This window comes from Phyllobacterium sp. OV277 (genome assembly GCF_900104355.1).
Classification (GTDB): Bacteria; Pseudomonadota; Alphaproteobacteria; order Rhizobiales; family Rhizobiaceae; genus Phyllobacterium.
This window is the reverse complement of record NZ_FNIY01000017.1, coordinates 1-41,211: the sequence shown is the minus strand read 5'-3', so window position 1 is coordinate 41,211 and position 41,211 is coordinate 1. Positions and strand designations below refer to the sequence as shown.

Below are 41,211 nucleotides of genomic sequence, written 5' to 3'. Positions count from 1 at the left end.
ACGCTTGCCTTTGCCACCGGCAATGGCTTCTCGGTGGCGGGTGTGCCGATTGCCGAGGATACGGCGATGGTTGAAGCTGGCGTTGACGTCAAGCTTAGCCGCCGGGCAACACTGGGTCTCACCTATACGGGCCAGTATGGCTCGGGTCTTACGCAAAATGCAGTCGATGCGAAGCTGAATGTTAGCTTCTAGGAAGATCGTTCGCTTCTCCAGTTATGGCGGCTGTTCTAGCCGCCACAACGACGACATGACTCAACGACGAAGCGTCCCGCCGGTATCACGCGAAAAGAGCTGAATTTTGCCCGTATCGAGTTTGAGACCAATTGTGTCGCCAAGAGCAATCTCGGTTTGGCCATCGACATGCACGGCCGTTGGGGTGCCATCGGCTGCATTGATATAGAGATGAGACTCTCCGCCCAGTTGTTCAATGTTTTGAACCACCCCCTTGATGTCCGTCGCATCAACTGGGCCGAGTGTCACATGACCTGGGCGAATTCCCAATGTCACGGGCAGACCGTGGGACACAAGGAAGGTCTCACGGCTCACGGGAATGCGCTCGCCCGAGTTGAACTGAACAAAGGCCTCTTGGCCATCAGCGGCGTGGATTGTACCTTGGAAGAAGTTCATTTTGGGCGACCCAATGAAGCCCGCGACGAAGACATTGGCGGGGTTGTTGTAAAGTTCCAGCGGTGCGCCGAACTGTTCAACTTTTCCGCTGCGCAACACTGCAATCTTGTCAGCCATGGTCATGGCTTCGACCTGATCATGGGTAACGTAAATCATCGTATTGCCGAGACGTCTGTGCAAGCGGGCGATCTCGCCGCGCATTTCCACACGTAGCTCCGCGTCGAGATTGGACAGCGGTTCGTCAAACAGGAATATTTTTGGCTCACGCACCACGGCACGGCCAATGGCGACGCGCTGGCGCTGTCCGCCCGATAGCTGTCCGGGGCGTCTGTTCAGCAAAGGCTCGATTTGCAGCATCTTTGCAACCTCTGCGATCTTCTGGGCAATCGCTGCCTTTGGTGTGTTGAGATTTTCAAGACCAAAGGAAAGGTTCTGGCGGACGGACATATGCGGATAGAGTGCGTAGGACTGGAACACCATGGCAAGGCCCCGGTCAGCGGGCGGAACGTCGTTGACCACTTCATCGTCAATGGCAATCTCGCCTTCACTGATTGGTTCAAGACCGGAAATCATCTTGAGCAATGTGGACTTGCCGCAACCCGACGGGCCGACAAAGACACAAAACTCGCCAAAGGCAATATCGAGATCAACACCCTTGATGACCTCAAGCCCACCATAGTTTTTCCTGACGTTGCGAAGCACAAGTCTCGACATTGGCGGCTAACTCCCCGTGGTCAGGTTGACGTCACGCATCATTTGCCACCTGTAGAGGCGATGCCGGTCGCGATGTATTTTTGTAGAAATGCGAAGACAATGGCGATTGGAACAAGCACCAGCACCGTCATGGCGAGCAGATTGCTCCATTGGGTTGTCAATTGTCCCTGGAACGAATTGAGCGCCAGTTGCAATGTGAACTTGTCGTTCTGGGAGAGCACAATCAGCGGCCAGAGAAAGTCGTTCCAGCGCCACATGATTGCTAGGATGGCAAGGACAGCGATCGCGGGGGCACTGAGTGGCAGGACAATACGCCAGAAGATTTTCCACTCGCTGGCCTTGTCCATGCGGGCTGCATCAAGAATTTCATCGGGAATGGTGAGCATATACTGGCGCAGCAGGAACACGCCCGTGGGCGTCGCCGCGCCGGGAATGATGACACCCCAGAGACTGTTCAGCATGCCAAGTTCGCGGGTGATCAAAAAGAGCGGGACCAGCACCACCGTTTGCGGAACCATCAAAGTGCCGACAATCATGGCGAGCACGGTGCTGCGTCCGCGGAAATGATATTTCGACAAGGCAAAGGCGGCCATAGAATTGACCAGCAACATGATGAGCGTTGCCATGGTTGTGATAAACACGCTGTTCCAGAGATAGCGCAGAAAATCAAAACGTTTGAACAGATCACCATAGTTTTCGAAAGCAAAATCAATGCGTTCAACTGGTTTGCGATCGGCCAGCGGCATCTTAATAAGGTCCTTGGGCGCTTCGGGTCTTACCAGTTGTGAGACAAGGCCAATGCGGCGTACCTGACCGGCTTGCTTTCCAGCAAATTCGCCATTGGTGATTTCAAACAGCGGGAGCGGTTTGTCATACCCTTCAATGCTGATCATTTCCTGAGCATAGGGCAAAAACGTGGGTGGAAAGCGTTGCAGTTCCGCTTCACTCTTGAAGGATGACAGCACCAGCCAAAGCACCGGCCCGAACATGATGACAATGCCGAACAGGAGATAGGCGTAAGACGCCCAATCCGTCCAATGAAGCCGGCCTATGCCACGGGTTCGGGTCAGGAAAGTGAATATTTTACCCATCGGCTTTGTTCCTCGTAACAGAAAGCTGAATGAGGGTGAGGCCAATGAGGACGATGGCCAACAGGATGGAAGCGGCGGCGGCCAGACCGAACAGACGCGGTGTTCCGGCGAAACCTGTTTCGTAAATGTATTGAATAATGAAAGTCGTCGCCGAACCCGGTCCACCGCCCGTAAAGGCATAGACCTCGTCAAAGGTCTGGACCCCCTTGATCAGGGCAAGCAGCAGGACAACAATCATGGTTGGCATAAGCAGCGGCAGTGTGATCCGGCGAAATGTCCTGAATGGTGTGGCTGCATCCATCAGTGCAGCATCATAGACATCACGTGGTATTGCCTGCAATCCGGCAAGCAGGATCAATGTGTAGAAACCCATATGGGCCCAGACGGATAGAAAAATTGACCAGATGAACGCCCAGTTGCGGTCAAGCAGCCAATTATACGGGGTGAGGCCGAATGCATCCATTCCGGCGTTGAGAAGTCCCTCGCGCTGCAGAATCCACTTCCAGATCAGCGCAACCACTACCGGCGATAGAAGAACAGGAAAGAAGAACACGCTGCGGAAAAAGCCGCGTGCCCGTATTTTGCCGTTCAGAACAATGGCCGTGACGAGGGACAAGCCGACCATAAACCCGACCTGCAGAGTGACGAACCAGAGTGAATTGTAGATGGCGCGCCAGAACAAATCCTGCGTGCAGGTATTCGGGTCAAGATGGTTGGTGCAGGTGGCCAGCGTTATGAAATTGTCGAACCCGACGAATGTCCTGTCGTTCAGCATGACCTGATCGGTTCCGGTCAGAGCATAGATAACGTTCAAAATGACAGGCAGAAAAGCGAATATCCCGAAGAGAATGAGATTGGGCAGAAGAAATACCCACGCGATACGCCGCAGGCCAAGCCGCCTTTGAGCAAAGCGCATGGGTATTTCAATAATGTTCATGATCGCATTCAGAACAGCGGTCATGTTGCACATCCCTTCATGGTTATTGCGTCAGGTCAGGTGGCGAACAGTTTATCGGCATTATTTGCCTGCCGACTGAATCGCCGCCTCCACATCCTGCTTGGCCTTTTCCATTGCTTCATCAATAGACATTTCCCCGACAATCGCCTGCGTCACGCGCTGCACCGTTATGTTGTACATGGTGCGGCTGTTCTTATAGCCCTGATAGGAATAGGCGATGGGTGACAGCTTGGCGATCTGGGCATTCCAGCCCTTGAGGGCCTTTGCCACGTTTTGCGAAGCATCGGTATAGGCCACGCCCTCCTTTGCCACGCCTTCATGAGCAGGGACATTGCGGGTCTTGCCGATGAACTCGGCGTAATTGTCTTTCTGGGCGATATAATTGATGAGTTTGGCTACAGCCTCGGGGTTCTTGGTCTGCTTGAAGCCCACGAGACCCGAACCACCGGGCATGCCGGAACAAGCGGCAGGTCCACAGGGCGAGCCGACAACCTCCCAGTCGAAACTGTCACCGATTGCCTTGTCGAGACGCTGAACCTGCCAACTGCCTGAATAGTAAAAGACCAATTGCGCGTTGATGAATTCCTGCGCCGCATCCTGATAGCTTGTGCCGCCGATACCGGCCCAGACATCCTTTGCCATGGTGCCATCTTTGTTCCAATTGACGAACTTGCCCATGAAGTCCGCAAATGGTGCATCAACAAGAATTGGGTTTCCCGCATCGTCAAAGATTTTGGCGCCGTTGGATATAGCCGGGCCCGCTATGCGGTGTCCCGAACGATCCATCGCCATCGGGAACGGCACCCCTGTTGCCTTGGCAACCTGACGCGATGCCTCAGCCCATTCATCCCAGGTTGCCTTTTCACCCGGCACTGCGACACCAGCCTGCTCGAACAGGGTCTTGTTGATATAGGCGCCGGTAATGGTCAGCTGGATGTTCATGCCATAGATGCCCTTGTCGTCAGGGCCGGTGCGTGACCACCTTAGCGTATTGCCAAAATTGGTGTTCCAGTAGTTGGCGTCGACATAGGGCGTCAGGTCGAGAAAGTACTTGGCAAGTCCGCCAAAATCGGTAACCAGCGCCATATCCGGGCCAGTACCCCCGGCAAGCTGGACAGGCAGGTTTTCCAGAATGGCCTTATAACCGACCACGTCGATGACAACATGGGTGCCGGGATTGTCCTTTTCGTAGCGTGCAAACAGGGCTTCCAGCGTGGCACATTCATTGCCATCGGCGGCGCACATGAAACGGATATCATCCGCCGCCGCTGAGCCAGCCCACAAAGCAATGACCGACGCCAGAGCCGCACCGGTCCATTTGAGATTGCGCTTGTCCATCTGATATCCTCCCATATCGTTGTGAACATTGATCTGATTTTTTAGGCTATTTCGGTGTCCATCCCTTATAGAGCGGGTGTTCGTGGTTGAGCGGCAGCTCGGCAGTTCCACCCGTACGCGCCGTATGATAAATGGCAGTGACCATTTCAAGCGAACGTCGCCCGTCCGCAACTGTTACTTCATTTCCGCCTTGGCCTTCGATGGCATCGGCAAGAGCATCAAAGAAACCGGCAAAACCGGAATGCACCTCTGGAACAGCATTGACCACCGCATCGATTTCCGCCTGCCGTGCGGGGTCCCGGGCAAGAAAATGCCACGTATCTTCGGCCGGTGTATAGGGGGCTTTTCCGCTTTCCGCGGTGAACCCCTCAAAACAGAAACGGAAGTGGCTGGTATCGTCAGCAGCGCCAAGTGTTATAGAGCTGGTAGCCAATGCTCCGCTCTCCATTTCAAACACGATTGACGCGCAATCTTCCGTCTCGATGGGATTGACGCGCGTTGCGGTGAACGCCGTCAGGCGCCTGACATTCCCCATGACATAGCAGAGCAGGTCGTGATTGTGGATTGCATGGCTGAGAACGGCGCCGCCCTGTTCGCCCTTCCATGTGCCGCGCCATGGAATATCGTAATACTCGGCACGTCGGCACCAATGCGTTTCAATGCTTGATGTATAGGCTTTGCCCGCGAGACCCTTGTCGATAAGCGCGCGCAGTTGGGCAAATCCTCGGCCAAAACGATATTGGAAAACAGGCGAAAGGATGCGCCCGGATTTCTGGACGGCCTCGGCGAGCAGGTCCGCTTCATGCAGCGAGCTAACAAAGGGCTTCTCGCAAACGACATGTTTCCCCGCTGCAAGTGCTGCCATGGACACTTTGAAATGCAGGTGCGGCGGCAGGCAAATATCGATGATATCGATATCCGGATCAGCCAATACCCGGTCGAGATCCGGTTCAATTCTGATCGAGCGGTCGCCGTCCGTAACCTTTGCTGCACGCTCCTGATCAAGATCGCACAGAACGGAAACGGTGAAACGATTGGGGAGGGCACGATAGCCCTTGAGATGGCTTGCACCGATACCGGCGCCGATGATGGCGACGCGAATGGGATTAGCCATGGCGTGCACCTGCGGTGGCTTCGGCCAGCAACTGTGCTTTGATGGCGAGTTCCATGACTTTGAACGCATGCGCCTGCGGCATCGCATTGCTCGTACGGTTGCGGATATCATCCGCGAGCGTGGCAAAATAGGGAAGGCCAGCACCGGATGCATCGATCCTCTCGCAGCGTGTACCGTTGACGAGGTAGAGATGATCGGTGCCATTGTCGCGTGCCACGTCGACATATTTGCGCAGCTCAATATAGCCTTCTGTTCCAAGAATAGTCAGACGTCCGTCACCCCAGGTTGGCAGAGCGTCAGGCGTGTACCAGTCAACGCGGATATAGCAGTGGCCCTTGTCGCTGCGCAGTGCGAGGCAGCCAAAATCCTGCAGGCCCGGATCATCGGGGTTGGCATGGTTGGCAACTTCGGCAAAGAGGATTTCCGCATCGTCAGAGCCGGTGAAAAACAGGAACTGGTCGATCTGATGCGAAGCGATATCGCAGAGAATGCCACCATATTTGTCGCGTTCAAAAAACCATTGCGGCCGCAGATGCCGGTTAAGACGATGCGGCCCGAGACCAACTGTCTGCACGACCTTACCAATCGCCCCTGACTGTACGAGTTCGGCGGCTTTTGTCACGCAGGGAACTTCGAAGCGTTCTGAAAAATCGATTGACCAGATACGTCCGGTTTGGTTGACGGTTTTCCTGATCGCTTCGAGCTGTTCCAATGTGGTGCAGCCCGGCTTATCAACCATGACATCTTTGCCGTGCTCCATGGCTTCAATAGCCCTGATGGCGCGCCGCGACGGCACATCGGCAATCAGCACGAGATCAATTTCAGGGTTGTTCAACAGTTCTTCACGCGTTGCCGCGCGCGGGATATCGGGAAACCGCTCGATGAAACTGTCGAGGGTCTCGGGCGTTCCTTCCGTCCACCAGCCGACAAATTCGGCTCCAACATTCATCATGTTTTCCGATTGGCCGAAAATGTGCCGGTGATCGATGCCGATGGCGGCGAATTTGAGAGGTTTTGACATTCATATATTCCACGGGGCAAGGGTTACGGAACGTTCGGTGTTTGCTGATGTGACAAGCGCATCAATCAAGGCGTGGACGGCGAGACCCTCTCTGCCTGAAATGAGGGGCTCGGTGTTGTTGACGACTGCGCTGGCAAAATCGCGGATAATCTCCTGATGCCATTCATGGGTGAAGGCCATTGGATTGGCGCCACCGCCAGTGCCTGCCTCTTCGCCGAAAACATCCGTCTTGCCGGTGCGCCACGTGATAATCAATTGTCCTGCGTCCAGACGCGCGGACGCCTTGTCACAATGAAGGGTGATGGTTTCGCCGGTGCCGGGAAAGCTGGCCGTGCTCGCAACGAGTGAGCCGATGGCACCACTGTCGAATTCCAGCCCTGCAGTGACGTAGTCCTCAGCCTCCATCTGGTGGAACTGGCTGGTTTTTGCCGTGGCCTGCACTTTCCGTACTGGACCAGTAAGGGAGAGCGCGAGATCAAGCGAATGGATCGCCTGCGAGATAAGAACGCCGCCGCCGTCCCGGGCGTAAGTTCCACGTCCCGGCGCGTCATAATAGGATTGTTCCCGCCACCACGGCACTATAATTTCCGCAATACGGATTGACCCGAGTGCTCCGGTTTTGAGCATGTCACGAAGCTGAATTGAAGCCTGACGGACACGGTGCTGAAAGATAATGCCAAGCTTGACATTATGATCTTCGCAAAGACCAACGATCGCCTTCGCGCTTTCCAGCGTTCGTTCGATAGGCTTTTCCATGAGAATGGATTTGCCCGCAGCCGCAAGCGCTTTTGTCATTTCCAAACGCGCGTTAGGCGGCGTTGCGACAATCACAAAATCTATGGCCGGATCGCTGGCAATTGCTTCAAAGGAAAATACCGTTTCCGGGCGGTAGCCGAGGATGATAGCAGCCTCATCGGCAAATTGGGTGCTCCGCTCTCTGTCGCGGCCACAAACAGCTTTGAGCTCGATGTCAGGTGTTAGCGCGGCAATCGCCCTGACGTGCGTGCTTGCGACCATACCCAATCCGATCAGGGCAATTTTCATCGGGCCTCCCTGCGCCAATGCCGGTGATGCCAAGCCCACCGATATGCCTTCGATAGCACACCGGTATACCGGTTGTAAATCCTGAGAATACCGGTATACTGGCTAAATAACGCGGCTTTCCAAGGATCGATCAAACGTGTCAGACGGCACCAAATCTTCAGACAATGATGTTCCGGTTGGCGGATTGGCCAATATATCCTTTGGTCAGCTGGAATATGACCGGCCGACAGCATCCCAGATTTATCCTGTTCTGAAGAATGCCATTCTCAAAATGGATCTGGAGCCGGGACGCCTGATTTCCGAGACGGAAGTCGGTGCGCGGTTTGGTGCCAGCCGCACACCTGTGCGCGAGGCATTTGCCCAACTTCGTGAAGCCGATCTGATAACGACGCGGCCCAGCCGCGGTACTTTCGTTACCAAGCTCAATCTAAAGCGCTTCCTTGAAGCGCACTTTATCCGCGAGGCCATCGAAATCGCCAACGTCACAAAATTGTGTGATGTCGGCCTATCGCCTGAGTTTGAGCGGGAACTCGCCGAGCTTATCGTCAAGCAGCAGTCGACGGTCGATGAGGATAGCGATCTGGCATTTCAGGCGCTTGACGACCAGTTTCACTTGACGCTGGCGCGCGCAACCGGTTTTGAGCGGGTCGCCGGACTTCTGGAACGGGAGAAGATGCCACTTGATCGCCTGCGTGTGCTCTCGTTGAGGAATGCGGACCATCAGCTCGTTTTGATCGAAGAGCACAAGCGCATGCTGGACACGATTATCAGGCGCGACAAACCAGCGGCTATTGAAGCCACCCGCATTCATCTGGGCTCGATCCTCAATGCCTTGTCCAGCCTTGCCAAAAAGCACGCCGATTATTTCGACGAGTAGATGAATTCTCGGCGCGTTTAGCCATCAGCTCACGCACAACGGCATAGCTAGCTGCCCTCCACCGTCAATTGAATGGCGTTGCGTGGACAGCGATTGAATGCTGAATTCGATAATACCCAAATACGTCCCCGGTTCTTGAGTTGACATTTAAGATCGAGTTTTGTCATGTGAAACCAAAGACGTGGGTAGGTGAGAATGAATTCGCTTGATGAAATTGCTGGCCGTCGGATGGTCAAGCCGCGGACGGCGGCTGACCATGTCGCAGATAGACTTCGCGAAGCGATCGTTAAAGGTCTCATCGAAGCCGGCACCGCTTTGCGGCAGGACGATCTGGCAACTAAATTTGGTATTAGCAGAATGCCTATCCGGGATGCGCTGCGCCTTTTGGAGGCAGAAGGCTTTGTTTCGATCCATCCGACGCGCGGAACTTTTGTCTCGCTGATTGATACGGGTGAGATTCGTGAAATTTTCATCCTGCGGCAACTATTGGAATGTGCTGCCCTGCGGGATGCTTTCCCGCATCTCACTGCAAAAATTCTGGATGATGCGGACCATATCCTTGATCTTATCGAGGAGGGTACTGATTTCAGCCAATGGGGTATGCTCAACCTCGAATTCCACATGATCCTTTACCGGCCATGCAAGAACAAGCGATTGCTTGGAGTGATCGAAGCGCAGAACAACGCTGCCGAGCGCTATATCAGGTTTCTCTCTACCATCAGAGATTTTCGCGGCCGTTCCGGTGCGGAGCACCGTGATATTATTGCTGCCTGTCGTGAGGGAAATGAGACACTCGCGATCGAGCGACTGACATGCCATTTGCAGATAGGCTGCCTCACGCTGACCGACGCGGTCGAGAACCGACCTTAAATTTACGAACAAGCCTCGTCATTTCTGTACATTTATGCGTCAGCAACTATTCAGACATATCTATGGGTTTGAATCAAATAAGGATTGAAGCGAATTATGCGTCTGCGCGATTGCCACAATTTCCATGATTTCAGACGTTTGGCCAAGCGCCGGCTACCGGGACCGATCTTTAATTATATTGACGGCGCCGCCGATGATGAGGTCACCTATCGCCGCAATACGGAGAGTTTTGAACATTGCGATCTGATTCCGAATGTTTTGCGCGGGGTCAAAGATATCGATACATCCGTCACGGTGATGGGGCAGAAGCTTGCGGTGCCGTTCTATTGTTCGCCAACAGCGTTGCAGAGATTGTTCCATTATCAGGGCGAGCGTGCGGTTGCCGCAGCGGCGGCCAAGCATGGGACAATGTTCGGAGTGTCCTCGCTCGGCACGGTCAGTCTTGAAGAGCTGCGTAAGTCTCATTCTGGACCACAGGTTTATCAGTTCTATTTCCACAAGGATCGCGGCCTGAACAGGGCGATGATGCAACGCGCCAAAGATGCGGGTGTCGAGGTAATGATGCTGACTGTGGACAGCATCACCGGGGGCAATCGCGAACGTGATTTGCGCACCGGATTTTCGATCCCTTTCAAGCTTAATCTGGCAGGCATGTTGCAATTCGCAATCAAGCCGCAATGGGCTTTGAATTACCTTACCCATGAACGCTTCAGTTTGCCTCAGCTTGACGCGCATGTGGATATGGGTGGCGGCGCCATGTCGATCAGCCGGTATTTTACCGAAATGCTCGACCCTTCGATGACTTGGGATGATGTGGCCGAAATGGTCCAGTACTGGTCAGGACAGTTCTGTCTAAAAGGTATCATGTCGGTAGCCGACGCCAGGAAGGCCGTTGAGATTGGATGCACGGGTATCATTCTGTCAAACCACGGCGGTCGGCAGCTGGATGGATCGCGCGCAGGTTTTGATCAGCTTGCCGAAATTGTTGACGCTGTTGGTGATAAAATCGATGTGATCATGGATGGCGGCATCCAGCGTGGAACGCACGTGATCAAAGCACTCTCCATGGGCGCCAAAGCCGTCGGCGTAGGGCGCTATTACCTCTATCCTCTTGCCGCCGCTGGCCAGCCGGGTGTCGAGCGCGCGCTCGGTCAATTAAAGGTGGAGATTGAGCGCGGGATGAAGCTTATGGGCTGCACTACGGTGGATCAGCTCAGCCGTGAAAACCTGAGGCTTCGATAGATCCCGGAATTAATCGCTACCGCGCAGTCACCCAATCATGCCATTCGTCCTCGCTGCCATGGAATACATTGAGGTCGATCCTGCCGTCGACACCATGAGAGAGACCCGAGCCCGAATATTGCCAGAAGAGCCAGCGCCGTCCGGGATAAACTTTGGACGGATGCTCAGCTACAGCGCGCAGCCAGAAGTGATAGTTGGGAAACGCATCTTTCAGATTATCCCGATAGAAATCCGGAGCGGTATAAATGATTGGTCGCTGGCCGTAATGCTTTTCCAGCTTGTCCATGAATACCTGCATTTTTTCCAGCACGACCTCGCGTGAAGGACGCCGTTTGCAGCTCGACTCGCCATTCCATTCCACATCGATTGCCGGTGGAAGGGCCCCGGCCTCGCGCGGCACATTGCGGATAAACCAGTCGGCCTGTTCGCCAGCTGTACGGCACCAATAGAAGAAGTGATAGGCACCCCGTTTCAGGCCAGCCTCTTTGGTATTGCGCCAGTTCGTCCGGAACATGGGATCCATATGATCCCCGCCATCAGTGGCCTTGATGTAAGCGAAGTTCGCGCCCTGCGAGCGCAGATTTACCCAATCAACGTCGCCCTGCCAGCGCGAAACATCAACACCATGCACGGCGAGTTTCCTGGGCGATGCCCGGCCGAAATTGATGGGTTTTGCGTCGCGGAAGCGGCGGCTGTAAATCTGCATACGGCCTTCCCGGGCCGGGCGCATTGTGGGGTCTACCGGGATAAGCTGTGCGACTGTTTTTTCCGGTGGAGCCGGGACAGCGATTATCGTCGCGGGCGGTATGAATGCCGTTTGTTCCGGAACGGGTCCTGCCCATGCCAGCATCTCCTGCCGATGCACAGGCGGGGAGGTGACGGTTCTCACGTCGACTTGAGGCACAGGATCGCGTGGCCTGACAACCGAACTGGTTGTTTCCCGCGAGGGGCGTTGTATCGCAAGGTCATCAAGGCTGGAGCTTGATCCGCAACTCGCCAGGACCAGGCACGTAAGCATGACTGTTAGCACACATGGAACACGCATAAGCACCCGTACTCGAAATAATGATCAATGACCCAAATGAACCCGGTTGGATTCAGCAATCTCAATTGCTATCAGTAAATTACTAGGAAAAGCTGAATCCCAATCTTAACCATAAATCGCGATGAAACTCCGCTATGGCGCCCGATGACAATAACCAGAAAGCAAAAGAAACTGTTGGTCATTGGCGCAGTCGATAACATTTGGATGTCGTGCCCTGTCTGGCAGATGGACAGAGGGACTATCACCCGTTAGACACCTCTCATGATAATCCGCTTTGATCGCACCTCATTTACTGTGGCCGTCTTCCTGCTTTTTGTGCTGGTGCTTCTGGCAACATTCGGAGCACAGTTAGGATGGATAAGGAGCTGGGCAGGGGACGTTCTGGCGACCATCTGGCTGTATTTTGTCTTCAAATCCGTGATCGAAGCGCGGCCAGCCTATCTTGTTCTTCTGGCGCTTGGATTTGGGTTGGGCGTCGAACTGGCACAATACCTCACCGTTTATTTTAACATCTCTATTTCCAATCGATTATTGAGGATTGTTTTTGGAGCCACGCCCGATTGGTGGGATGTTCTGGCCTATGCAGTCGGAGCTTCGATTGCCTGGATTGCCGAGATTTTGTTTTCAACTGAAAATCCTGACAAAAATATCTCCAGCCCGCACGGTACGGTGGACCAATCGTAAGCAACCCACTGATGCCAGAGCTGTGGCTTGCGCCAAATATCTAGTTGTTCGCACTCAGAACGAACGCTTTCAGATCACGTCCGTAACGCTCCGGCTCTTCGAAAAAGGGGCTATGACCGCTATTCTCATAGAGTTGCAATTTACTGTCAGCGTGAAGATCGCGAACACGTTCCGAGGTGGCCACGCGAACGAGCCTGTCATGCACGCCGTGAGTAAGAAGAATGGGACCGCTATAAGTCTGAAAGACCGGCAGAAGATCGGTGAGTGATGTTTGAATAAAACCTTCATTGACGGCTCGTGCCGTCATGCCATTGATGACAAGCATCCTATCAAACTCTTCTGGCGTAGGCTGTATGTTAAAGCAGCTTGCCAGAAATTCGGCGGTCGCTTTGCTGCGAACAGCAAGGTCACGCGACGTCGCCGTTTCGGAGAACTGACCCGCCAGAGGTGTTAGAAGGTCCGGGGACAGCTTCACCACCGCATCGACAAGGTTGATGCCCGCAATATGCGAACCGCCATATCTATTAAGATATGCGCCGGCGACGTAACCACCGAGGGACCAGCCGACCAGAACCGGACGGTGTAATTTCGCGCCATCAATCACAGCCTTGATATCATCGGCCCAAAGCTTGGGGTCCGAGTAGCTTTCGGGATCTTCCGGTTTCCCCGAATCCCCGTGTCCCCGAAGATCAAAACGCACGAGCCGAAAACCTGACAACGTCGGATCGTCAAATTGTTTGTCCCAGCTGAGCCCGCTTTGTCTCAGGCCATGAATGAAGAGAATTTCCGGCGCGGCTGGATTCCCTTTCGCTTCCACCGCAAGCATGGTGCCATCGGAAGATCTTACCGAGAATCTTTCCACAGTGCTGACCTGTCCCGCGGAAACATTGGTTGGGTTCACTGCTTCCGCTGCCACGACATGTGGCGAGGCCAAAATCGGTGAGATCAGGATAGCGGCAGCGACGAGCGCTGATCTGAGAGAACTTTTCATAGCACTTCCTATGTTGATTATTGATCACTAAACAACATACCTTGACCGATGCTGTCAATATGTTGTTTAGTGATCGATATGAAACATACACTTGACGATAAGCCGCGCGGCGGCAGGCCCTGGAGTTTTGATCGCGACAAAGCGCTGCATATGGCGATGACTCTCTTCTGGCGTCATGGCTATGAAGGCGTTTCTCTTGCCGATTTGACAAAGGCGATTGGTGTTGCGCCGCCAAGCCTTTATGCCGCGTTCGGAAGCAAGGCTGGTCTCTACAAGTCTGTACTGGACAGATATGAGGCAGGGGCAGGCCATCTTGATGTCGAGATTACCAATTCGGCAGGCGGCTTGCCTGACGCGGTGAAACTACTGTTGGAGGCAGCCGTAGCGATCGCAACAAGACGTGAAAATGAGCGTGGATGCATGGTTTCCACGGGCCTCATTACCTGTCATCCCGATAATGACGAACTGGCGCGTGACCTCGCCATGCGACGTGAGAAATCATTGCAGCAGCTCGCCGATGTGCTGGCCCGTTTTGCATGCGGCGAGAAGACGAGGCGCATTGCCCGGCATGTCCTGTCTGTCATGCAGGGGATTTCCATACAAGCCCGCGATGGTGCGACTGTGGAGGAACTTCACGAAATCGTTGATGAAGTTGTATGGGGGCTTAAAGAGCGTTTCGATGCCTGATTGGATCAGCGAAGGGACATGTGTCAATTCGTTCGGTGTAGAGGCGCGCGCGTCACAATGCGCGCACCAACACACATGGCGGTGGTGAAATCTACCTATGGAACCCGTCAGCTTTCAAAATCGACACTTGTCGTGACATCTGCCCAAGCCTCGAACTGTGCCTTGAGCGCGTCCAGCCGTTCGATGGCAATTTTGAGAGCAGAGGCTCCAAGGAGCAGCCGAAGCGGCGTTTGCTCAGCGTTGACAGCTTTGATAATGGCTTCTGCTGCCTTTCTTGGATCTCCGGGCTGCAAACCGGAGACGGCACGCGTTGCGGCCCGCCTTTTGCCTGCCGTTTCCGCGTAGTCGTCAATGACGGTCGTTGATTCAAGCATAGATCGGCCTGCCCAATCGGTCCGGAAAGCACCCGGCTCTACGATAAGCACCTTGATGCCAAGCGGCGAAACTTCCTTGAACAATGATTCTGAGAGGGCTTCCACGGCGAATTTGGTGGCGTGATAATATCCCGTTGCCGGAAATGCGACCAATCCACCGAGCGACGAGAAGTTGACAATACAACCGCTCCGCCGAGCGCGCATGCCAGGAAGCACCGACTTGGTAACAGCGAGCAATCCAAAGACATTTGTCTCGAACTGGGCTCGTACTCCATCGTCCTCACCTTCCTCGATCGCGGCGAGATAACCGTATCCCGCCGCGTTCACCAGTACATCAATTCGACCAAAGCGCTCTTCGGTCTGTTCAACGACCTGCTTGATCGTTTCCGGGTCGGTCACATCAAGCCTTGCTGCAACGGCATTTTTAGGAAATTTCGCCACAAGATCGTCGAGTGCCCTGATATTTCTTGCCGTAACCACGACAGTGTTTCCCGATTCAAGGACTGCCTCGGCAAGTGCGCGTCCCAAACCTGATGATGCTCCCGTGATAAGCCAAACTGACGTTTCTGCTGACATGGTTTTCTCCTTTGCGTCTGCCGGGATATCGACGATCCCACTGACAGGGAGATAAGGTAGAAGCACCGATCCGCTTAGATCTATCATTCCAGAGTTTTGCACAATCCTACCATTCTTGTTACTTTGCCTGTTCGGGAACAGGGGGCCGGAAAGATGGATGCAGTGCGACGGCAATTAATCGAGTTGGTGAGTTTTCATTGTAAATCGGACAAGCAGACGACCGGGGTCCCCGGTCTAATGCTGTTTCGCAGCGAACGCCCAACCGCCCCGGTCCGCAGCCTTTACAATCCTCGCCTCTGCGTTGTTTTGCAGGGCAAAAAAGAAATCATAATTGATCGTAACCTTATTGAGATCAGCCCGGAGGAATATCTCGTAGTCGTTCTCGACCTTCCGGTGAGTGCCCGGGTTTCGCAGGCAAGTCCGGGATCATTGCACTATGCGGTGACCCTTGATCTTGATCCGCAAATCATTGCGGAGATTGCCGCCGGTGACAGCGGTGAATCATCGCCGATCGCGAAAACGGCAGGTGCTGCGACCTCTGCCGTGACCCGCGATATTCTCGAGCCGCTCGAGCGGTTGACGCGGCTTCTGGATCGGCCCGAGGATATAAAAACAATGGCACCTCTCATCTACCGTGAGCTTATTTACCGGCTTGTTCGAGGCGGTCTTGGTCATATGATCATTCAAAGCACGATTGCCACCTCTGGCCTTGCGCGCATTGCACGCACCACTGTCTGGATCAAATCCAATTTTGACAAAGCGCTCTCTATTGCCACTTTGGCCGAGATGGCAGGCATGAGCCAGACATCATATTATCGTGCCTTCAAGTCTGCGACAGCGATGAGCCCGCTGCAATTTCGAACGCGCCTGAGGCTCTATGAGGCGCGGCGCCAACTCCAACTTGGTGGCGTAAAAATCGGGGCGGTCGCATACGCTGTGGGATATGAGAACCAATCCCAATTCAGCCGGGAATATCGCATGCTGTTCGGCAATTCGCCAAAAAATGACCTGCATTCACATTAGCCCGACCCTACTCATGCGACGACGCTGTCGCCTGCTGCAACGGCTACGACCTGCCTTAATGGTTAATTTGCGTTAACTATAAAGTGCTTGACGCGACTCGGTTCTTTGCGCAGGTTACTTACGGTTTTAAGGGGTATCCTGCGATATAAGCGTTACACGTAAATCTGAATGTTAGTGCCCTTTTACGGCGTTAAACTACCAACCAGCGTTACCCTTTTGGTTTTTCTATCGAATCGGCGCATCTTACCTTGCGCTGATGCGATTCTTTTGAACAGGCGCACAGGATCAATACGTGACTATGATGAACGCGGTACAGACAACAAAAACGGATGGTGCGCAAATTGCGGCTGTACCACAGCCATCCGCTGCCTTGACCGCTGATCGGGCTATTGCTGCTGACGCAGAAATGCTGTCGGCACAGCTGCAGGCAATGCGTAACCGGTTGTTTCCACCGACGGCGCAAAAAACACTACGCAAATTCACAAGTGGCGAGGCTGCCAAGCTCATTGGAGTTTCAGACGGTTATTTGCGCCAGCTTTCCATTGCAGGAGAGGGACCGCAGCCTGAAACCGGGGCAAATGGCCGCCGGCTCTATTCGCTCGCGGAAATCAATGCGCTGCGCCATCATCTTGCTGATGCTGGCGGACCAAAGGCGAAAACCTATCTGCCGCATCGCGATCCCTCTGCCAATGAACATATGCAGGTGATTGCCGTCACCAACTTTAAAGGCGGCTCCGGCAAGACCACCACGAGTGCACACCTCGCCCAACATCTGGCCATGGCAGGTTTTCGCGTGCTTGCGGTTGATCTTGATCCACAGGCTTCCATGTCAGCCTTATTTGGCTATCAGCCGGAACTCGATCTGACCGGCAATGACACGCTCTACGGTGCCATTCGCTATGATGGTGAACGGCGGTTGATGCGCGATATCATCCGTAAGACTTATTTTGACGGCCTTGATCTTATTCCGGGCAATCTGGAATTGCAGGAATTCGAGCATACCACGCCGCAAATGCTTGCTGATCGCCAGCATGGCGCACAGCAGAGCATCGAACAGCAGCTTTTCTTTGCCCGCGTTCAGGCAGCGCTCGATACAATATCGGATGATTATGATGTGGTCGTCATCGATTGCCCGCCGCAGCTGGGCTTTTTGACGCTTTCTGCACTTTGCGCCGCGACATCGGTTCTCGTCACCGTGCATCCGCAGATGCTTGATGTGGCATCCATGAGCCAGTTTCTGTTCATGACAGCCGATCTTCTGGCCGTTGTGCGGGAAGCAGGCGGTGAACTCAATTTCGATTTCATGCGCTATCTGATTACCCGCTTCGAGCCGAATGATGCGCCACAGCAGCAGATTGCCGGCTTCCTGCGCTCGCTGTTCGGTGATCGGGTTCTCACATCGGCCGTTGTCAAATCAACCGCCTTTTCTGATGCGGGCCTGACCAAGCAGACACTTTACGAAGTCTCGCGCGACAGTTTCACCCGGGCCACCTATGACCGGGCGATTGAATCGCTGTCCTCCGTCAACGCTGAAATCCAGAGCCTGATCTTCAAGGCCTGGAACCGGCCTGTGTGAGGTGAGCGATGACTGACAAGAACCGCAGGGATCAACTCAAGGCACTTTTTGGAACGGTGGACACGGCTCCCCAGCCGGAGCCCAAACCGGTTAATCCGGCTCCGGTAGAAGACAATTTATCAGAGCAACCAAAGCAGCGAACTGCTTCTGGCGCTATCAAAGCTATGGGCCTTTCGCTCGGGGGTATCTCGCGTGAGCTTGAGGATGCCCGTAAGATTAGAGAAAGTCTTGAAGGTTCGGAACGGGTCATTGAGATTGATCCCCAGCTTATTGAGTATTCTTTTGTCGAAGATCGGCTGAGCCACAATTTCGGCCTCGATGAGACCTTCCGGGAGCTGGTCGAAAGCATCAAGCTGAACGGTCAGCAGGTGCCGATCCTTGTCCGTCCGCATCCCGAGCGGCGCGGCTACTATCAGACCGCCTATGGCCATCGCCGTTTGCGGGCTGCAGCCGAGCTTAAGCTGCCCGTGCAGGCGATTATCCGTGAACTGAGCGACGCCCAACTTGTGGTTGCGCAGGGCAAGGAGAACGCCGAGCGCCGCGATCTCTCGTTCATTGAGCGTGCGTTCTTTGCCCGCAATCTGATTGACCGGGGCTTTAGCCGTTCGGTAGTGCAGGATGCCCTGGCTCTGCACAAGGCAGAGATGACCCGTTATCTGCAGGTTGTGGACGCCATTCCGAAGCCGATCCTGCAGGCAATCGGGCCCGCACCCAAGGTTGGCCGGCCGCGCTGGGTTAAATTGGCTGATATGCTGAGAAAACCCGAAGGGCGCGATGCCGCTCAAAAAGTGGTTCAGCAGGATCATTTCAAACTGCATGGCAGTGATGGTCGCTTCGATGCGGTGTTCGAGCGGTTGCTGGATCTCAACAAGCCGGCTGCAATAAAGGCAGGAAAGACTGATCCTGTGGCCGCAAGGGACATACGCGACGGCAATGGTGATGTCATTGCGCAGCTTCTGAACAATAAAAAGGAGCGATCAATCGATTTTGCAGACACCGTTCCCGAAGGCTTCGTGGACTTCGTGGCTGGCGAGTTAAACGGGCTTTTGCAGCGCTACAGGAGCGAGCGAAAAGCCTGAACTACGCGTAATCTGGTTTTGTGTAAGCGTTGAACGGAAAGAACAGAGAGAAGGAACAACGGCAAGAAAAAAGGCCCCCAGAACGTTACCGCCCCGGAAGCCCTCTTCAATGTAGCAATTTTAGAGAATCACTTCCTACCTGACTTGTCAAGAGTCGGACGCGTTCCGGCAACACCTTTCCCTTGCCTCAATTTGAGGTAGAGAAAATGACTGATCGTTTTGCAACGACGCCATTTGGCGGGCGATCGCTGTCGCATGCCATGTTCGCAGTGCAGGAAAAGACAGCGCGTGCCCGTGAAAAACTGGCGGGTACTGACGCCAATCACCCGGAAAAATGGGCGCTTTTGCGTGAATTAACGCAGGCGCGCGCGGCTTTCTTCCTTTCGGATCGCACGATTGCCGTGCTGGAAGCCCTTCTGAGCTTCTATCCCGAGACCCTGTTGGACGGAAGTACGCCTGTGGTGGTGTTCCCATCCAATGCGGAACTGTCCATGCGCACGCGCGGCATGTCGTCTGCGACTATTCGCAGGCATCTTGCGGCGCTTGTGGAAGCGGGATTAATCATCCGGCGCGATAGCCCGAATGGCAAACGCTATGCCAGGCGCGGCGAGGGTGGAGAAATCGAACATGCATTCGGTTTTGATCTGTCACCGTTGGCGCTGCGCGTTGATGAAATCAGTGAGCATGCAGCCGCGGCGCGCGATATGGAGCGGGCTATTCATCGCGTTCGCAGCGAAATCACCATTCATTTGCGCGACGTTTCCAAGACCATTGATGCAGGTCTCAGCGAAGAACGCTCCGGTGATTGGGAAGCCTATGCTGATGAACTGGCGCACCTTTCGGGGCGTGTGAGCAGGCACCTGCCACTTGAGACGATGAAGGTAAGGCGTGACGCGCTTGCCATCCTGCGCAGCAAGGTTGAAAAAGCCTATCTCGACACTCTTTCAAACGAAGAAATGAGCGGCACTGACTCTTCTTTTGAGCACCATATACAGAATTCAAATATAGACTCCCATTTTGAAAGGGCTTCCGAAAAAAGCCAGAAACGAACGGCAGCGCCTGAAACTGAAGATAAGGGGAATGCTGAATCCGGAAGGAACAAGACGGAAGCCGGGCGCAGCCAGGCAATGTTGAAAATGCGCCAGAGATTGCTGGATGCCAAACTGAAACGCGGACAGCACCGGGATGCAATGCCGGGTGAGTTGTCGGCGGGACAGATAAAAACGTCCGCATTGCCTTTGGGCGCGGTGCTGGAAGCCTGCCCGCAAATTCGCGATTATGCCCGCAATGATATCGCAGATTGGCGCGATCTGATGCAAACGGCGGCTTTGGTCCGCTCGATGCTGGGTATTTCGCCAGATGCATGGGAAAGGGCGCGTGACACCATGGGCGACATAAACGCCTCGATCACCATTGCCGCCATACTGGAGCGCGCAGGGGAAATCCGCTCGCCGGGCGGGTATTTGCGGGCGCTGACCGACAGGGCTGAAATTGGCCAGTATTCAGTTGTTCCGGTTATCAAGGCATTGAATGGCGAGGGAAGAATGTAGGCGCGGAATGTGAAAAAGGGGCGCGTGAGCACCCCTAATCCATTGTTTTTGCTGCTTTCACGTCAGCGCGAAGTCAGATCATCCGGCAGGTCGCGATTGTGGAACTCTTTGAACACAGCCCGCAGTGTGCCATTGGCAAAGTTGGTCTTTACCCAATTGTTCAGCCAATCCTGTAGCGGCTTTTCGCCCTTCGGAAGGGCGATGCCGAGATTGGTTTCCTTCTGGGTGAACTTCAGTTCAAGCGGGTTGCTGGTGCGTTTTTTGTTGAGGCCGCCAAGAACAGCCGACTGGCTGGAGATAATGTCGACCTGGCCGGATACGGCGGCCGTGATGAGCGTTGCGTCGTCTTCGAAGCGCACGATTTGCGCGCCGGGTGCGTTCTGGGTGATGTCCATGTCGTTGGTGGTTGCGCGGGTAACGCCAATGCGCTTACCGGCAAGATCGGCATAATTTTTGATCTCGACGGTTTTGGGCGCGGCAACAATGAGGCTGAGTGTTGCATAGGGCACGGAGTAATCGATGGCTTTCTTGCGCTCGTCCGTAATACCGAGGGCGGAGACGAGCAGATCTGCTTTTCCGGTCTGAACAGTTGGAACACGGGCGGCATTGGTGATCTCGATCAGCTCCAGTTTGACGCCAAGGTCTTTGGCAATGAGGCGCGCGGTCTCGACATCGGAGCCCGTAGCCTTCAGATCGCCATCGACATAGGAATATTCAGGGCTGCCCATGGCGACAGCAATGCGAACTTTGCCGGATTTCTTAATGTTTTCAAGGATATCCGCCTGCGCTGCGGTTGCGACTATCATCAGTGCCGCTGTAGCAGCGACGGCAACTTTCATTATGGTTTTCATGTTCTCTCTCCCAGTTGATTTCAGTCTCACCGGCGAGGCCGGATTGATGTCAGAGGCCGTTCGCCAGAAACTCCTTCAGTTCCTGGGTTTCGGGCCGCACAAGCATGTCACCGGTACCGGTCTCCCAGACCCGGCCGGTGTTCATGTAGATGACGCGGTTTGCGACCTTGCGCGCGAAAGCCATTTCGTGCGTCACGACGATCATGGTCATTCCGCCCTTGGCGAGATCTTCCATCACGCGCAGAACTTCGCCGGTTAGTTGCGGGTCGAGCGCCGAAGTCACCTCGTCAAACAACATCACTTTGGGTTGCATCGCGAGCGAACGGGCAATGGCCACGCGCTGCTGCTGGCCGCCGGACAGCTGTTCGGGGTAGGCGTCGATTTTCTGGAGCAGGCCGACTTTTGCGAGAACCGACTTTGCCGTCTCCATGGCGTCGGCGCGGCCGATATTCTTGACGCGGCGCAGCGCCAGCATGATGTTCTCGGCCACATTCATATGCGGAAACAGATTGTAGCTCTGAAACACCATCCCAACATCCTGGCGCAGGGCACGAATGCTCAGATCAGGCGACTCCACGCGATGACCGCATACTTCAATCGACCCGCCCTGAATTGTCTCAAGCCGGTTGATGCAGCGCAGCGCGGTGCTTTTGCCAGAACCGGATTGGCCGATCAGCGCCACCACTTCCCCCGGCGCGACATCGAAGGACACACCTTTGAGGACCTCGACGGTGCCGAAACGCTTGATGACTTCGTGGAGTTTAACGGCGGCCGACATTCAGTTTCCTCTCGAGAGAACGGCTCCAGACCGAAAGCGGATAGCAGACGCAAAAATAGAAAGCGGCAGCGATGCCAAAGATCAGAAATGGCTGGAACAGCGAATTATTGATGACCTGCGCGGCGCGGGTAAGCTCAACAAAGCCGACAACTGACGCAAGTGAAGTGTTTTTAACCAGCTGCACCATGAACCCGACCGTTGGCGGGGTGGCGATGCGCAGGGCTTGCGGCAAAATCACGTCTGTCAGTACCTGCCAGCGCGTCAGAGCCAGGCATTCAGCAGCTTCAAACTGGGTTCGCGGCACGGATTCAACGCAACCCCGCCAAATTTCACCAAGATAAGCGCTGGAATAGATCATCATGCCAACACCGGCGGCCATCAATGGCGGCAATTCGATGCCGATGACGCCGAGGCCGAAATAGATGACAAACATCAGGATCAAGAGGGGCGTTCCCTGAATGATCTGAACATAAACAAGCGATAAGCGCCGCAGCCAGCGCATAGTCGAGGTGCGGGCGAGCATGACGAAGAATCCCGCAATGCCACCCAACGCAAAGGCGAGGGCGGAGAGAACGACCGTCCAGACAAGCCCGTTCAGCAGATAAATGAGGTGATTTGTGGTGAAACCGTCGGTCATGGCTGGCTCCTCACAATGGTGTACCGAGCTTGCGGCGGCGCGGGAAAATGGCGAGCGCTATCGCGTAAAACCCGAAGCGGAGGAGATAGGTGATCATCAGATAGATCACGGCGATGACGATATAGGTTTCGAACGAGCGGAAGGTGTAGGACTGGATATTATTGGCGACGCCGGTCAGCTCCTCCGCAGAAATCTGCGATGTGATCGATGTTGACAGCATCATCAGGATGAATTGGCTGGTCAAAGCCGGATAGACCCGCTCGATTGATGGCATGAGGATGATGTCGCGGTAGATCTGGAAACGGGAGAGACCGAGTGCTTCCGCCGCTTCAATCTGGCTTGGATGGACTGCTTCCATGCCCGCGCGGACGATTTCTGCCGTATAGGCCCCCACATTGATGACCATGGCGAAGACCGAGGCGAAAAACACCGGCATGGTCAGGCCCATCGACGACAATCCGAAGAATATGAAGAATATCTGCACGATAAACGGCGTATTACGCACGGTTTCGATGTAAATGCCGACAAGGAAGCGCAGCCATGGATAGGCGCTGCGCCGGGCAATTGCACAAAGAACGCCGATGACGAGCCCGATGGCCACCGCGACGATGGTCATCTGGATTGTTGTAATCGCGCCCTGAAGAAAGCTTTGCCAATAGGGTAGGAGCGCTTCAAAATCGAACTGATAATTCATGGCGCTTTTCCCACCTTATCGTGCCAGCCAGCCGCCATCGACGGGCAGAACTGTTCCATGCACATAGTCGGAGGCTCGGGATGCCAGAAAAACCGCGGCGCCACCAATATCCGAGGGATCACCCCAGCGACCAGCTGGAATGCGAGCCAGAATCTGGGCGCTTCGGTCCTGATCTTCCCTCAAGGCTGTTGTATTGTTGGTGACGAAATAACCGGGGGCTATGGCATTGACGTTGACGCCTTTTGCAGCCCATTCGCACGCCAGAAGTCTGGTAATTCCGGCAAGCCCGCTCTTTGAAGCCGTGTAGGACGGAATGCGGATGCCGCCCTGAAATGACAGCAGCGAAGCAATGTTGATGATTTTGCCCTGTCCCGATGCAATCATATGTTTTCCGGCTGCCTGAGACAGAAAGAACGCCGATTTGAGATTGGTGTCGATAACCGCGTCCCAATCTTCCTCGGTGAAATCAACCGCATCATTGCGCCTGATAATACCGGCATTATTGACAAGGATGTCGAGGCCGCCAAAGGTTTTCAGCGTTTCCTCAACGATGGATGCGGTGGGGGCAATGGTCGCGAGATCAGCTCTTATTTCGTGGAATTGCGCACCTGTCGCTTCCACTAGAGCGCGGGTCTCATCCATTGAAGACCGGCCAACGGCGGCAATGGACGCCCCGGCTTGCGCAAGCGCCAGCGCAATGCCCTGTCCGATGCCCGTATTCGCACCAGTTACGATGGAGATTTTATCTGTCAAATCAAAGAGTTGTGGCACGTTGTTCACCGCAGTGAGCTGATCGGGATATGGTCCATATCCGTAAAGCTTTTGTTGTCACCGCCCATCGCCCAGATGAAGGCATAGTTCGCGGTGCCGACGCCCGAATGAATGGACCAGCCGGGGGAAATGATCGCCTGTTCATTGGCAACGACCAGATGGCGCGTCTCGGAAGGATCGCCCATCATGTGGAAAATGCGCTGATCGCTTGGCACGTCGAAATAAAGATAGGCTTCGGAACGCCGGTCATGCGTGTGGGAAGGCATGGTGTTCCACATGTTGCCAGGGTCAAGCTGGGTCAGGCCCATGACAAGCTGGCAGCTGTCGCATACGTCAGGGTGAATATACTGGAATATGGTGCGCTTGTTGGACGTTAGCTGGTCGCCCAGCTTCACCTGCTTGGCCCGATCAGGCTTGATGAGCGTGCTTGGATGGGCAGCGTGGGCAGGTGTCGACAGAAGATAGAACTTTGCCGGGTTTGCTGTATCGATGCTCTCGAATATGACGTCGACCACGCCCTTGCCAATATAGAGACAATCTCTCGATGCGAGTTCATGCACAGCGCCGTCCAAGGAAATGCGACCTGCGCCACCGATATTAATAACGCCTAGTTCGCGCTGCGCAAGAAAGAACTCCTGTCCGATTGCCGTTGGCGCGCTCAAAGTCAAAGGCTTGGTTGCGGGCAGCGCGCCGCCGATGACAAGGCGATCGATATGGCTATAGGTAAGGACGATTTCATCCGCTTCGAAAATGCTTTCAATCAGAAAGTGGCGGCGCAAATCGTCTGTGCCATAGGCGCGGACCGCGTCGGGGTGGGAAACCTGTCTGACTTCGATTTTCATGTCTTACCCTTGTTCTGTTCTGTAGATTGCGCCCGTGAACGGGCTATACATCGTCGATGAAGTAGCTCGGATTGATGTTCCGCATTTCCTTCACTTCGTTGAGCATTTGGCCGAGATGGAAGCCCATCGCCTCAATAGCGTGGGCGGTGTCGTGCCGGCGGATGCCATCGAGAATGGCTTCATGTTCGTCAATCACGCGGGTCAAGCGTCCACGTTGCGGCAGAGTCAATCGCCGATAGCGGTCGATCTGCATCTTTACCTGCTGAATGACATTCCAGATGCCAGGAAATCCCGCTATCGCATTGATTTGAAGATGAAAACTTGTATCGGCCTGATGAAACAATTCATTATCAGTTACAGCCTCGGCCAGAGCCAGATCGGTGATGCTGGCTTCAAGGCGCTTGATATCAGCAGCATTTGCCTGTTCGGCCGCCAGCTTCACAGTTGTTTCTTCAAGCGATTTGCGGATGAGGATGGCTTCGTAAAGCGCGCGCCGCGGGATGCGGGAGACGAAAGTGCCTGACTGTGGAAAAATGTCGATCAGTCCATCATCGGCAAGACGCAGCACTGCCTGATGAACGGGCGTGCGACTGACACCAAAATGTGCCGCAATCTCTTTCTCCGATATGGGCTCCATCGGCTTGCGCCGCAGGGAGATAATCTCTTCGAGCAGTTCTTTATAAATATGCGTCGCTGCGCGCGGTGTCGCGGCGCGTTGCTGCACATAGGCTGTTTGAGATGAGGAAAGGGGATGCGTCCGGTCGCGCTTCCTGTCGGTATCATTGGTTTTCTCGTCATCTGTGAGCATGCCGGTTGTCCTTTGGTTCTGCAGTGGGTGAGCACCGCCTTCTGGCAATTCTGTTCCACTCGTATTGAGCGGTTTCTCACAGCTTTTCGCAAGTCACGATGGCGAGTGAAATATAAATATTCTAATATTTCAGTTTTGACAAGCGACTTCGATTTGGTTTTGCACAGGAGAGGCGCGGCACCCGGAAAACATTGGCAGGAGAGAAGGGATATTCAGCATAGACGCGCGCCGAAGCCTGTATTTAGCGCAGGCTCAGCAAGGAAGGCCGGGCAGAAGGTCTGTTCGCATGTTCGGTTGCAAACAGGTCTCTCGGCGGTCAAGGGTTTCATTTGATTGGCGTAGCGCCGACCTCGCGTTAGGCGGCATTGACGCCCCGCGCGTTCGCGGTTACAAAAATAGCCATGAAAATTGCAATGGTTTTGATCGTAGTGGGAACGCGCATGGGCAGGATGGTTTAACCATCCGGCGTTAGCACCCATGCGCGGCAAACAGGCTCCTGACGGGGCCTTTTTTTTCGCCCAGATTTTGGTGCTGCCCCGTCAAAACCCTCTGTCTTCAACCATTGCAATAAGGAACTGCCATGACAGGCAATGACATCACTACATCAATACGCATTCCCATGACCGGGGCAGAGATTGTTCTGCAGGCGCTGCGCGACAACGGCGTTGAGCACATCTTTGGCTATCCGGGGGCGGCGGTGCTCCCGATCTACGACGAGATTTTCCAGCAGAGCGATATCAGGCACATTCTGGTTCGTCATGAACAGGGCGCAGGCCACGCTGCTGAAGGCTATGCCCGGTCCACCGGCAAGGTTGGCGTTATGCTGGTGACATCAGGGCCGGGCGTTACCAATTCTGTGACACCGCTGCAGGATGCCTTGATGGATTCAATACCCATCGTGTGCCTGTCGGGTCAGGTGGCCACATCGCTTATAGGCACGGATGCTTTTCAGGAGTGCGATACGGTTGGCATCACGCGGCCATGCACAAAGCACAACTGGCTCGTCGCTGATGTGAACGATCTTGCCGCAACGATACATGAAGCTTTTCGCATTGCACGGTCAGGACGTCCCGGGCCCGTTCTGGTTGACATGCCAAAGGATATTTTGCTCGCGCACGGCTATTATGCTGCTCCTTCCAATATTGACGAAAGAAAGAGTTATCAGCCGAATGTCATTGGCAATGACAAGCAAATAGAAGCAGCGCTGGAACTTCTGGCGCGTGCACGCAGCCCCATCATTTATACGGGTGGCGGCGTGATCGGCTCTGGACCCGGTGCATCAAGATTATTGCGTGAGTTTGTCGAACTGACAGGGTTTCCCATCACCTCGACTCTTATGGGACTCGGCGCATATCCGGCGTCTGGGGCAAACTGGTTGAAAATGCTCGGTCTGCATGGCTCATATGAAGCGAATATGGCGATGCACGAATGCGATGTCATGGTGTGTATCGGCGCGCGGTTCGATGATCGGGTGACGTCACGCGTTGATGGGTTCTCGCCGAATTCCAAGAAAATCCATATCGATATTGATCCTTCGTCCCTGAACAAGATTATTACCGCCGACATTTCCATTCAAGGCGATGTGGCACAGGTTTTGGGGAAGATGGTCAGTCTTTGGCGGGCTCTGCCCATAAAGCCAGATCGCGGGCGGTTGCAGAAGTGGTGGGAAAAGATCAATCAGTGGCGGGCACGTAACTCGTTTTCCTATGAGATGAGCAGCACGGTCATCATGCCGCAATACGCGCTTGAGCGCCTTTATGAACTGACCAAGGATCGCGATACCTATGTGACCACGGAGGTGGGGCAACACCAGATGTGGGCTGCCCAGTATTATGGCATTGAAAGCCCTAATCGCTGGATGACATCGGGCGGGCTTGGCACCATGGGATATGGCTTGCCGGCTGCAATCGGGGTGCAGATCGCCCATCCGACGAGCCTCGTGATCGATATTGCCGGTGATGCTTCCGTACAGATGACCATGAAAGAATTGTCGACGGCTATCCAATATGATGCACCCATCAAGGTGTTCATATTGAACAATGAATACATGGGATTGGTTCGGCAATCGCAGGAGATGGTGCACGAAAACCGGCTGGCGCACTCCTACTCGAAAGCCCTGCCAGACTTTGTCAAAATCGCCGAGGCTTTTGGAGCGGTGGGTATCCGGTGTGACAGACCTGATGAGCTTGACGATGCTATTGGGGAGATGATCGAGGTCAAGCGGCCGGTGCTGTTCGATTGCCGGGTGGCCAAGCTCGCCAATTGTTTCCCGATGATCCGGCCCGGTCGGGGACATAATGAGATGTTTTTGCCTGATGAAATCACAGACGTTTCATTCCGGGGACCAATAGATATCGACAGTCGCGGCCTGCTTTAATAGTCGAAGGAATGATCGCAGCCCTAAATATCGGGGCTGCGATCATCTTTCATCGAGCGGTGTCTCGATCTTCCTGTGCAAAAAATTGCAGCTGGGCATTTGACACGGCAGAACTTCCATGCTGAATTGGCACAATGGTCCAACCAATTATGCAAGGCGTTTCGTGATCAATCCGATCCTTTCACCGGTTCACACATCATCGCGCGATGACGCGGTGCTGAATGCATTGGTGGATTTCGTTGCCAGCGAAGGGCTGAAACCCGGCGACCGTTTGCCGACCGAACGGGTACTTGCGGAATATTTGAAAGTCAGCCGGACCACAGTACGGGAAGCGCTCACACGCTGGCAGGAACTCGGACTTGTCGAGCGGCGGCAGGGTAGTGGTACCTATCTGCGTTCAGCGGTGACGCGGAACATGTTGCATATGCCGCTGACATTGCCATCGGGCAATGATTTCAAGAGCTTGATGCACACATTGGAAATTCGACGCGGGCTTGAGGCGGAAGCAGCGGTTCTGTGTGCGGAACGGGCGAGTGATGAAGACATCGCCTTTATCGAGCAGAAGCTGATTGTTATGGAAGAGGCGTTTCACGCCCGCGAAGGCATGTCAGCCGAGGAGGACTGGGATTTCCACCTTGCCGTCTTCCGCACGTCTGGAAATCCACTCTTCGAGCAGATCATCGCCGCCATGTATGAAATGTTTCACCGGTTCTGGGAGCATCCGCTTGGTGTGCGTGACTTTGGCCACGCCAGCTTTCCCTATCACCGTACCCTGTTCAATTGCATTGCAGCGCGTGATCCTGTTGGAGCACGCGCCGAGGCATTGAAACTTATTGCCACCGTTGAAAATGACCTTCGGCGCGGCGCCGCAAATCTCAAAAAGCAGAGCAAGACATGAACGACAATCCCTTTTTCTATGATCAGGATATGATGGCGCAGGCCGCAACTTTGCTCGCTCATGATGACCCGTTTCCCGGCGGATCGGTCGTTCCGCCGATCTATCAGACATCGCTGTTCACCTTCGAAAATTATGCTGACATGGCCGACACTTTTGCCGGTCGCAAACGCCAGCCGATCTATTCGCGCGGTGACAATCCGACGGTGATGGAATTTGAAGGCAAAATCGCAGCACTTGAGGGGGCCGAAGCTGCCCGGGCGTTCTCCAGCGGTATGGGCGCGATCAGTGCCACGGTGCTTGCCTTTGTCGGAGCAGGGGACCGGATCGTCGCCGTGCGCAATTGCTATGGCGATGCGTATCGTCTGTTCGAACGGCTTCTGCCGCATCTCGGTATCAAGGTCGATTATGTCGATGGGTCCGATCCCGATGCGGTTGCTGCGGCGCTTCCCGGTGCCAAGCTGCTTTATCTGGAAAGTCCAAGCTCGATGATGTTCGAGCTGCAGGACATTGCGCATTACGCACAACTGGCCAAGCAGCATGGCGTTATCACAACCATTGATAATTCCTATGCGACACCGTTGTTCCAGAAGCCGATCAGCCATGGCATTGATCTGGTTCTGCATTCCGCCTCGAAATATCTTGGCGGGCACAGTGATACCGTAGCGGGTGTGGTCGCGGGATCGCGCGAAATGATCGACCGGATCAATGGCCGCACCTATTCCTATCTCGGCGCAAAGCTTTCACCCTTTGAGGCATGGCTTTTGCTGCGCGGCCTGCGCACGCTGACCCTGCGCCTGCCGCACCATATGAAGAGTGGTCTGACGATAGCTGAACGTCTGAAAGGGCGCGGCGATGTGGAGCGTGTCATTCACCCTGCCTATTCCAATCATCCGGGTAAGGCGACACTTACCGGTTATACCGGGCTTTTCTCCTTCGAAGTCACTGATGAGATCGACGTGCCGACATTCGTCGATGCACTCAAGCTGTTCCGCATCGGTGTGAGCTGGGGCGGGCATGAAAGCCTCGTCGTTCCGGCGATGGCTTCATTGCAGCAGACGCCCGATGCCAACTCAATCGGGCGCTTTGGTGTGAGCCCGCGAACCATCCGTCTGCATGTGGGACTTGAAAATGTAGAGGAGCTCTGGGCCGACCTTGTGAATGCCCTGGATAAAGCCAAACGCTAAACAGAAAACTGAAGTGGGAGCATAAAATGCAAAAAAGAATGGGAACATTTCTTGCCGGTGCGATGGCCGCACTGGCGATGACCGTATCGTCAGCCTTTGCTGATACGACCATCAAGATGGTTGAAGTGATTACAAGCCCGCCGCGTACGGAACTGCTCAAGAAGCAGATTGCGGGTTTTGAGCAGGCCAATCCCGGTATCAAGGTCGAGCTGGTTTCGCTGCCTTGGGGACAGGCGTTTGAGAAATTCCTGACTATGGTTCAGGCCGGTGATACGCCTGATGTGGTCGAAATGCCTGAGCGTTGGATGGGCCTTTATGCGAATAATGGCCAGCTTGAAGATCTCGGGCCTTATGTTGCCAAATGGAAAGATGGCGGCACGCTGGGTGAACGCGCCAAGCAGTTCGGCTCCGTCGTCGACAATAAGCAGTACATGATCCCCTATGGCTACTATGTCCGGGCCATGTTCTGGAACAAGAAACTGTTTGCCGAGGCAGGGCTCAAGGAAGCACCAAAGACGCTTGACGAGTTCATGGAAGCCAACAAGAAGATTTCCGCGATCAAGGGCAAGTATGGCTATTGCCTGCGCGGCGGTCCCGGCGGCTTCAATGGCGTCCAGATGTTCATGAACATCGCCAATGGCAAGGGTGCTTATTTCAACGCCGACGGTACGGCCACCCTGAACGAACCGGGTTCGGTCAAGGGCCTCGAAATGCTCGCCGATATCTACAAAAAAGGCTATGCGCCGAAGGACAGTGTCAGCTGGGGCTTCAACGAAATCGTCACCGGTTTCTATTCCGGAACCTGCGCGATGCTCGATCAGGACCCCGATGCGCTGATTGGTATTGCCGAGAAGATGAAGCCTGAAGATTTTGGCGTTGCGCCGATGCCAACGGGACCTAATGGCAAGTCCTATCCGACGCTAGGTTATGCCGGCTGGGCTATGTTTGCCAATTCCAAGGTCAAGGATGATGCGTGGAAGCTGATGGGCACTTTGCTGGCTCCAGCTGACAACCTCGAATTTGCCAAGAATGTTGGCGTTCTGCCCATTCACAACGGTGCGGACAAGGACCCGTATTTCGGTTCGGAAAGCTTCAAGGGCTGGTTCCAGGAATTGAGCGATCCAAAGACGTTCGAGTTCGTGACGCCGCCGACCCATCTGGAAAATCTCGGCAACTTTTATGACTCCGTATCAGTGAAGAATTTCCAGGAAGTATTGCTCGGCCAGAAAACCGCCAAGCAGGTTGCTGACGACTGGTCTGCGTTCCTCACCGAACAGCAGCAGGCCTGGATGGCCAAGAACAAAAAGTAATTGATGCGATGCCCCGGCGCCGTTGTGCCGGGGCATTTTCCCACGACTTTCGCCAATCCGTGAAATCGGAGGCGAGGGGTGGGGGACCATTGGCAAAAGAGGGGCCGTACACATGGCAATGCAATCAACAGCGGCAATGACGCCGCAACAGGAGAGAAAAGCCAGCAGCAAGCGTCGCTTCAGCGCCGCTTTCGAGCCGTGGCTTTATCTCAGCCCTGCGCTTGTTCTGCTGCTTGTGGTTCTGGTGGTGCCGCTGATTTTCGGCGTCAGCTATTCCTTCCGCAAGTTCTCGGCGTTCAAGTCCGAATATGTTGGGCTCGCCCAATATAAGGCTTTGCTGTCTGACCCGGTTCTTGGTCAGGCGCTGATGAACACCTTGTGGTGGACCGTCGCGAGCCTGTTTCTCCAGTTCTTTCTGGGTTTGGGCCTTGCTTTGCTGCTGGACCGTCCCTTCTTCGGCAAGAAAGTGGTACAGGCGATTGTGTTTTTGCCATGGGCTGTGCCGTCGTTTCTTTCGGGTCTTACATGGGCATGGTTGTTCAACCCAATTGTTGGGCCGTTGCCGCATTGGCTTTTCGCGCTTGGTCTCAAATCTGAGCCCACCAATATCCTTTCTGATCCGGCCACGGCGATGTGGGGTCCAATTATTGCCAATGTCTGGTTCGGCGTACCATTCTTCGCGATCACATTGCTGGCTGCGCTGAAATCTATTCCTTCCGAGCTGCATGAAGCCGCCGCCATTGATGGTGCCAATCCATGGCAGCGTTTCATCAAGGTGACACTGCCTTTCCTTGCGCCAACCATCGCGATCACAGTGATGCTGCGCACAATCTGGATCGCCACCTTTGCCGACCTCATCTACGTGATGACCGAGGGTGGTCCGGCTGGTTCAACCAATACGGTTGCGACCTACATCTATGTCAGCGCCTTCAAGACCCTGGACAAGGGCTATGCTTCGGCAGTTGCCGTCCTGCTTCTGGCGCTTCTCATCCTTTATGCGGTCGTGCTGATCCGTATCCGCCGCTCGCTTGTGAGGTATTCGTGATGATTGCTGGCCGTTCCCGCAAAGCCCGTATTCTTGGAAGTATCGGCCTTTACACCGCCGTTGCCGCCTATGTGATCTTCGCGCTGTTCCCACTGTTCTGGACCCTGAAGATTTCGGTGACACCGCAATCGCTGCTCTATTCGGAGGGCATTACGATGTGGCCTTCATCCGCCACATGGGAGAATTACAAGACCGTTCTGAGGGCAACAGACTTTCCGCGCTATTTTCTCAACAGCGTGATTGTTTCTGTCGTAACCGCAGTGCTTGTTACGATCATCGCTTCAGCTGCCGGATATGCCCTGTCGCGGTTTTCGTTTCGCGGGAAAACCACCGTAGCGGTGATTTTGCTGCTGACCCAGACGTTCCCGCTTGTGATGGTCATTCCACCGATCTACCGCATCATGGGCGAGCTTGGCCTTACCAACAGCCTGACCGGGCTGATCATCATCTATACGGCGTTCAATATCGCTTTTGCCACCTTCCTGATGCAGTCGTTCTTTGACGGCATTCCGAAAGATCTGGAAGAGGCGGCGATGATTGATGGATGCAGCCGCAGTCAGGCGCTGCGCCGCGTCATCATTCCGCTCACCCTACCGGGTATGGGCGCAACGCTTGGGTTCGTCTTCACCGCCGCTTGGAGCGAGCTGCTGTTCGCGCTGATGCTGATCAGCAGTGACAGCCAGAAAACATTTGCCGTCGGCCTTCTGACCTTCATTGGAAAATTCGCTGTCGACTGGGGACAGATGATGGCGGCTTCAGTGCTTGCGTTGATCCCGGCCTGCCTGTTCTTCGGCTTCTTGCAACGCTACCTCGTGACTGGCCTCACCGCCGGTGCCGTCAAGGGATAATCGAAAGAGATAAGCTCATGGCTTCCGTCACCATTACCAATGTTCAGAAAAATTATGGCGCGATGAACGTGCTGTCGGCAGTGGACCTTTCCATTGCCGATGGCGAGTTTGTGGTGCTTGTCGGCCCGTCCGGATGCGGCAAGTCTACTCTGCTGCGCATGATTGCGGGGCTTGAAGAGATTTCGGCCGGTGAAATCCGTATCGGCGAGCGCGTCGTCAATGATGTCGCGCCAAAGGATCGCGATATCGCCATGGTGTTCCAGTCCTATGCGCTTTATCCGCATATGGATGTGGCATCCAATATGGGCTTCAGCCTGATGTTGCGCAAAACCGCCAAGGAGCTGGTGTTCGACCGGGTTGGCGCCGCAGCCAAACGGCTGGGGCTGGATGTCTTCCTGCAGCGTCTGCCGCGTCAGCTTTCAGGCGGCCAGCGTCAGCGCGTTGCCATGGGCCGGGCCATAGTGCGTGATCCGCAAGTGTTTCTCTTTGATGAACCGCTGTCCAATCTCGACGCGAAACTGCGTGTTCACATGCGCACCGAGATCAAGGCGCTACACCAGCAGCTGAAAACCACCTCCGTTTATGTCACCCATGATCAGGTGGAAGCCATGACCATGGCCGACCGCATTGTGGTAATGCATGATGGTGTGATCCAACAGGTGGGGACGCCGCTTGATCTTTACGATCATCCCGCCAATCTTTTTGTGGCGGGCTTTATCGGGTCTCCGGGCATGAATTTTCTGCCCGCCGTCGTCAGTCGCAACAATACTGAAGTCGAAGCGCAGCTTAGCGATGGCCAGACAATTGCCATTGATCCGCGATTGCTTGTTGAAGACGGCGAACGGGTAACAATCGGCATCCGCCCGGAGAATATTGAAGTCGGAAGCGCGGATACTTTGAAGGCCAAAATCCAGGTTATCGAGCCTCTGGGCCTCTCAACCCAGTTCTACACAACTCTGGCTGATTTGCAGGTTTGTATCTATGCGATGGGACGAACCGACCGGAAGCCGGGTGACACAATGAACATCGGGATCAAGGCCGGGGATGTGCATGTTTTCAATCCCGCTACCGGGCAGAGGATTGATCCTGCCGCCTGAGGTTGAATCACTGTTCTCACCTCATTCTATGCGAGGAATTATTTTTCCTTGTATCGGCTGTTTGTGGTATTAAATTCACAAATTCGCGTCTTGTGACAGCGAATAGTGCCTATGCATCCTCAAGGCAAAGTGACATTTTCCAATCATCGCCGAAAGGCTCGAAAACTCTGGATGGAAACAAAAAAATGAATTGGCTCAAATCCCTACTCGTTGTTGGTGCAATGCAGGCTCTGGCCATCGTGCCGATGCAGACTCAGGCGCAGGCGCAATCGAACCTTGAGCAGATCAAGACAGCCGGCGTGCTGAAGATCGGCACGGAAGGCACCTATGCGCCGTTCACCTATCACGATGCTGCGGGCAAGCTTGTCGGCTTCGATGTGGAAATCGGCGAGGCTGTTGCCAAGAACCTTGGCGTGAAAGCAGAGTTCCTCGAAGGCAAGTGGGATGGTCTGATCGCTGGCCTCGATGCCAAGCGTTATGACACCGTGATCAATCAGGTTGGTATCACGGACGCACGCAAGGCGAAGTATGATTTCTCCGAGCCCTATATTGCCTCCAAGGCCGTGTTGATTACCAAGGGCGACAATACCGATATCAAGACCTTTGCCGACCTCAAGGGCAAAAAATCTGCCCAGTCTCTGTCGAGCAATTTCGGCAAGATCGCGCAGGCCAATGGCGCAGACCTTGTTGGCACTGATGGTTTTGACCAGTCGATCCAGCTGCTGCTCAGTGGCCGCGCCGATGCCACGATCAATGACAGCCTGTCCTTCCTCGATTTCAAGAAGCACAAGCCCGACGCCAACGTGAAAATCGCGGCAACGCAGGAGAATGCTGATTTCTCCGGCATCATCATCCGCAAGGGCGAGCCGGACCTGCTTGCAGCCATCAACAAGGCACTCGAAACCATCAAGGCTGACGGCACGTACAAGCAGATTGCCGACAAGTATTTCGGCGCGGACGTTTCGAAGTAAGACTGTTTACGCTTCGAAAAAAGTACGCTCTAAGAGGGCAGGGGGATGATACTCCCTGCCTTTGCCTTTTAAGGGAGACGCGGCCTTGTCCCATTGGCTGACACTGATGCTTGAATCGCTTGGACCGTTGCTATGGGCCGGGTTGATTTTCACCATTCCGCTGACACTTCTGTCGTTTGTACTGGGATTGGCTGTGGGTTTGATTGCAGCGCTTGTCCGGCTGTTTGCTGCCTGGCCCTTTGCCGCCATTGTCAAGTTTTACGTTTGGATCATCCGTGGCACGCCGCTGCTGGTGCAGCTCTTTCTTATTTTCTACGGGCTTCCCAGTGTCGGCATCGTGCTTGACGCCTTTACCGCTGCATTGATCGGTTTCACCCTCAACATCGGTGCCTATACGTCGGAAATCCTGCGTGCTGTGATTTCGTCCGTACCGCGTGGACAGTGGGAAGCCGCTTATTCCATCGGCATGACATGGTCTCAGGCCATGCGCCGCACGATCTTGCCACAGGCGGCGCGCGTTGCTGTGCCGCCATTGTCGAACACGTTTATTTCGCTCGTCAAGGATACGTCGCTGGCGGCGGCCATCACGGTTCCAGAGATGTTTCAGGCGGCACAACGCATTGTTGCCACCACCTATGAGCCGCTCATCCTCTATGTGGAGGCGGCGATTATCTATCTCATCCTGAGTTCGGTCCTGTCGTCGTTGCAGGCACGGCTTGAAACCCGTCTCAATCGTTATGGCGGATTTCTGGAGGCACGGTCATGATGATTGAACTGAGGAATATCGAGAAACGCTTTGGTGATCTCACGGTCCTCAAGAACGTCTCCCTGAGTATCGCCGAAGGTTCTGTCATGGCGCTTGTCGGGCCATCGGGCGGCGGCAAAAGCACACTGCTGCGCTGCATGAACCTTCTGGAAATTCCAACATCCGGTTCCGTGGAAATCGACGGTGACAGGCTGGAATTTCAGCCGGGTGTCAAAGTCACGACCAAGGCTGTTCAGTCGGTGCGTCGGCATTCGGGCATGGTGTTCCAGAACTTCCAGCTTTTTCCGCATCGCACTGTTATCGAGAATGTCACGGAAGGCCTGACGACCGTTTTGAAATGGCCAAAGGAGAAAGCGCGCGAGCGGGCTCTGATGCTGCTTGAGAAAGTCGGTCTGGCGCATAAGGCTGACGTCTGGCCATCAACGCTATCGGGTGGTCAACAACAGCGTGTGGCGATTGCCCGCGCATTGGCACCATCGCCGAAAATCCTGCTTTGTGATGAGCCGACATCGGCGCTTGATCCGGAACTGTCAGGCGAGGTTGTTGACGTGTTGGCGCAACTGGCACGGGAGGGCACGACCATGGTTATGGCAACGCATGATCTGCGTCTGGCTTCGCGCATTGCCAATCAGGCGATCGTGCTCGATGGCGGCGTTATCGTTGAAACCGGCACGTCGCACGACATCTTCACCCAGCCGAAGCAGGAGCGCACAAAGCGTTTTATTGCGACATTGACCCATGAGGGGCAGCATACGCACGGCGAGGGCATTTGAGGCTGGTTAGTCCGCTTTGGCCTGTGTCGGGACATTGATCATCCATTGCACGTCAAACTGGTCTGTCAGCTTGCCAAAGAAGTCGCCCCATACCTGAAGCCCGAATGGCGTGGTGATCGTTCCGCCAGCGGCGAGACGTGTGAACAGTCTTTCCGCTTCATCGCGGTCTTCTATGACAAGCATATGGGCGGAGCCGCGCATGGTTTCGGCATCGTCATTGTCCGAGGCGTAGAAGAGAACACCCGGACCCTCGAAGCGTGAATGCATGATTTTGCCGCGCATGGCTTCGGTGCGCACAGGCATGCCGTTTGCCCCATACCGTAGTTCTTCGGTGATCCGGCCTAGTCCACAGTGAGTGTAGAAGGCGAGAGCCTGTTCGCAAGACGTTGTAAAGAAAAGATAGTTCGACAACAGCATGACCGGTACTCCGGGCGTTGAATATTGATCATTCTTTATCGTAGCATGGGGTGATCTAATTAATATTGAGCCCATAACTGGCAGGGTCCAGCCCTATATCGCCCATGCCCTTCGCCAGTCCGGTGATCAAGCTTGTCCTTTGCCGTTCTGCGATAAAGCTCCAGCCGCGCGTGATGCCTTCCTGCCAGGCTTGGCCTCTTTCCCAAGCTTCGGCATAGGCAATGGCCAGATCAGACTGGCGACGGGCGGTTATCAATGCTTCACACAACAGGGCGGCCTGCTGAGCATCCTTATCGCGTTTGCTGATGCCGTTGTCATCACTCCGGCGGCGCGACGCGACGATAAGTTTGTGAACCGCATAGCGTTCCGGTGCAGGTACATTCACCGATACGCCGCTCTTGTGCAGCAATACGGTGCGCACGGGTTCATGGATCAGATAGTCGAGAAAGCGTAGTGGTTCTGCTGCCGCTCCGCCGAGTGCCGGCATACTGGCGGGTTTGCTGGCAAAGTCATCGCTTCCGGTGTTTGGCGTGAGAAACTCCACCTTGTACTTTTTTGCGTTCTCAAATTGCGTCGTGAGATTGCCGCTTTGATGCGGGACTTTGCGAAATGACGGATCGATCTGACGCAAGACGTCGAGAACTGGCGGAATAGTGTCACCGACAGCCGTGGAAATCGAATGAAACTGGGCAAAATCCGCATCGCCCGTCTGCATGACTGCTGAAGGCAGTTTGATGCCAAGTACGCCAGAGTAGGTCTGGAAAGCGACGGTTCCTACAAGGACTGACCTCAGCCTGAAAAGTCCGGCATTGGCCAAGATTTCCACAATGTCTCCGGTGAACCGTTCCGGTGAGGTCATTCCGGCGTCGCGTGTCAGCGTCGAAACCAGTTTCCGCCGGGCCCGCAAATCATCTTTGATTTCCTGAAAGGCAGCAACGCGCTTTGAGATTTCCGCGTCGCTCTTGGGGCCAACATAAGTCCGCTTGTCGCCACTGTCCGTTGGCGTGTCAAAATACCAGTACTCATTGCCCTTGACGGTTACGGTTACAAACCGTCCCGTGATCGCAAAGTCTGCCTTGAAGTTCGCATCGAGTGTTCGCTGACCAAGTTCTGCAAACATCGTCCGATAGACCAGATCGATCTCTTTGAGCATGATGTTGTCCAGTTATAATGTTTGCGCGAAAACATTATAACCGATTGGCAGGCCTTCGCAAGTCGTTATAATGTTTTCGCGGAAACATTATAACCCCAGCCGTTACTGTTTCGTCCTGTGACCGAGGGCGGTCTATTGTGTTTATCTGGGAGAAAGGCCATCGAGCAGGAAGTCGAGGCCCTTTCTGAATGCACCATCCCAATCATTATCCAAAAGCAGACGAGAGCGTTCGATTGTCGGGTAGTGTTCACTGAGACGTGTCAGGCGTTGCTGCCCAGCAGCCATGTCATCGTCCGTAAGGTCGAAACTCGCCCGGGTGATGGTAGCGCCCATTACATAGTTCCAGAGCGACCATATCGCAATGTTCAGATCTGCGTCCGCTACACCGGCTCCGGACAGGATCTTGCTCAGCAGTTCCAGACGATTGAGGATGTTTTGGCCGAGCGCCCGGCGCGGCAACAGGGATGCCGACCAGGGATGGCGCAGCATGCTGGCGCGCCAGTCTTCGAGCATATGAACGACTTCTGCGCGCCAGTCTTGCGACTTATCCACTTGCGGCGGTCCGTGATATTCAAGCACCAGATTGAGCGCCAGATCAAAGACATCCTCCTTGTTGTCAACGTGCCAATAGAGGCTCATCACGCCCGAGCCGAGGCGATCAGCCAGCTTGCGCATCGTCAATCCACTGACTCCCTGCGCGTCCAGCAGTTCCACCGCAGTCGCCGCGATACGTTCCATGGAGAGGGGTGGTTCACTGCGATCCTGCATGGGCTGAGCCCGCTTGCCCGGAGTATCGCTACGTTTGGCAGCCATCTGTTTTCCTCACTGTTCAGAACGTCGATTTTGACTGGCAACACGATGAATGTCGATCTTGAACGGTTGACTCGTACAACGTACTATATAATGTATCGTACAGTGTACTAGCCATTATATGGGTCATATGGGTCAAAGTTCAATCATGCCAGCCGCGGGGAAACATTGCTCGCAATGGGCAGAGCCAAGAGAAAATCATGTCACGCGCAATCAAGAAGCTGCTTATCGGAGGGCTAATCATCATGACCATAGGAATTCCCACGGCGGCGACAGCAAATGAGAATGATCTCAAGCTGACCATCGTCAATCCACACACCCTCTATGACCCGTCGCCGAACGGCTATAGCACGGCGGTGATCACGCCGCGCGGAGGCCGTGTGGCCTACATCTCCGGGCAGGGCGGTCAAGACAGTACGGGAGCCTTATCGCCCGACTTCGCTGTTCAGGTTAAGCAGGCCTACGCAAATCTGCACGCCGCCCTCGATGCGCTCGGTGCCAGACCGGACCAGGTCGCCAAGCTCACAGTCTTCGTGGTCGATCACGATATGTCCAAGCTTGAAGTGTTGACCAGGAACGTCAAGGAAGTGTTTGGCAAGGCGCTACCGGCGCAGACTCTGATTCCCGTTCCCAAACTCGCAATTGACCCCATGCTGTTCGAAGTGGAAGCGGTGGTCGTGCTCGATTAGCGGGGGCGGTTGGCTGCACTCGCAAAGACTGCCAATAACGGATCGAGGTGAGGCATGCCGATCCGTGGCGATCCGGTCAATTCCCCGGCTCTCGCTTTCTCACTTTGATTAAGACACCATCACGTACCGGAACTTTCGACCCTTTGCGGAGCCTTCTTATTGACAGTTCCGTGAAGCTGGATAATTCTTGGCGCTGCGCATCCTGATCCGCGACGGGTCACTTTCCACGCGCCGCCAGCTATAACGGCGGTTTGCACTGCGCCTCATCTCACATCCCAAAAATGATCTCACCGAGAAAGACGGAGGATTTTCCATGACCAATGCCCAATGCGTATGCGGCGCACTCAGACTTGTAATGCGAGAGCCAGAAAAACTGGTTGCCGTGTGTCATTGCTTAGCCTGCCAACGGCGAACCGGCACATCATTCAGTGTCAACGCGTTCTATGCGGCTGATACCGTCGAGATTTCGGGAGCGGCTAGAGAGTTCAATCGCGTTGCCGAAAGTGGCCGCAATGTACGCATGTATTTTTGCCCGATCTGCGGTTCGACAGTCTATTGGAAGCCTGATGCTGCACCCGCAATGATTGGCGTGGCTGTCGGTGCATTGGCCGATCCAAATTTCCCGGCGCCAACCCTATCAATCTTCGAGCAATCCAAACATCATTGGGTAAGTCTTGCGGAAGAGGTCAAGCGCTTCCACGCAAGTCTGATCTGACGCGAAGGTCAACTTTGCAGTCTCTTGTGCTCCCGGTCGAGCAGGGCGATATTCAATGCTGCCAAAGTCGCACTTCAGAATAGAACCCACCCCGGCTACACACAATGTGGCAGCAATTTAGAAATGTCGCGTTGTATGCAAAGTAGAAATGTCATCCCGAGAGATGCCGAGGTGCGTCGCCGGGCAGGGCGGAGACTTCACCATCGCAGCCCGGACCGGTGACAGTGAATAGAGCCGTGGCAGCTTGCTCCTGTAGTCTGCCTTCTCTTCGTTTCTCAATCCAACTGTCGCGCCGC

The 41,211-nt window shown here is 54.6% G+C and carries 42 protein-coding genes; 22 read left to right on the top strand and 20 right to left on the bottom strand.

Annotated features, from left to right (window positions below; genetic code table 11):
* The coding region (locus tag BLU05_RS25355) for an autotransporter outer membrane beta-barrel domain-containing protein (protein WP_139210519.1) at positions 1-192 on the top strand (192 nt) is incomplete at its 5' end.
* A 60-nt stretch (positions 193-252) separates the two neighbouring features.
* On the opposite strand, the gene ugpC (BLU05_RS25350) is transcribed toward BLU05_RS25355, so the two are convergent.
* From ugpC (BLU05_RS25350) to BLU05_RS25320, 7 genes are read right to left on the bottom strand one after another with little or no spacing between them, the layout of a single operon-like run.
* Positions 253-1,341: an ABC transporter ATP-binding protein gene (gene ugpC, locus BLU05_RS25350; protein ID WP_091886670.1), complete on the bottom strand. Its 1,089-nt coding sequence runs from the start codon at positions 1,339-1,341 to the stop codon at positions 253-255.
* 38 nt (positions 1,342-1,379) lie between these two features.
* The gene (locus BLU05_RS25345; RefSeq protein ID WP_091886667.1) at positions 1,380-2,432 is read right to left on the bottom strand and encodes a carbohydrate ABC transporter permease; all 1,053 of its coding nucleotides are present in this window, start codon (positions 2,430-2,432) and stop codon (positions 1,380-1,382) included.
* Complete coding sequence (locus BLU05_RS25340) at positions 2,425-3,393, bottom strand: carbohydrate ABC transporter permease (RefSeq protein WP_091886664.1); 969 nt, start codon at positions 3,391-3,393, stop codon at positions 2,425-2,427. Before BLU05_RS25340 ends, BLU05_RS25345 begins: the two co-directional genes overlap by 8 nt.
* A 57-nt stretch (positions 3,394-3,450) precedes the next feature.
* Entirely contained in the window at positions 3,451-4,728 is a 1,278-nt protein-coding gene (locus BLU05_RS25335; RefSeq protein WP_091886661.1) for an ABC transporter substrate-binding protein, read from the bottom strand.
* A gap of 46 nt (positions 4,729-4,774) precedes the next feature.
* Positions 4,775-5,842 (bottom strand): Gfo/Idh/MocA family protein, encoded by a 1,068-nt coding sequence (locus BLU05_RS25330; protein WP_091886658.1) that lies wholly within the window; start codon positions 5,840-5,842, stop codon positions 4,775-4,777.
* Positions 5,835-6,863: a Gfo/Idh/MocA family protein gene (locus BLU05_RS25325; RefSeq protein ID WP_091886655.1), complete on the bottom strand. Its 1,029-nt coding sequence runs from the start codon at positions 6,861-6,863 to the stop codon at positions 5,835-5,837. The genes BLU05_RS25330 and BLU05_RS25325 overlap by 8 nt, the downstream gene beginning before the upstream one ends.
* Positions 6,864-7,907, bottom strand: coding sequence for a Gfo/Idh/MocA family protein (locus tag BLU05_RS25320; protein ID WP_091886652.1), 1,044 nt, complete (start codon positions 7,905-7,907; stop codon positions 6,864-6,866).
* 136 nt (positions 7,908-8,043) lie between these two features.
* On the opposite strand from BLU05_RS25320, the gene BLU05_RS25315 reads away from it, so the two are divergent.
* The 3 genes from BLU05_RS25315 (at position 8,044) to BLU05_RS25305 (ending at position 10,896) form a co-directional block, all read left to right on the top strand.
* Entirely contained in the window at positions 8,044-8,784 is a 741-nt protein-coding gene (locus BLU05_RS25315) for a GntR family transcriptional regulator (protein WP_091886649.1), read from the top strand.
* Between the two features lie 195 nt (positions 8,785-8,979).
* Positions 8,980-9,654 carry a GntR family transcriptional regulator gene (locus tag BLU05_RS25310; RefSeq protein ID WP_091886646.1) on the top strand — a complete coding sequence of 225 codons (675 nt, stop codon included), beginning with the start codon at positions 8,980-8,982 and terminating at the stop codon, positions 9,652-9,654.
* 96 nt (positions 9,655-9,750) lie between these two features.
* The gene (locus BLU05_RS25305; RefSeq protein WP_091886643.1) at positions 9,751-10,896 is read left to right on the top strand and encodes an alpha-hydroxy acid oxidase; all 1,146 of its coding nucleotides are present in this window, start codon (positions 9,751-9,753) and stop codon (positions 10,894-10,896) included.
* Positions 10,897-10,912: 16 nt separating this feature from the next.
* Here the strand turns inward: BLU05_RS25305 and BLU05_RS25300 are convergent, their stop codons facing one another.
* Positions 10,913-11,941: a glycoside hydrolase family 25 protein gene (locus BLU05_RS25300; RefSeq protein ID WP_091886640.1), complete on the bottom strand. Its 1,029-nt coding sequence runs from the start codon at positions 11,939-11,941 to the stop codon at positions 10,913-10,915.
* 294 nt (positions 11,942-12,235) lie between these two features.
* Here BLU05_RS25300 and BLU05_RS25295 point away from each other — a divergent pair, with 294 nt between their 5' ends.
* A complete protein-coding gene (locus tag BLU05_RS25295; RefSeq protein WP_244518551.1) occupies positions 12,236-12,625 on the top strand; it encodes a ribosomal maturation YjgA family protein in 390 nt (129 codons plus the stop codon).
* Between the two features lie 40 nt (positions 12,626-12,665).
* On the opposite strand, the gene BLU05_RS25290 is transcribed toward BLU05_RS25295, so the two are convergent.
* Positions 12,666-13,616 carry an alpha/beta fold hydrolase gene (locus tag BLU05_RS25290; protein WP_091886635.1) on the bottom strand — a complete coding sequence of 317 codons (951 nt, stop codon included), beginning with the start codon at positions 13,614-13,616 and terminating at the stop codon, positions 12,666-12,668.
* A 78-nt stretch (positions 13,617-13,694) separates the two neighbouring features.
* Between BLU05_RS25290 and BLU05_RS25285 the strand changes: the two genes are divergently transcribed.
* Positions 13,695-14,303: a TetR/AcrR family transcriptional regulator gene (locus BLU05_RS25285; RefSeq protein ID WP_091886689.1), complete on the top strand. Its 609-nt coding sequence runs from the start codon at positions 13,695-13,697 to the stop codon at positions 14,301-14,303.
* A 107-nt stretch (positions 14,304-14,410) separates the two neighbouring features.
* Here BLU05_RS25285 and BLU05_RS25280 read toward each other — a convergent pair whose 3' ends face one another.
* The gene (locus BLU05_RS25280) at positions 14,411-15,253 is read right to left on the bottom strand and encodes an oxidoreductase (protein WP_091886633.1); all 843 of its coding nucleotides are present in this window, start codon (positions 15,251-15,253) and stop codon (positions 14,411-14,413) included.
* A 237-nt stretch (positions 15,254-15,490) separates the two neighbouring features.
* On the opposite strand from BLU05_RS25280, the gene BLU05_RS25275 reads away from it, so the two are divergent.
* The 4 genes from BLU05_RS25275 to repC all read left to right on the top strand — a co-directional run bounded on the left by BLU05_RS25275 (position 15,491) and on the right by repC (position 20,481).
* Complete coding sequence (locus BLU05_RS25275) at positions 15,491-16,276, top strand: AraC family transcriptional regulator (RefSeq protein WP_175540756.1); 786 nt, start codon at positions 15,491-15,493, stop codon at positions 16,274-16,276.
* Between the two features lie 301 nt (positions 16,277-16,577).
* Positions 16,578-17,852 carry a plasmid partitioning protein RepA gene (repA, locus tag BLU05_RS25270; RefSeq protein WP_244518552.1) on the top strand — a complete coding sequence of 425 codons (1,275 nt, stop codon included), beginning with the start codon at positions 16,578-16,580 and terminating at the stop codon, positions 17,850-17,852.
* A gap of 8 nt (positions 17,853-17,860) precedes the next feature.
* A complete protein-coding gene (repB, locus tag BLU05_RS25265) occupies positions 17,861-18,931 on the top strand; it encodes a plasmid partitioning protein RepB (protein ID WP_091886629.1) in 1,071 nt (356 codons plus the stop codon).
* A gap of 206 nt (positions 18,932-19,137) precedes the next feature.
* The gene (gene repC, locus BLU05_RS25260; RefSeq protein WP_091886626.1) at positions 19,138-20,481 is read left to right on the top strand and encodes a plasmid replication protein RepC; all 1,344 of its coding nucleotides are present in this window, start codon (positions 19,138-19,140) and stop codon (positions 20,479-20,481) included.
* A gap of 62 nt (positions 20,482-20,543) precedes the next feature.
* Here repC and BLU05_RS25255 read toward each other — a convergent pair whose 3' ends face one another.
* The 7 genes from BLU05_RS25255 to BLU05_RS25225 are packed head-to-tail and all read right to left on the bottom strand — an operon-like array spanning position 20,544 to position 25,862.
* The gene (locus BLU05_RS25255; RefSeq protein ID WP_091886623.1) at positions 20,544-21,332 is read right to left on the bottom strand and encodes a transporter substrate-binding domain-containing protein; all 789 of its coding nucleotides are present in this window, start codon (positions 21,330-21,332) and stop codon (positions 20,544-20,546) included.
* Positions 21,333-21,381: 49 nt separating this feature from the next.
* Entirely contained in the window at positions 21,382-22,110 is a 729-nt protein-coding gene (locus BLU05_RS25250; RefSeq protein ID WP_091886620.1) for an amino acid ABC transporter ATP-binding protein, read from the bottom strand.
* Positions 22,094-22,747 (bottom strand): amino acid ABC transporter permease, encoded by a 654-nt coding sequence (locus BLU05_RS25245; RefSeq protein ID WP_091886617.1) that lies wholly within the window; start codon positions 22,745-22,747, stop codon positions 22,094-22,096. Before BLU05_RS25245 ends, BLU05_RS25250 begins: the two co-directional genes overlap by 17 nt.
* 10 nt (positions 22,748-22,757) lie before the next feature.
* A complete protein-coding gene (locus BLU05_RS25240; protein WP_091886614.1) occupies positions 22,758-23,441 on the bottom strand; it encodes an amino acid ABC transporter permease in 684 nt (227 codons plus the stop codon).
* A 15-nt stretch (positions 23,442-23,456) separates the two neighbouring features.
* The gene (kduD, locus tag BLU05_RS25235) at positions 23,457-24,212 is read right to left on the bottom strand and encodes a 2-dehydro-3-deoxy-D-gluconate 5-dehydrogenase KduD (RefSeq protein ID WP_091886684.1); all 756 of its coding nucleotides are present in this window, start codon (positions 24,210-24,212) and stop codon (positions 23,457-23,459) included.
* A gap of 5 nt (positions 24,213-24,217) precedes the next feature.
* Positions 24,218-25,054: a 5-dehydro-4-deoxy-D-glucuronate isomerase gene (kduI, locus tag BLU05_RS25230; RefSeq protein WP_091886611.1), complete on the bottom strand. Its 837-nt coding sequence runs from the start codon at positions 25,052-25,054 to the stop codon at positions 24,218-24,220.
* 43 nt (positions 25,055-25,097) lie between these two features.
* A complete protein-coding gene (locus tag BLU05_RS25225; RefSeq protein ID WP_091886608.1) occupies positions 25,098-25,862 on the bottom strand; it encodes a GntR family transcriptional regulator in 765 nt (254 codons plus the stop codon).
* 619 nt (positions 25,863-26,481) lie between these two features.
* Between BLU05_RS25225 and BLU05_RS25215 the strand changes: the two genes are divergently transcribed.
* The 10 genes from BLU05_RS25215 to BLU05_RS25170 all read left to right on the top strand — a co-directional run bounded on the left by BLU05_RS25215 (position 26,482) and on the right by BLU05_RS25170 (position 37,131).
* Complete coding sequence (locus BLU05_RS25215; protein ID WP_091886681.1) at positions 26,482-28,239, top strand: acetolactate synthase 3 large subunit; 1,758 nt, start codon at positions 26,482-26,484, stop codon at positions 28,237-28,239.
* Between the two features lie 118 nt (positions 28,240-28,357).
* Positions 28,358-29,137 carry a FadR/GntR family transcriptional regulator gene (locus BLU05_RS25210; RefSeq protein ID WP_091886605.1) on the top strand — a complete coding sequence of 260 codons (780 nt, stop codon included), beginning with the start codon at positions 28,358-28,360 and terminating at the stop codon, positions 29,135-29,137.
* Complete coding sequence (locus BLU05_RS25205; RefSeq protein ID WP_091886602.1) at positions 29,134-30,321, top strand: PLP-dependent transferase; 1,188 nt, start codon at positions 29,134-29,136, stop codon at positions 30,319-30,321. Before BLU05_RS25210 ends, BLU05_RS25205 begins: the two co-directional genes overlap by 4 nt.
* A gap of 38 nt (positions 30,322-30,359) precedes the next feature.
* Entirely contained in the window at positions 30,360-31,631 is a 1,272-nt protein-coding gene (locus tag BLU05_RS25200) for an ABC transporter substrate-binding protein (RefSeq protein ID WP_175540757.1), read from the top strand.
* A 112-nt stretch (positions 31,632-31,743) separates the two neighbouring features.
* Complete coding sequence (locus tag BLU05_RS25195; protein ID WP_175540755.1) at positions 31,744-32,676, top strand: carbohydrate ABC transporter permease; 933 nt, start codon at positions 31,744-31,746, stop codon at positions 32,674-32,676.
* The gene (locus tag BLU05_RS25190) at positions 32,676-33,524 is read left to right on the top strand and encodes a carbohydrate ABC transporter permease (protein ID WP_091886596.1); all 849 of its coding nucleotides are present in this window, start codon (positions 32,676-32,678) and stop codon (positions 33,522-33,524) included. The genes BLU05_RS25195 and BLU05_RS25190 overlap by 1 nt, the downstream gene beginning before the upstream one ends.
* A gap of 17 nt (positions 33,525-33,541) precedes the next feature.
* On the top strand, positions 33,542-34,621 hold the full coding sequence (ugpC, locus tag BLU05_RS25185) for an ABC transporter ATP-binding protein (RefSeq protein WP_091886593.1): 1,080 nt from the start codon (positions 33,542-33,544) through the stop codon (positions 34,619-34,621).
* 185 nt (positions 34,622-34,806) lie between these two features.
* Positions 34,807-35,592, top strand: a complete 786-nt coding sequence (locus tag BLU05_RS25180; protein WP_091886590.1) for an amino acid ABC transporter substrate-binding protein — start codon at positions 34,807-34,809, stop codon at positions 35,590-35,592.
* A gap of 85 nt (positions 35,593-35,677) precedes the next feature.
* Complete coding sequence (locus tag BLU05_RS25175; protein WP_091886587.1) at positions 35,678-36,358, top strand: amino acid ABC transporter permease; 681 nt, start codon at positions 35,678-35,680, stop codon at positions 36,356-36,358.
* Positions 36,358-37,131 carry an amino acid ABC transporter ATP-binding protein gene (locus tag BLU05_RS25170; RefSeq protein ID WP_091886675.1) on the top strand — a complete coding sequence of 258 codons (774 nt, stop codon included), beginning with the start codon at positions 36,358-36,360 and terminating at the stop codon, positions 37,129-37,131. Before BLU05_RS25175 ends, BLU05_RS25170 begins: the two co-directional genes overlap by 1 nt.
* Before the next feature lie 6 nt (positions 37,132-37,137).
* On the opposite strand, the gene BLU05_RS25165 is transcribed toward BLU05_RS25170, so the two are convergent.
* The 3 genes from BLU05_RS25165 to BLU05_RS25155 all read right to left on the bottom strand — a co-directional run bounded on the left by BLU05_RS25165 (position 37,138) and on the right by BLU05_RS25155 (position 39,514).
* Positions 37,138-37,548 (bottom strand): VOC family protein, encoded by a 411-nt coding sequence (locus tag BLU05_RS25165; protein ID WP_091886584.1) that lies wholly within the window; start codon positions 37,546-37,548, stop codon positions 37,138-37,140.
* A 55-nt stretch (positions 37,549-37,603) separates the two neighbouring features.
* Entirely contained in the window at positions 37,604-38,701 is a 1,098-nt protein-coding gene (locus BLU05_RS25160; protein ID WP_175540754.1) for a nucleotidyltransferase family protein, read from the bottom strand.
* Positions 38,702-38,842: 141 nt separating this feature from the next.
* Positions 38,843-39,514 (bottom strand): TetR/AcrR family transcriptional regulator, encoded by a 672-nt coding sequence (locus tag BLU05_RS25155; protein ID WP_091886581.1) that lies wholly within the window; start codon positions 39,512-39,514, stop codon positions 38,843-38,845.
* A gap of 197 nt (positions 39,515-39,711) precedes the next feature.
* Between BLU05_RS25155 and BLU05_RS25150 the strand changes: the two genes are divergently transcribed.
* Positions 39,712-40,200 (top strand): RidA family protein, encoded by a 489-nt coding sequence (locus tag BLU05_RS25150; RefSeq protein ID WP_091886579.1) that lies wholly within the window; start codon positions 39,712-39,714, stop codon positions 40,198-40,200.
* 313 nt (positions 40,201-40,513) lie between these two features.
* Entirely contained in the window at positions 40,514-40,915 is a 402-nt protein-coding gene (locus tag BLU05_RS25145) for a GFA family protein (protein WP_091886576.1), read from the top strand.
* The last annotated feature ends 296 nt before the right edge of the window (positions 40,916-41,211 follow it).

Bases quoted from the DNA above. Each gene is read 5' to 3' on its own strand.
- ugpC (WP_091886670.1), bottom strand. From the start codon at position 1,341: ATGTCGAGACTTGTGCTTCGCAACGTCAGGAAAAACTATGGTGGGCTT.
- BLU05_RS25345 (WP_091886667.1), bottom strand. From the start codon at position 2,432: ATGGGTAAAATATTCACTTTCCTGACCCGAACCCGTGGCATAGGCCGG.
- BLU05_RS25340 (WP_091886664.1), bottom strand. From the start codon at position 3,393: ATGACCGCTGTTCTGAATGCGATCATGAACATTATTGAAATACCCATG.
- BLU05_RS25335 (WP_091886661.1), bottom strand. From the start codon at position 4,728: ATGGACAAGCGCAATCTCAAATGGACCGGTGCGGCTCTGGCGTCGGTC.
- BLU05_RS25330 (WP_091886658.1), bottom strand. From the start codon at position 5,842: ATGGCTAATCCCATTCGCGTCGCCATCATCGGCGCCGGTATCGGTGCA.
- BLU05_RS25325 (WP_091886655.1), bottom strand. From the start codon at position 6,863: ATGTCAAAACCTCTCAAATTCGCCGCCATCGGCATCGATCACCGGCAC.
- BLU05_RS25320 (WP_091886652.1), bottom strand. From the start codon at position 7,907: ATGAAAATTGCCCTGATCGGATTGGGTATGGTCGCAAGCACGCACGTC.
- BLU05_RS25310 (WP_091886646.1), top strand. From the start codon at position 8,980: ATGAATTCGCTTGATGAAATTGCTGGCCGTCGGATGGTCAAGCCGCGG.
- BLU05_RS25305 (WP_091886643.1), top strand. From the start codon at position 9,751: ATGCGTCTGCGCGATTGCCACAATTTCCATGATTTCAGACGTTTGGCC.
- BLU05_RS25300 (WP_091886640.1), bottom strand. From the start codon at position 11,941: ATGCGTGTTCCATGTGTGCTAACAGTCATGCTTACGTGCCTGGTCCTG.
- BLU05_RS25290 (WP_091886635.1), bottom strand. From the start codon at position 13,616: ATGAAAAGTTCTCTCAGATCAGCGCTCGTCGCTGCCGCTATCCTGATC.
- BLU05_RS25285 (WP_091886689.1), top strand. From the start codon at position 13,695: ATGAAACATACACTTGACGATAAGCCGCGCGGCGGCAGGCCCTGGAGT.
- BLU05_RS25280 (WP_091886633.1), bottom strand. From the start codon at position 15,253: ATGTCAGCAGAAACGTCAGTTTGGCTTATCACGGGAGCATCATCAGGT.
- BLU05_RS25275 (WP_175540756.1), top strand. From the start codon at position 15,491: ATGCTGTTTCGCAGCGAACGCCCAACCGCCCCGGTCCGCAGCCTTTAC.
- repA (WP_244518552.1), top strand. From the start codon at position 16,578: ATGAACGCGGTACAGACAACAAAAACGGATGGTGCGCAAATTGCGGCT.
- repB (WP_091886629.1), top strand. From the start codon at position 17,861: ATGACTGACAAGAACCGCAGGGATCAACTCAAGGCACTTTTTGGAACG.
- repC (WP_091886626.1), top strand. From the start codon at position 19,138: ATGACTGATCGTTTTGCAACGACGCCATTTGGCGGGCGATCGCTGTCG.
- BLU05_RS25255 (WP_091886623.1), bottom strand. From the start codon at position 21,332: ATGAAAACCATAATGAAAGTTGCCGTCGCTGCTACAGCGGCACTGATG.
- BLU05_RS25250 (WP_091886620.1), bottom strand. From the start codon at position 22,110: ATGTCGGCCGCCGTTAAACTCCACGAAGTCATCAAGCGTTTCGGCACC.
- BLU05_RS25245 (WP_091886617.1), bottom strand. From the start codon at position 22,747: ATGACCGACGGTTTCACCACAAATCACCTCATTTATCTGCTGAACGGG.
- BLU05_RS25240 (WP_091886614.1), bottom strand. From the start codon at position 23,441: ATGAATTATCAGTTCGATTTTGAAGCGCTCCTACCCTATTGGCAAAGC.
- kduI (WP_091886611.1), bottom strand. From the start codon at position 25,054: ATGAAAATCGAAGTCAGACAGGTTTCCCACCCCGACGCGGTCCGCGCC.
- BLU05_RS25225 (WP_091886608.1), bottom strand. From the start codon at position 25,862: ATGCTCACAGATGACGAGAAAACCAATGATACCGACAGGAAGCGCGAC.
- BLU05_RS25215 (WP_091886681.1), top strand. From the start codon at position 26,482: ATGACCGGGGCAGAGATTGTTCTGCAGGCGCTGCGCGACAACGGCGTT.
- BLU05_RS25210 (WP_091886605.1), top strand. From the start codon at position 28,358: ATGCTGAATTGGCACAATGGTCCAACCAATTATGCAAGGCGTTTCGTG.
- BLU05_RS25205 (WP_091886602.1), top strand. From the start codon at position 29,134: ATGAACGACAATCCCTTTTTCTATGATCAGGATATGATGGCGCAGGCC.
- BLU05_RS25200 (WP_175540757.1), top strand. From the start codon at position 30,360: ATGGGAACATTTCTTGCCGGTGCGATGGCCGCACTGGCGATGACCGTA.
- BLU05_RS25195 (WP_175540755.1), top strand. From the start codon at position 31,744: ATGGCAATGCAATCAACAGCGGCAATGACGCCGCAACAGGAGAGAAAA.
- BLU05_RS25190 (WP_091886596.1), top strand. From the start codon at position 32,676: ATGATTGCTGGCCGTTCCCGCAAAGCCCGTATTCTTGGAAGTATCGGC.
- ugpC (WP_091886593.1), top strand. From the start codon at position 33,542: ATGGCTTCCGTCACCATTACCAATGTTCAGAAAAATTATGGCGCGATG.
- BLU05_RS25180 (WP_091886590.1), top strand. From the start codon at position 34,807: ATGAATTGGCTCAAATCCCTACTCGTTGTTGGTGCAATGCAGGCTCTG.
- BLU05_RS25170 (WP_091886675.1), top strand. From the start codon at position 36,358: ATGATTGAACTGAGGAATATCGAGAAACGCTTTGGTGATCTCACGGTC.
- BLU05_RS25165 (WP_091886584.1), bottom strand. From the start codon at position 37,548: ATGCTGTTGTCGAACTATCTTTTCTTTACAACGTCTTGCGAACAGGCT.
- BLU05_RS25160 (WP_175540754.1), bottom strand. From the start codon at position 38,701: ATGCTCAAAGAGATCGATCTGGTCTATCGGACGATGTTTGCAGAACTT.
- BLU05_RS25155 (WP_091886581.1), bottom strand. From the start codon at position 39,514: ATGGCTGCCAAACGTAGCGATACTCCGGGCAAGCGGGCTCAGCCCATG.
- BLU05_RS25150 (WP_091886579.1), top strand. From the start codon at position 39,712: ATGTCACGCGCAATCAAGAAGCTGCTTATCGGAGGGCTAATCATCATG.
- BLU05_RS25145 (WP_091886576.1), top strand. From the start codon at position 40,514: ATGACCAATGCCCAATGCGTATGCGGCGCACTCAGACTTGTAATGCGA.